This window comes from Lentzea sp. NPDC004782 (genome assembly GCF_040609115.1).
Classification (GTDB): Bacteria; Actinomycetota; Actinomycetes; order Mycobacteriales; family Pseudonocardiaceae; genus Lentzea.
This window is the reverse complement of record NZ_JBEXJN010000004.1, coordinates 223,274-275,385: the sequence shown is the minus strand read 5'-3', so window position 1 is coordinate 275,385 and position 52,112 is coordinate 223,274. Positions and strand designations below refer to the sequence as shown.

General features: G+C 67.9%; 50 protein-coding genes and 1 pseudogene (1 of these 51 cut by a window edge). 21 read left to right on the top strand and 30 right to left on the bottom strand.

Features of this window, described 5'->3' with window-relative positions:
- The 3 genes from ABZV40_RS06140 to ABZV40_RS06130 form a co-directional block, all read left to right on the top strand.
- On the top strand, positions 1–257 hold a 257-nt coding region (locus tag ABZV40_RS06140), incomplete at its 5' end, for a hypothetical protein (protein ID WP_355436572.1).
- A gap of 103 nt (positions 258–360) precedes the next feature.
- Positions 361–591 (top strand): HNH endonuclease signature motif containing protein, encoded by a 231-nt coding sequence (locus ABZV40_RS06135; RefSeq protein ID WP_355436607.1) that lies wholly within the window; start codon positions 361–363, stop codon positions 589–591.
- Between the two features lie 235 nt (positions 592–826).
- Entirely contained in the window at positions 827–1,468 is a 642-nt protein-coding gene (locus ABZV40_RS06130; RefSeq protein ID WP_355436569.1) for a response regulator transcription factor, read from the top strand.
- Here the strand turns inward: ABZV40_RS06130 and sthA are convergent, their stop codons facing one another.
- A complete protein-coding gene (gene sthA, locus ABZV40_RS06125; protein ID WP_355436566.1) occupies positions 1,469–2,884 on the bottom strand; it encodes a Si-specific NAD(P)(+) transhydrogenase in 1,416 nt (471 codons plus the stop codon).
- A gap of 83 nt (positions 2,885–2,967) precedes the next feature.
- Between sthA and ABZV40_RS06120 the strand changes: the two genes are divergently transcribed.
- Positions 2,968–4,020 carry a 2OG-Fe(II) oxygenase family protein gene (locus tag ABZV40_RS06120; protein ID WP_355436564.1) on the top strand — a complete coding sequence of 351 codons (1,053 nt, stop codon included), beginning with the start codon at positions 2,968–2,970 and terminating at the stop codon, positions 4,018–4,020.
- Here ABZV40_RS06120 and ABZV40_RS06115 read toward each other — a convergent pair.
- Positions 3,977–4,981: a hypothetical protein gene (locus ABZV40_RS06115; protein WP_355436561.1), complete on the bottom strand. Its 1,005-nt coding sequence runs from the start codon at positions 4,979–4,981 to the stop codon at positions 3,977–3,979. The genes ABZV40_RS06120 and ABZV40_RS06115 overlap by 44 nt on opposite strands.
- Positions 4,982–5,001: 20 nt before the next feature.
- On the bottom strand, positions 5,002–6,351 hold the full coding sequence (locus ABZV40_RS06110) for a glycoside hydrolase family 28 protein (protein ID WP_355436558.1): 1,350 nt from the start codon (positions 6,349–6,351) through the stop codon (positions 5,002–5,004).
- A gap of 104 nt (positions 6,352–6,455) precedes the next feature.
- Between ABZV40_RS06110 and ABZV40_RS06105 the strand changes: the two genes are divergently transcribed.
- Positions 6,456–7,124 (top strand): DNA alkylation repair protein, encoded by a 669-nt coding sequence (locus ABZV40_RS06105; RefSeq protein ID WP_355436556.1) that lies wholly within the window; start codon positions 6,456–6,458, stop codon positions 7,122–7,124.
- Here the strand turns inward: ABZV40_RS06105 and ABZV40_RS06100 are convergent.
- From ABZV40_RS06100 to pheS, 7 genes are all read right to left on the bottom strand, one after another.
- Positions 7,121–7,618: a hypothetical protein gene (locus ABZV40_RS06100; RefSeq protein WP_355436554.1), complete on the bottom strand. Its 498-nt coding sequence runs from the start codon at positions 7,616–7,618 to the stop codon at positions 7,121–7,123. The genes ABZV40_RS06105 and ABZV40_RS06100 overlap by 4 nt on opposite strands.
- 281 nt (positions 7,619–7,899) lie before the next feature.
- The gene (locus ABZV40_RS06095; RefSeq protein ID WP_355436551.1) at positions 7,900–8,256 is read right to left on the bottom strand and encodes a hypothetical protein; all 357 of its coding nucleotides are present in this window, start codon (positions 8,254–8,256) and stop codon (positions 7,900–7,902) included.
- Complete coding sequence (locus ABZV40_RS06090; protein WP_355436548.1) at positions 8,256–8,717, bottom strand: hypothetical protein; 462 nt, start codon at positions 8,715–8,717, stop codon at positions 8,256–8,258. The genes ABZV40_RS06095 and ABZV40_RS06090 overlap by 1 nt, the downstream gene beginning before the upstream one ends.
- On the bottom strand, positions 8,714–9,103 hold the full coding sequence (locus tag ABZV40_RS06085; protein WP_355436545.1) for a hypothetical protein: 390 nt from the start codon (positions 9,101–9,103) through the stop codon (positions 8,714–8,716). The genes ABZV40_RS06090 and ABZV40_RS06085 overlap by 4 nt, the downstream gene beginning before the upstream one ends.
- A 3-nt stretch (positions 9,104–9,106) precedes the next feature.
- Positions 9,107–9,547, bottom strand: a complete 441-nt coding sequence (locus tag ABZV40_RS06080) for a hypothetical protein (protein ID WP_355436542.1) — start codon at positions 9,545–9,547, stop codon at positions 9,107–9,109.
- A 242-nt stretch (positions 9,548–9,789) separates the two neighbouring features.
- Entirely contained in the window at positions 9,790–12,264 is a 2,475-nt protein-coding gene (gene pheT, locus ABZV40_RS06075) for a phenylalanine--tRNA ligase subunit beta (RefSeq protein WP_355436539.1), read from the bottom strand.
- A 5-nt stretch (positions 12,265–12,269) separates the two neighbouring features.
- On the bottom strand, positions 12,270–13,337 hold the full coding sequence (gene pheS / locus ABZV40_RS06070) for a phenylalanine--tRNA ligase subunit alpha (RefSeq protein WP_355436536.1): 1,068 nt from the start codon (positions 13,335–13,337) through the stop codon (positions 12,270–12,272).
- Positions 13,338–13,472: 135 nt separating this feature from the next.
- On the opposite strand from pheS, the gene ABZV40_RS06065 reads away from it, so the two are divergent.
- Both ABZV40_RS06065 and ABZV40_RS06060 read left to right on the top strand, forming a co-directional pair.
- Entirely contained in the window at positions 13,473–15,236 is a 1,764-nt protein-coding gene (locus ABZV40_RS06065) for an HSP90 family protein (protein WP_355436533.1), read from the top strand.
- Positions 15,233–17,935, top strand: a complete 2,703-nt coding sequence (locus tag ABZV40_RS06060; protein WP_355436530.1) for a hypothetical protein — start codon at positions 15,233–15,235, stop codon at positions 17,933–17,935. Before ABZV40_RS06065 ends, ABZV40_RS06060 begins: the two co-directional genes overlap by 4 nt.
- A 19-nt stretch (positions 17,936–17,954) precedes the next feature.
- Here the strand turns inward: ABZV40_RS06060 and ABZV40_RS06055 are convergent, their stop codons facing one another.
- Positions 17,955–18,866: a S41 family peptidase gene (locus ABZV40_RS06055; RefSeq protein ID WP_355436528.1), complete on the bottom strand. Its 912-nt coding sequence runs from the start codon at positions 18,864–18,866 to the stop codon at positions 17,955–17,957.
- Positions 18,867–18,913: 47 nt separating this feature from the next.
- Between ABZV40_RS06055 and ABZV40_RS06050 the strand changes: the two genes are divergently transcribed.
- Positions 18,914–20,065 (top strand): cytochrome P450, encoded by a 1,152-nt coding sequence (locus ABZV40_RS06050; RefSeq protein ID WP_355436525.1) that lies wholly within the window; start codon positions 18,914–18,916, stop codon positions 20,063–20,065.
- Here the strand turns inward: ABZV40_RS06050 and ABZV40_RS06045 are convergent.
- From ABZV40_RS06045 to infC, 4 genes are all read right to left on the bottom strand, one after another.
- Positions 20,053–20,892 carry an RNA methyltransferase gene (locus ABZV40_RS06045; protein ID WP_355436604.1) on the bottom strand — a complete coding sequence of 280 codons (840 nt, stop codon included), beginning with the start codon at positions 20,890–20,892 and terminating at the stop codon, positions 20,053–20,055. The genes ABZV40_RS06050 and ABZV40_RS06045 overlap by 13 nt on opposite strands.
- Positions 20,889–21,278, bottom strand: a complete 390-nt coding sequence (gene rplT, locus ABZV40_RS06040) for a 50S ribosomal protein L20 (RefSeq protein WP_112272480.1) — start codon at positions 21,276–21,278, stop codon at positions 20,889–20,891. The genes ABZV40_RS06045 and rplT overlap by 4 nt, the downstream gene beginning before the upstream one ends.
- Before the next feature lie 75 nt (positions 21,279–21,353).
- Complete coding sequence (gene rpmI / locus ABZV40_RS06035; RefSeq protein WP_109640906.1) at positions 21,354–21,548, bottom strand: 50S ribosomal protein L35; 195 nt, start codon at positions 21,546–21,548, stop codon at positions 21,354–21,356.
- Positions 21,549–21,598: 50 nt separating this feature from the next.
- The gene (gene infC, locus ABZV40_RS06030) at positions 21,599–22,213 is read right to left on the bottom strand and encodes a translation initiation factor IF-3 (protein ID WP_355436521.1); all 615 of its coding nucleotides are present in this window, start codon (positions 22,211–22,213) and stop codon (positions 21,599–21,601) included.
- Between the two features lie 287 nt (positions 22,214–22,500).
- Between infC and ABZV40_RS06025 the strand changes: the two genes are divergently transcribed.
- Positions 22,501–22,854 carry a DUF1844 domain-containing protein gene (locus ABZV40_RS06025; protein ID WP_355436518.1) on the top strand — a complete coding sequence of 118 codons (354 nt, stop codon included), beginning with the start codon at positions 22,501–22,503 and terminating at the stop codon, positions 22,852–22,854.
- Here ABZV40_RS06025 and ABZV40_RS06020 read toward each other — a convergent pair.
- From ABZV40_RS06020 to ABZV40_RS05995, 6 genes are all read right to left on the bottom strand, one after another.
- The gene (locus ABZV40_RS06020) at positions 22,848–23,504 is read right to left on the bottom strand and encodes a hypothetical protein (protein WP_355436515.1); all 657 of its coding nucleotides are present in this window, start codon (positions 23,502–23,504) and stop codon (positions 22,848–22,850) included. The two genes, ABZV40_RS06025 and ABZV40_RS06020, sit on opposite strands and share 7 nt — an antisense overlap.
- Positions 23,501–24,091 (bottom strand): hypothetical protein, encoded by a 591-nt coding sequence (locus ABZV40_RS06015; RefSeq protein WP_355436512.1) that lies wholly within the window; start codon positions 24,089–24,091, stop codon positions 23,501–23,503. The genes ABZV40_RS06020 and ABZV40_RS06015 overlap by 4 nt, the downstream gene beginning before the upstream one ends.
- A 48-nt stretch (positions 24,092–24,139) precedes the next feature.
- Positions 24,140–24,700 carry a hypothetical protein gene (locus ABZV40_RS06010; protein ID WP_355436509.1) on the bottom strand — a complete coding sequence of 187 codons (561 nt, stop codon included), beginning with the start codon at positions 24,698–24,700 and terminating at the stop codon, positions 24,140–24,142.
- A gap of 63 nt (positions 24,701–24,763) precedes the next feature.
- Positions 24,764–25,144 carry a Rid family detoxifying hydrolase gene (locus tag ABZV40_RS06005; RefSeq protein ID WP_355436506.1) on the bottom strand — a complete coding sequence of 127 codons (381 nt, stop codon included), beginning with the start codon at positions 25,142–25,144 and terminating at the stop codon, positions 24,764–24,766.
- Between the two features lie 11 nt (positions 25,145–25,155).
- Positions 25,156–25,902, bottom strand: a complete 747-nt coding sequence (locus ABZV40_RS06000; protein ID WP_355436503.1) for an IclR family transcriptional regulator — start codon at positions 25,900–25,902, stop codon at positions 25,156–25,158.
- Positions 25,903–26,868: a sugar kinase gene (locus ABZV40_RS05995; RefSeq protein ID WP_355436501.1), complete on the bottom strand. Its 966-nt coding sequence runs from the start codon at positions 26,866–26,868 to the stop codon at positions 25,903–25,905.
- Positions 26,869–26,953: 85 nt separating this feature from the next.
- Between ABZV40_RS05995 and ABZV40_RS05990 the strand changes: the two genes are divergently transcribed.
- The 4 genes from ABZV40_RS05990 (at position 26,954) to ABZV40_RS05975 (ending at position 33,420) form a co-directional block, all read left to right on the top strand.
- Entirely contained in the window at positions 26,954–28,246 is a 1,293-nt protein-coding gene (locus ABZV40_RS05990) for an amino acid deaminase (protein ID WP_355436498.1), read from the top strand.
- A 13-nt stretch (positions 28,247–28,259) separates the two neighbouring features.
- Positions 28,260–29,843 (top strand): D-aminoacylase, encoded by a 1,584-nt coding sequence (locus ABZV40_RS05985; protein WP_355436496.1) that lies wholly within the window; start codon positions 28,260–28,262, stop codon positions 29,841–29,843.
- Positions 29,840–31,237, top strand: coding sequence for a gluconate:H+ symporter (locus ABZV40_RS05980; RefSeq protein WP_355436493.1), 1,398 nt, complete (start codon positions 29,840–29,842; stop codon positions 31,235–31,237). Before ABZV40_RS05985 ends, ABZV40_RS05980 begins: the two co-directional genes overlap by 4 nt.
- A gap of 98 nt (positions 31,238–31,335) precedes the next feature.
- Positions 31,336–33,420, top strand: a complete 2,085-nt coding sequence (locus ABZV40_RS05975; protein WP_355436490.1) for an alpha-galactosidase — start codon at positions 31,336–31,338, stop codon at positions 33,418–33,420.
- Between the two features lie 61 nt (positions 33,421–33,481).
- Here the strand turns inward: ABZV40_RS05975 and ABZV40_RS05970 are convergent, their stop codons facing one another.
- Both ABZV40_RS05970 and ABZV40_RS05965 read right to left on the bottom strand, forming a co-directional pair.
- Positions 33,482–34,654 (bottom strand): hypothetical protein, encoded by a 1,173-nt coding sequence (locus tag ABZV40_RS05970; RefSeq protein WP_355436487.1) that lies wholly within the window; start codon positions 34,652–34,654, stop codon positions 33,482–33,484.
- Positions 34,655–34,698: 44 nt separating this feature from the next.
- Entirely contained in the window at positions 34,699–35,859 is a 1,161-nt protein-coding gene (locus ABZV40_RS05965) for an NAD(P)/FAD-dependent oxidoreductase (protein ID WP_355436484.1), read from the bottom strand.
- 75 nt (positions 35,860–35,934) lie between these two features.
- Between ABZV40_RS05965 and ABZV40_RS05960 the strand changes: the two genes are divergently transcribed.
- From ABZV40_RS05960 to ABZV40_RS05945, 4 genes are read left to right on the top strand one after another with little or no spacing between them, the layout of a single operon-like run.
- Positions 35,935–36,531 (top strand): TetR family transcriptional regulator, encoded by a 597-nt coding sequence (locus ABZV40_RS05960; RefSeq protein ID WP_355436481.1) that lies wholly within the window; start codon positions 35,935–35,937, stop codon positions 36,529–36,531.
- 35 nt (positions 36,532–36,566) lie between these two features.
- A complete protein-coding gene (locus ABZV40_RS05955) occupies positions 36,567–36,743 on the top strand; it encodes a hypothetical protein (RefSeq protein WP_355436479.1) in 177 nt (58 codons plus the stop codon).
- Between the two features lie 3 nt (positions 36,744–36,746).
- A complete protein-coding gene (locus ABZV40_RS05950) occupies positions 36,747–37,880 on the top strand; it encodes a VWA domain-containing protein (RefSeq protein WP_355436476.1) in 1,134 nt (377 codons plus the stop codon).
- Positions 37,877–39,076 (top strand): hypothetical protein, encoded by a 1,200-nt coding sequence (locus tag ABZV40_RS05945; protein WP_355436473.1) that lies wholly within the window; start codon positions 37,877–37,879, stop codon positions 39,074–39,076. Before ABZV40_RS05950 ends, ABZV40_RS05945 begins: the two co-directional genes overlap by 4 nt.
- A gap of 3 nt (positions 39,077–39,079) precedes the next feature.
- Here ABZV40_RS05945 and ABZV40_RS05940 read toward each other — a convergent pair whose 3' ends face one another.
- From ABZV40_RS05940 to uvrA, 3 genes are all read right to left on the bottom strand, one after another.
- Positions 39,080–39,541 (bottom strand): SRPBCC family protein, encoded by a 462-nt coding sequence (locus ABZV40_RS05940; protein WP_355436470.1) that lies wholly within the window; start codon positions 39,539–39,541, stop codon positions 39,080–39,082.
- A 136-nt stretch (positions 39,542–39,677) separates the two neighbouring features.
- Entirely contained in the window at positions 39,678–39,860 is a 183-nt protein-coding gene (locus ABZV40_RS05935) for a hypothetical protein (protein WP_355436467.1), read from the bottom strand.
- Positions 39,860–42,739, bottom strand: coding sequence for an excinuclease ABC subunit UvrA (gene uvrA, locus ABZV40_RS05930; protein ID WP_355436464.1), 2,880 nt, complete (start codon positions 42,737–42,739; stop codon positions 39,860–39,862). Before uvrA ends, ABZV40_RS05935 begins: the two co-directional genes overlap by 1 nt.
- A gap of 225 nt (positions 42,740–42,964) precedes the next feature.
- Here uvrA and ABZV40_RS05925 point away from each other — a divergent pair, with 225 nt between their 5' ends.
- On the top strand, positions 42,965–43,717 hold the full coding sequence (locus ABZV40_RS05925; RefSeq protein ID WP_355436461.1) for a maleylpyruvate isomerase family mycothiol-dependent enzyme: 753 nt from the start codon (positions 42,965–42,967) through the stop codon (positions 43,715–43,717).
- Positions 43,718–43,767: 50 nt separating this feature from the next.
- On the opposite strand, the pseudogene ABZV40_RS05920 reads toward ABZV40_RS05925, so the two are convergent.
- Positions 43,768–44,724, bottom strand: a pseudogene (locus ABZV40_RS05920) (acyltransferase); the annotation flags it as partial.
- A 138-nt stretch (positions 44,725–44,862) separates the two neighbouring features.
- On the opposite strand from ABZV40_RS05920, the gene ABZV40_RS05915 reads away from it, so the two are divergent.
- The 3 genes from ABZV40_RS05915 to ABZV40_RS05905 all read left to right on the top strand — a co-directional run bounded on the left by ABZV40_RS05915 (position 44,863) and on the right by ABZV40_RS05905 (position 47,406).
- Positions 44,863–45,540 (top strand): MBL fold metallo-hydrolase, encoded by a 678-nt coding sequence (locus ABZV40_RS05915; RefSeq protein WP_355436457.1) that lies wholly within the window; start codon positions 44,863–44,865, stop codon positions 45,538–45,540.
- A 140-nt stretch (positions 45,541–45,680) separates the two neighbouring features.
- Positions 45,681–46,265, top strand: coding sequence for a helix-turn-helix domain-containing protein (locus ABZV40_RS05910; protein ID WP_355436453.1), 585 nt, complete (start codon positions 45,681–45,683; stop codon positions 46,263–46,265).
- Positions 46,266–46,467: 202 nt separating this feature from the next.
- On the top strand, positions 46,468–47,406 hold the full coding sequence (locus ABZV40_RS05905) for a hypothetical protein (RefSeq protein ID WP_355436449.1): 939 nt from the start codon (positions 46,468–46,470) through the stop codon (positions 47,404–47,406).
- Positions 47,407–47,680: 274 nt separating this feature from the next.
- Here the strand turns inward: ABZV40_RS05905 and ABZV40_RS05900 are convergent, their stop codons facing one another.
- The 3 genes in view from ABZV40_RS05900 to ABZV40_RS05890 are tightly spaced (each overlapping or abutting the next) and all read right to left on the bottom strand, a layout consistent with a single transcriptional unit that may run on beyond the window.
- Positions 47,681–49,216, bottom strand: a complete 1,536-nt coding sequence (locus ABZV40_RS05900; RefSeq protein WP_355436446.1) for a class I SAM-dependent DNA methyltransferase — start codon at positions 49,214–49,216, stop codon at positions 47,681–47,683.
- Positions 49,213–50,658 (bottom strand): restriction endonuclease subunit S, encoded by a 1,446-nt coding sequence (locus ABZV40_RS05895; protein WP_355436444.1) that lies wholly within the window; start codon positions 50,656–50,658, stop codon positions 49,213–49,215. The genes ABZV40_RS05900 and ABZV40_RS05895 overlap by 4 nt, the downstream gene beginning before the upstream one ends.
- Positions 50,655–52,112, bottom strand: partial view of a DEAD/DEAH box helicase family protein gene (locus ABZV40_RS05890; protein ID WP_355436441.1) — the 3' end only. It continues 2,052 nt past the right edge of the window; only the last 1,458 of its 3,510 coding nucleotides appear in the window; its start codon lies beyond the right edge, outside the window — the gene reads right to left on this strand; it ends in the stop codon at positions 50,655–50,657. The genes ABZV40_RS05895 and ABZV40_RS05890 overlap by 4 nt, the downstream gene beginning before the upstream one ends.

Here is a 52,112-nt window from a genome sequence, read left to right as displayed (position 1 = left end):
CCACCTACCGCTATCTCTACCTCTACATGTGGCAGAGAGTGGTTCGATGGCTGCGAGCAAGACACCCGAAGCTGGGTTGGCATAAGATCAAACGCCGGTTCCTCACCGGACATCCGGCAAGCCGCCCGGTCGAGAACGGGATTGTGCTCTATAACCCGCAAGACATTGTCATCGAACGATATCGATGGCGCGGTTACACAATCCCTGCACCATGGACCAGTTTCGCAAACAGGTTGAACACAGCCGCACAAGCCTGACCTCATGGAGAGCCGGATGCGTTGAGAGGCGCACGTCCGGTTCGGCGGGCGACCTTGAGAAACGTGCCCGAGGAAACTCGGAAGGCGCGCTCAAGGTCGACCCATCTGCGGCAGACCACCCAAACAATGCGACGCGCATCATGTTCATCACTGGGCGAATGGTGGCGATACGTCGGTCAAGAATGCCGTGCTGCTGTGCCGCCGCCACCACACGCTCATCCATCAGAGTGAGTGGGAAGTGAAAATGGTGCACGACATACCGACGTTCTACGCACCCAGCTGGATCGACCCGTATCAAAAACCGAGACGCAACCTCATCAGTGCGATCGCGTGACCGCCGGGCCTTCGGCCGTGGCGAAGCGAAGCGAGCCGGTAAAGGCCTGATGCCGACCCGGTAAGCGGTAATGCCGGAAATCGGCGGTGCCAGCGCAGCCACGCACGCTCGCGATTGGGGCTTGACTTTGGGTCCGAGGTGCTACCTCGTCGCGAAGCGGCGATGAAATGACCCATCTCGTCAGGTCCTGCGCAACCGCCCACACAAGCCGACTTCACCGCCTAGGGTGACCACCGTGATCCGAGTCCTCATCGCCGACGACGAGACGCTGATGCGCGCAGGCATCCGGCTGATCCTGGAGAACGACCCGGACATCACCGTCGTGGCCGAGGCGAGCGACGGCAAACAGGCCGTCGAGCTCACCCTCCACCACACCGTCGACGTCGCGCTGCTCGACATCCGCATGCCCGGCGGCGACGGGCTCAAGGCCGCCGGGCAAATCGCGAGAAGGGCCAACGTCGTCATGCTCACGACGTTCGGCGAGGACTCCTACGTGGCGCAGGCGCTCAAGGTCGGCGCCATCGGCTTCCTGCTCAAGGACACGCCACCGCAGGACCTGATCGACGCCGTCCGCAGGGCGGCGAGCGGCGAACCGATCCTCGCCCCGCAGATCACGCGGCGCCTGATCGAACGTCACCTCACCGCGCCGGACGACGGATCCGAGGCGCGCCGGAAGATCGGCAAACTCACCGACGCCGAGCGGACCGTGCTCAAGCTCGTCGGTGAAGGGTTGTCCAACACCGAGATCGGCGAGCGGCTGTACATGGCGACCGGCACGGTGAAGGCGCACATCAGCCGGATTCTGCCCAAGCTGGAGTGCGCCAACCGCGTGCAGGCCGCCATCGTCGCCCACGACGCCGGGCTCACGCGGTCGTGATCAGCCGGAGGTGAAGCGGTCCAGTGCGCGGATCTTGTTGGTGGCGTCCAAGGCGGCGACCTTGTAGGCCTCGGACAGCGTCGGGTAGTTGAAGACCGTGTCGACCAGGTAGTCGACCGTGCCGCCGCAGCCCATCACCGCCTGGCCGATGTGCACCAGGTCCGTGGCGCCGGTGCCGAACACGTGCACGCCGAGGATCTTTCGGTCCACAGTGGACACCAGCAGCTTCAGCATGCCGTACGCGTCGCCGACGATCTGGCCGCGCGCGAGTTCGCGGTAGCGCGAGATGCCGACCTCGTACGGGACCGCGGACGACGTCAGCTCGGCTTCCGTGGCACCGCAGTAGGAGATCTCGGGGATCGTGTAGATGCCGATGGGCTGCAACGCGGTCAGCTCGTGCACCGGCTCGCCGAACGCGTGGTACGCGGCCAGGCGGCCCTGGTCCATCGACGTGGCGGCGAGCGCCGGGAAGCCGATCACGTCACCGACGGCGTAGATGTGCTCTACCGGCGTGCGGTAGTGCTCGTCCACCGAGAGGCGGCCGCGGGTGTCCGCCTCCAGGCCGGCGGCGGCCAGGTCCAGTTCCTCGGTGGTGCCCTGACGGCCCGCCGAGTACATGACGGCGGCGGCCGGGATGCGCTTGCCCGAGGCGAGCTGCGTGACGGTGCCGCCCTCGGACACCTGGACGTTCACGACCTTCTCGCCGAAGCGGAACGTGACGGCGAGGTCGCGCAGGTGGAACTTCAGCGACTCAACGATCTCCGGGTCGCAGAAGTCCAGCATCCGTTCGCGCTGCTCGACGACCGTGACACGAGTGCCCAGAGCGGCGAACATCGACGCGTACTCGATACCGATCACGCCGGCGCCGACGACCACCAGTGACGACGGGATCTCCGTGAGTGCGAAGACCTCGTCGGAGTCGAGGATGCGCTCCTCGTCGAAGTCCACCACGGACGGACGCGCGGGCGTCGTGCCGGTCGCGATGACGATGTGCTCGCCGCTGATCGTCGTCCGGTCGCCGCGGTGACTTCCTTCCACCGCAACGGTGTGCGGGTCGACGAAGCGACCGAAGCCGTTCAACAGGTCGATGCCGTTGCGGTGCAGCTGCGCGCGGACGACCTGGACCTCGCGGCCGATCACGTGCTGCGTGCGGGCCATCAGATCGGAGATCGTGATGTCCTGCTTGACGCGGTAGCTCGCGCCGTACAGCTCGCGCTGGCTCATGCCCGTCAGGTACAGGACGGCTTCCCGCAGCGTCTTGGACGGGATCGTGCCCGTGTTCACGCAGACGCCGCCGACCATCTCCTGCTTGTCGATGATGGCCACGCGCTTGCCCAGTTTCGCGCCCGCGATCGCGGCCTTCTGGCCACCGGGACCAGAGCCGATCACGATCAGGTCGTAGTCGTACGACGTCATGGCCGTCAGCCTACTAAGACGGATTCGATTCCACCGCTGAAAGAAAAATGAACACTTCGGCGACAAGGTTCGTTCGTCGGGCCATGACCGAACTTCGCACCTTCCGTCTGCCCGAGAGCGTCACCGGCTCGGACGACGACGTCGAACTCGGCCGCGGGCTGATCGAAGCCTGGCAGGCCGACGGGATCCTGCAGATCGCGACGGACGCGGCGCAGGACCGCACGACAGCAGAAGCCATGGCAGCAAGCAGAAGGTTCTTCCACGGTCTGTCCCTGGAGGAGAAGTCGCGCTTGGTCAGCGACCTGACCTACGCCGGTTACATCGCGTCCGGTGAAGAGGTCACCGACGGCATCGCCGACTATTCGGAGATCTTCACCGTCTGCAAGGACGTTCCGCTCGACGACTCTCGGGTCGTCGGCAAATGGCCGTGTCACGGACCGGTTCCGTGGCCCGACGACCGCTACCGCGACGCCATGCGGAACTTCATGGCGATGCTCGGCGCCGCGGGCGAGAAGATCCTCAAGCTCACCGCGCTGGGCTTCGGGCTCGACATCGACACGTTCACCAAGCTCACCGCCGACGGCTGGCACCACATGCGGGTGCTGCGCTTCCCCACCAGGTCCGGCGCGGTCGACCGCGGCATCGGCGCCCACACCGACTACGGCATGCTCGTCCTGGCCGCGCAGGACGACGTCGGCGGTCTCTACGTCCGTCCGCCGATCGAGGGTGAGGAACGGCCGCGCAACTGGCTGCCCGACGAGTCGGCCGCCGGATGCTTCCAGGATGCGGAGGGCTGGACGTTCGTCGAACCGGTCCAGCACGTCTTCACCGTGTTCCCCGGCGACATCCTGCAGTTCCTCACCGGCGGCAAGCTGCTCTCGACCCCGCACAAGGTCGTGCTGAACACGCGCGAGCGGTTCACCATGGCGTACTTCCACGAACCGAACTTCGAGGCCGTCATGCGTCCGTTGGACGACCCGCAGGGCGACGACGTCATTCACTACGGCACGCACTTCACCAACATGTTCATGCGCTGCTACCCCGACCGAGTCACCACGAGGCGGATCCTCGACGAGGACCGGCTGACCGTTCTCAGCGAACTCCGTTCTGGGGCTCGTCACTCCCGAACGGGATGATCAGGTCGAGCAGGCGGGCCGCGGCGCGGTACTCCGCGACGCGGTCCGCGAACGGCCGCCGCACGATCCTCTGCACGGTGTCCTTCGACAGCCGCTCGTAGGCGGGAACCGTGTCGTGGCTGAGGAAGTCCCAGCGGGCCACCCGGTCCGCGTAGTTGAACGCGGGCAGCGGACCGCCGAACAACGGCAGGTACTGCGCCGGCGTCTTGCCTCCGGGCACCGGCATCGGACCGGCCACGGTGATCGCGTACGTGACGACCTCACCGGGCGGCAGCAGCCGGGACCGCATCCGGTCGAACTGGTCGGCGATCACCAGGTTCTGCTCGCGGGACGAGAACGCCATGACCGCGTGCGCCGGGTCCGCCCACGCCGCGGTGGTGTCCGGGTCGATGATCCCCGCGTCGCGCATCTCCTCCACGGCCTTGACCCCGCCGTGGAGGTAGGCGGCGTGCATCGCACCGAGGTCCATGAAGATGTGCTTCTGCATGGACATCAGCATCGAGGAGAACCAGCGCAGCTCCGGCACCGTGCCGAGGTCGAGCATGCCGGCGGCGAACGCGGGCGCGCCGATGTTCGCGAACCCCATCCACCGCAACGTGTCCGGGTGCTGCAGGTAGAGCTTGGCGTAGAAGTCGTAGACGGCGAAGATCACCGCGCGGTTGGCCTCGGCGCCGCGCTGCGGGTCCCAGTCGGCCAGCGTCACGCCCGCGTCCTCGGCGGCGCGCACGATCCAGTACTGCCACAGCAGGGCCTGGAACCTGGTCGGCGGAACACCCTTGGCGCGATGGCGGTTCAGCACGGCCTCCAGCACGGCCCGGTCGTACGGCAGGTCGGGGTGGACCCCACCCCGTTGTTCGCCGTTTCCGTTGGACAGCGGCAGATCCAGGTAGTCCACCGTGTCCGCCCTGGTGGCGCCCATGCTGGTGAGCACGAGCGCCGCCACAACCATGAGCACGCGCATGAATGCGAATCGTAGTCCGATCAAGCAGGTTTTCCGTTCACAGTGGTGCCCGGAAAAGTGATGTTCTGCGTGTTCGTGAGCTTGTTGCCGCCCTTGGCGATCGAGGTGAACTTCGAATTCGACACGACGACGCCGGTCACTTTGGACGCCGATAGGCCATCGATCTCAACGGCGTACTCCTTTGAGCCCGCGACGGTGAGCCGTTCGAACGTCAGGTTCCGCACGACCGGGTTCACGACCGGGCCGGAGCTGCCGGAACCGCTGTAGTTCAACGTGATCAGGATCGCCGACTTGGTCAGCTTGTTCGCGGTGATGTCCCGGAGGTGGACGTTCTCGATGACGCCGCCGCGGTACTTGCCGGTCTTGATGAAGACCGCGTACCACAACTGGTCCGAGGCGTTCGCCTGGTTGACGACACAGTTGCGCGCGTAGATGTTCCGCGCGCCGCCGGAGGCCTCGCTGCCGATGCAGATCGCGCCGCGGTTCGAGAACACGAACTTGTTGTTTTCGATCACAATGTTCTGCGAAGGCATGTTCACGCGGCGCCCGTCGACGTCGCGGCCGGACTTGATCGCGATGCAGTCGTCGCCGGTGTTGAACGTCGAGTCCTTGATGTGCACGTCGGTGCAGCACTCCGGGTCCACGCCGTCGTTGTTGCCGCCTCCGCCGCGGCTGTTGATCGTGACACCCTCGACGGTGACGTTGCGCGACTTCACCGGGTGCACGCTCCACATGGGCGGGCGCTCGATGGTGATGCCGCTGATCAGGATGTTCTCGCAGGACACGAACTGGATCAGGTTCGGCCGCAGCCTGTGGCCGTCGCCGAGCTTGCGCTGCGCGACCGGGGTGCCGTCCGTGCCCCACTTCTGCAGCAGCGTCCAGTCGGATCCGCCGCTGCCCCACGGTTTCCAGGTCTGACCCTGGCCGTCGAGCGTGCCGCCGCCCGTGATCGCGATGTTGGTGGCCTTGTTGGCGTAGACGAACGCCTGGTGGTTCAGGCACTCGATGCCCTGCCACCGGGTCTCGACCACCGGCAGGTACTTCTGGGGGTCCGGGCTGAAGAGGAGCTTGGCGCCCTTGTCCACGAACAGGTTCACGTTGCTCAGCAGGGTGATGCCGCCGGTGAGGAACGTGCCGCCGGTGGCGACGACCCGGCCGCCGCCCGCCGCGTTCGCCGCCTCGATCGCCTTCCGGAACGCGGCGGTGTTGTCGGTCTTGCCGTCCGCCTTGCCGCCGTACGCGGTGACGTCGAAGTCGCGCGCCGGGAAGGTCGGCGGCTTGATGCGGGCGAGGATCGCGTCGACGTCGTCCCACGGATCCGCGTGCGCTGTGCCGTGGGCGAGCATTCCAGCCGCCACCAGTCCGGACACCTTGAGGAAGGTACGCCGGGAACCAGCCATTTCCGCCTCCGCTGCACTCGTGGGCTGCAAACGTTTTCAGCGGCGGCGCGAAGGCCAGCGTATACGGTCTTGGCGTGACTCCCAAGGATTCGTTCGTCGCCGCTGTTCGGGCGGGGTTGCAGGAGTTGGCGGATCCGGTGAAGGCGCCGGAGATGCAGGCGTACATGAAGTCGGACATGCCGTTCGCCGGCGTGCCGAAGCCGGGACGGGTGACGCTGCTGAAGTCGCTGCCCCGGCTGGAGTCCCGCGACGAGTGGCTCGACGTCGTGCAGACGCTGTGGCGGGAGGCCACCTACCGCGAGGAGCGGTACGTCGCGCTGTCGCTGAGCGGGGATCGTCGCTTTCAAACCGTCGAGCTGATGCCGTGGTTCGACGAGATGATCGTGACCGGCGCCTGGTGGGACTTCGTGGACGAGATCGCGTCCCGCCTGATCGGGCCGTTGCTGCGGTCGTCGCCGGAGGTGATCCGGCCGCAGATGCTGAAGTGGTCGACCGACGAGGACAGGTGGCGGCGGCGGACGTCGATCATCTGCCAGCTCGGGGCCAAGGACGCGACCGACGTCGAGCTGCTGACCGCGTGCATCGACGCCAACATCGACGACCGCGACTTCTTCCTGCGCAAGGGGATCGGGTGGGCGCTGCGCCAGTTCGCGAAGACCGAGCCGGGGTGGGTGCGGTCGTTCGTCGAGGCACGGCCGCGTCTGTCGCCGCTGTCACGGCGTGAGGCGCTCAAGCACCTCTAGCCGTGCTTCGCGCGTCCCGAGTACGTGAGCGGGAAGACCAGCTCGGCGCACGCGGCCGGGACGTCCTTGGCGACCTCGACCTTCATCCCGACCTCGACCGCGCCGCCTGCCGGGATCTCCACGACGTCGGTGAGCGGCACGACGGTCAGCACTCCAGCAGGGCACCCCTCGACGCGCTGCTGGGTGGCGTCGAGCGGCTGACCGGGGATCGCGGACAGGCTCTCGACGATGATGTCGACCGGGTTCGGGTTCGACAGCCGCACCTTGCGCTCGCCCACGGCGCCGGGTCGAAGTTCCACCGGAGCGCCGGAGATGTCGTTGATCTCGAACGGCTTGAGCTGCTGCATGTCCGACTCGCCGCTGCTCACCGAGTAGGCCATGGCCGGCCGTTCCGGGTCGGGCCACGTCAGGTGCATGGCCGCCACGACGGCCGCGCCGACCATGAGAATCGTCAACGACACGGCGATCTCAAGGCGCGGACCCAGACTACGCATGGCGCAACTCTCCAGAGTTGTTGCTCCAGGCGGTGGGTTCGCCTCTAGCTCCCCACCGGACCGGCGACCAGACTCGCCCGGTGGTTCATCGCTTCGCCCCTCGGCCCAGCGGGCCGCGTCGACAATCTTGGAGAAGCTTCACGTACTGCGCAAGCGTCCGACGGGCGCCGATTTCCCCTTGTAACGAGGGACCTTTGGCACCTTGACAGCTACGCAGGGCTACCACCTGCTGGTTTGATTCCAAATCCCGATGTCCGGGATTCGACCGATCGAGCGAACTTTTACGGACAATCTTTCTGGGTGTACGTGGTGGCCCAGCTGCCGACCGTGGCCTGAACCCGCACACGGCTGATCGAACTGGGCACGGAGTAGGTCAACGAGGCCGTGGTGGCGGTTTCGCTGAACGGAGCATTCGCACCGTTTCCCTGTTGCCACAATACTGTGTACAAACTGGCGCCCGGCACCGGGTCCCACGACACCACCGTCGAGGTGCCCTTCGCGCACGAGGTGATCACCAGCGCCTGCACCGTGCCGGCCTTCGCCTTGGCCGCGCCCGGCGCCGCGGTCTGCCAGGCGGCCCGGGCGGCCGGTGCCGCGACGAGGCACAGCACGGCCGCTCCCGCGATCACCGCCCGCATCACGCGCTCGCGATCGTGACGAGAACCGGGACGTCGATCGACGCGCCCTGGCAGGTGTTCGCCGCGTTCGAGCTCATCGTCACCGCGCCGGTCAGCGTGATGGCGACGGGACCGCTGCCCGCGGCCAGTGCCGTCCCGGGCGAGCGCTGGGTGAACGTCACGCCGCAAGTGGCGGGACCGTTCGGCGCGACGGTCGTGACGACCACCGGGTACGGGTTGGGGTTCGACACCGTGACGACCGCGTCGCCGGTGCCGCCGGGGTAGAGCAGACCGGTGGTGACGGCGCCGCCCGACACCACCGGAGCCTGTGCGGTGCCCGCCTTCGTGGTGGCGCTGCCGCTGCCGGAGCTCGTCCACGCCGCGTAGGCGACCCCCGAGCCCAGCGCGGTCGTCATCACCGCGAAGACGATGACGCCTCGGCGGACGTACCGCCTGCGGACGAGTTCCTTGAAGCTGATCATGGCTTGATGGCCGTTCCCGTGTAGGTGAGGGGGAAGGTGAGGTTGCGGCAGCCGTCCGGGGCGGTGGCCGTCATCCGGACGGTCAGCGGCACGTCGGCGTAGCTGTTCTTGGCGATGACGATCTGCGTGGCCGGCGGTGCGACGGTCACGGCGTTCGCCGGGCAGTTCGGGGAGGGCCGCCCGACCGACGTGTCCAGCCGGGTCAGGAGGATGTCCTGGTTGCCCGGGTTGGTGACCCGGACCTTCCGGATCACCGTCCCACCGGGAACCAGCCCCGTCGCGGTGCCGACGTCCGCGATCGTGAACGCCTTGGCCGGGCTCTCCGCCGCGCTGGACACCGGTGCGAGCACCAGCAGCACGGCGAGCGCGATCAGGACGCGGCGCATCGATCAGGCAGCCGACTCGAGCGTGGCCGTGAGCGGGAGCGTGAAGCTCTGCGACTTGCACTCATCAGTCGCGTTGGCGCTCATGGTCGCCTGGAGCGTGTAGTTGCCGGACGTGCCCGGTGCGATCGTGCCAGCCGGGTTGGTGACAGCGGGGCTGGTGACCGTGCCTGCGACGCAACCGTTGACGAGTTCGGAGGAGCCTGCGGAGATGCCGGTGACCCTGACCGGGTAGCTGTTCGGGTTGTTGATCGTCACCTGGAAGCTGACGGTCTTGCCGGGGAACAGGCCGCCCGCGCCGTCCACAGCGTTGATCGTCGAGTTGGCGCTCGTGGTGGAGCTGACCGTGCCGGAACCGGAGCCGGTGCTGGACCACGCCGCATAGGCGACGCCTCCGCCGACGGCGACGACGGCGACAGCTGCGATGACGGCGGTGCGCTTGCGCATTTCGTTCTCCTGAGGGAAATCCGTGGTGGGATGCCTCAAAGTTTGGAGAACGTTCAAGCACTACACAGCGTGCACAAGACACGAGAAAATGGACCTGCCCGGCACTGTTGTCAATCCGCACAGATCGGTACTCGCGCACACGCGGACTACAGGTCAGGGCACTCATGACGCGGAAAAGGCCCGAGATTCCGCAGAATCTCGGGCCTCACCAAGTGTAACCGACTAAGCGCCCTGTGTTCGATTCAACGCAGAGATGCGCCCAAACGTTCGCCGGCGGCCGCTACGGCCACATCGCGAGCCCTCGTCGCTTCTTCCACCGTCAGCGTGCGGTCCGGCGCGCGGAACCGCAAGGAGTACGCGAGCGACTTCTTGCCCTCGCCCACCTGCTCACCCGTGTAGACGTCGAACAGGCGGATGTCCTCCAGCAGCTCACCCGCGGACGCGCCGAGCACGTCGGACACCGACTGCACCGGCACCGAGGCGTCCACGACGAGCGCCACGTCCAGCAGCACCGGCGGGTACGCCGACACCGTCGGGGCCGGGCGGTGGTCCTCCAGCGGCAGCGCGTCCAGGTCGAGCTCGAACGCCACGGTCCGCCTGGGCAGGCCCAGGGCCTCGACGACCTTCGGGTGCAGCTCACCGGCGTGACCGACCGGCCAGTCGCCGACGCGCAGCTCGGCGCAGCGGCCGGGGTGCCACGGCAGCAGGTCGGACGCCACGACGCGCAGGGAGACCCCGTACGCCTCACCGGCGCGGCGGGCGGCCTCGACCGCGTCCGCCCAGTCGGCGATGCGGCCCTTGCCCCACCAGCCCGCGAGCTCGCGGTGCCCGGTGAGGACACCCGCGACGTGCAGCGGCTGCTGCGGCAGCGCGGCCAGCATCGAGGCGACCTCGGCCTCGGTCGGACGGCGGTCCACCCCGAGCGCGGGCACCGGGACCTGTTGCGCGCGCGGCAGAGTCACCTGCGCGATGTTGTACAGCGCGAGGTCCTTCGCACCACGGGCCAGGTTCCGCTGCAACGTCTCCAGCAGACCGGGCAGCAGGGTCGTCGCGAGGACGTTCTTGTCCGCCTCCAACGGGTTCAGCACGCCGACGGTGTTGCGGCGCACGTCGTCCGCGGCGAGACCGAACGCGTCGAACACCGACGGGTCGATGAACGGGAACGGCTTCACCTCGACGAACCCGGCCTCGGCGAGCGTGCGCCACACCGTGCGGCGACGGCGCTGCTGCTCGGTCAGACCACGACCGGCCGGGGCGGGCGGCAGCGTGGACGGGATCGTGTCGTAGCCCTCCAGCCGCAGCACCTCCTCCACCAGGTCGGCGGGCTGCACGAGGTCGGCACGCCACGTCGGCGGCACGGCCGTGACGATCGTCTGGCCGTCGTCGGAGGTGGTGACGGAGACCTGGCAGCCGATCTGGCCGAGGCGGCGGGCCGTGACGCCCCGCGCGTAGCGGACGCCCGCGACCCGGTCCGGCAGGTCGATCGGCATCGACACCGGCTCGGGCAGCGACGGCACACCGACGTCGGTGCGGCCCGGCTTGATCTGGCCCTCGGCGTAGTGGTTGAGCAGCTTCGCGGCCCGCTCCAGCGCGACCGGGGCCAGCGCGGGGTCGACCGTGCGCTCGAAGCGCTTGGCGGCCTCGGACGGCAGCTTGTGCCGGCGGACCGTGCGCGCGATGGACGCCGGGTCCCAGTTCGCGGCCTCCAGCAGGATGTCCGAGGAGTCGTCCCGGACCTCCGTGGACGCACCGCCCATGACGCCGGCGAGCGAGATCACGCCGGAGTCGTCCGCGATCACGATGTCGTCGGGGTCGAGCGCGCGCACCGCGTCGTCCAGCGTCGTCAGCTTCTCGCCGGCGACGGCACGGCGGACGGTCAGCGCGCCGGACAGCGCCGCGGCGTCGAACGCGTGCAGCGGCTGGCCCAGTTCGAGCATCACGTAGTTCGTGACGTCGACCGGCAGCGAGATCGAGCGCATGCCGGCGAGCATCAGGCGGCGGCGCATCCACCACGGGGTGGGCGCGGTCGGGTCGACGCCGGTGACGCGGCGCGCGACGAACCGCGAGCAGCCGGTGCGGTCCTCGATGTGGACCGGCCACGCCTCGCCCTCGGGCTCGGGGATCTCGACCACGCCGGGGTCGCCGAACGGCACGTCGAGCGCGCACGCGATCTCGCGGGCCAGGCCGCGGACCGAGAACGCGTAGCCGCGGTCCGGGGTCGGCGCCAGCTCGATGACCGTGTCGCCCAGGCCCAGCAGCTCCAGCGCGTCGTCACCGGGCTGCGCGGTGCCGGTGGGCAGCACGAGGATGCCGGAGTGGTCGTCACCGATGCCGAGCTCGTCGGCGGCGCAGATCATGCCCTGCGACACGCGGCCGTACGTCTTGCGCTCGGCGATCGCGAACCCGCCCGGCAGCACGGCGCCGGGCAGCGCGACGACGACCGAGTCGCCCTCGACGAAGTTGGTGGCCCCGCAGATGATGTGGTTGACCTGCTCGGGGCCGACCTCGACCTCGCAGTAGCGGATCGGCTTCTTGAACTCGGTGAGCTCCTCGATCGTGACGACGCGACCGGCGACGATCGGGCCGGTCACGGGACCGAGCGGGCTCACCTCCTCGACCTCGATGCCGATGCGGGTGAACGCCGCGGCGAGCTCGTCGGGCGTCGGGGTTTCGTCGAACTCCAGGTGTTCGACCAGCCAGCTGACCGGGACTCGCATCCGGCTCAGGCCTCCGTTCCGAAAGGCTGGGTGAAGCGGACGTCGCCCTCGACCATGTCGCGCATGTCGGGCAGGCCGTTGCGGAACTGCAGCGTCCGCTCCAGGCCCATGCCGAACGCGAAGCCGGAGTACACGTCCGGGTCGACGCCGCAGGCGCGCAGCACGTTGGGGTTGACCATGCCGCAGCCGCCCCACTCGACCCAGCCGGCACCGCCCTTCTTCTCCGGGAACCACACGTCGACCTCGGCCGAGGGCTCGGTGAAGGGGAAGAAGCTCGGGCGCAGGCGGGTCTTCGAGTCCTCGCCGAACATGGCGCGGGCGAACGCGTCGAGCGTGCCCTTGAGGTGGCCCATGGTCAGGCCCTTGTCCACCGCGAGCCCCTCGACCTGGTGGAACACCGGGGTGTGCGTCGCGTCGAGCTCGTCGGTGCGGAACGTGCGGCCGGGGCACACCACGTACACCGGCGGTTCGCGGTCGAGCAGCGTGCGCGCCTGCACCGGTGAGGTGTGGGTGCGCAGGACGAGCTCGGAGTCGGCGGGCGCGATGTAGAAGGTGTCCTGCATGGAGCGGGCGGGGTGGTCCTTGCCGAAGTTCAGCGCGTCGAAGTTGAACCACTCGGTCTCGAGCTCGGGGCCCTCGGCGATCTCGTAGCCCATGGCCACGAAGACGTCGCCGATGCGCTCGGCGAGGGTGGTGATCGGGTGGCGCGCGCCGCGGGGGAAGCGGTCCCAGGGCAGCGTGACGTCGACGGTCTCCTCGCGCAGCACCCGCTCGTCGCGTTCGACCTGGAGCACGGCGTGGCGCTCGTCGAACGCGGTCCTGATCGCGGACTGCGCCTCGTTCACCCGCTTGCCCGCCTCGGCCTTCGCCTTGGGCGGCAGTGCACCGATCTCGCGGCGGGCCAGCAGCACGGGCGACCGGTCACCGAGGTGACCCGGCTTGACCGCCGCCAGGGCCTCGAGGTCGGCAGCTCCGGCGAACGCCTCGCGCGCCTTCTGCACGGCCGCGTCGAGGTTCTCGGCCGACAGCGCCGCGACCTCCTTGGGGTCGTACGGGTCGTTGGCTCCGGACATGGTTTTCGGACAGCTCCCGTCGCGGACTTCGGTAATCAACAGACCGATCCTAGTGGAGGCGGTCTTGACCACTCCGCGGCGTTGGCGTTAAAGAGCGGCACCGGCCCCTCGTCCGTCCCTAGGATGGGCGGCACCATGTCGCACACCTTCCGCGTCGACCTGCGCGGCATCATCGACCTGCTCAGCCACCACCTGTACAGCAGTCCTCGCGTCTACGTGCGGGAACTGCTGCAGAACGCCGTCGACGCGATCACGGCACGGCGCGAGCTCGACCCGTCCTGCCCGGCCGAGGTGACGATCACCTGCGGCGCGGAGTTCCGGATCACCGACACCGGGGTGGGGCTCACCGAGAACGAGGTGCACGAGCTGCTGTCGACGCTCGGCCGCACCTCCAAGCGCGACGAGCTGGGGTTCGCCAGGGAGGGGTTCCTGGGCCAGTTCGGCGTCGGCATGCTGTCGTGCTTCCTCGTCGCCTCCTCCGTGACGGTGATCACCCGGTCCGCGCGCGGTGGCCCGGCGGTGCGGTGGGAAGCGGATTCTTCCGGGAACTACGCGGTTTCCGCTGTGGACGGTGACGTGCCGGTCGGGACGACGGTGGTGCTCACCTCGTCGCGCGGCAACGAGCACTGGCTGGAAGCGGACGTCGTGCGGCCGCTGGTGACCGACTACGGCGATCTGCTGCCCGCGACCGTGACGCTGGACGGCGCCGTCGTGACCCGCGGCGAACGGCCGTGGGACAGTCCGGAAGACGGGGAGGACGCCGATCTTTCCGCGTACTGCGAGCAGATCTTCGGGTTCACGCCGTTCGAGGCGATCCCGATCGAGGTCGAGGCCGCCGGGCTGACCGGTGTCGCGTTCGTGCTGCCGTCCGGTGTGCATCCGGGCACGCGGCAGACGCACCGGGTGTACCTGAAGCGGATGCTGGTCGGCGACAACGTCGAGGGGCTGCTGCCGGACTGGGCCTACTTCGTGCGGTGCGTGGTCGACGCGTCCGCGATTCGGCCGACCGCGTCGCGCGAGTCGCTGTACCAGGACGAGATGCTGCTCGCGGTGCGCGAGGAGCTGGGTGAGCAGATCCGCGACTGGCTGATCCGGCTGGACGCGATCGAGCCGCGCCGCGCCGGTGAGCTGCTGGCCGCGCACCACCTCGGGATCAAGTCGCTGGCGCGGTCCGACGACGAGATGCTGCGGCTGGTCGAGCGGTGGCTGCCGTTCGAGACCACCGACGGCGCGATTCCGTTGCGGCAGTTCAGGCGCAAGCACGGCGCGGTCCTCTACATCCCGGACGTCGACGAGTTCCACCAGCTCGCACCGGTCGCGGCAGCGCAGGGGCTGGGCCTGGTCAACGCCGGGTACGCCTACGACCTGGAGCTGCTGAACCGGCTGAGCGCGCTGGACGGTCCGTCCGTCGCGCGCCGGGTGGCCCCGTCGGAGCTGCTGGCGGCGCTGGCCGATCCCGAGCCTGACGTCGAGACCGCGTTGCGGCTGCGGCTGTCCGAGGGCGCGGCGGCGCTGGACCGGCACGACTGCGACGCGGTGATCCGCGACTTCGACCCGGTCTCGCTGCCCGCGTTGCTGATCACCAACGCCGAGCAGCAGCGCAGGCTCGACACCGAGCAGACCGCCGAGGAGGTGACGGACCCGTTGTGGGCGGAGCTGCTCGGACAGCTCACCGCCGGCTCCGGGACGTCCCGACCCGAGCAGCTGGTCCTCAACTGCCGCAACCCGCTCGTGCAGCGGCTGGCGCGGCTGACCGACCCGGCTCTGGTGGAGCTGACGCTGGAATCTCTGTACGTGCACGCCGTTCTGCAGGCTCGGCGGGCGATGCGACCGAAGGACACGGCGGCGCTGAACCGCTCGTTCCTGGAACTTCTGGACCGCGCTGTGGGGGGACGATGACCGACTTCACCGCCCAGGACGCCGAAAGAGCGTTCGTCGAGGCCTACAACATGCCGACGGGCATGCCGAAGCACGAGGCGCTGGAACGTGCCGCGCGCATGTCCGACGCGGTCGGGCACCTGCCGCTGGGGGTGTCGTGCCGGATCGCGATGATCGACTCGGCCTACTACCTGTCGCGCTACGACCTGATGCTGGCGCCGTTCGCGTGGGCCCGCGCCGCCGAGGAGAAGGACCCGGAGGCGTTCAACGACTACGAGATCCACTCGCTGAACTGGTCGCACAAGTGGATCGCGACCGGCCTGCGCCGCGACCCGCGGTTCTCGCTGGAGCAGCTGCAGGCGGTGATCGGGCAGCTCGCCGACCGCTACGGGCGGCTCGGGTTCTCGGTGCAGCCGGTGCACGGTGCGCGCGCCGAGTACGCCTACCACGTCGGTGACATGGCCGGTCTGGCCGAGCACCTCGGGAAGTACCTGGCCACCGAGTCCGGTCCGATGGCGGACTGCGACGCGTGCGTGGTCGAGGAGCAGGTCTGGATGCTGGCGCGGCTGGGGCGGCATCAGGAGGCCGCCGCGCACGGCTGGGAAGGCCTGTCCGGCAACACGAACTGCTCCACGCAGCCGCAGGGCATCCTCACGGCGCTGCTGTGGCCGTTGCTGGAGATCGGCGACGCCGAACGGGCCGCGCACGCGCACACGACCGCGTACCGGTTGATCAAGGACGACGACATCACCTCGTACGTGCACGAGCACATCCGGTTCTGCGCGCTGACCGGCAACCTCGCTCGTGGCGAGGACGTCCTGCGCCGGTCGCTGCACAAGGTGACGGCCACCCAGCTGCCCGCCGACGAGATGTCGTTCGCCGAATGCGCTTCCGTTCTGCTGCAACGGCTTCCGGCGGACACGGTGTTCGAGGTGCCGTCGGTCGGGTCGCTGACGGCCGCGGAGCTGCTCGACCGTCTCTCGGCGCGGGCGCTGGAGCTCGCCGGGGCGTTCGACGCGCGCAACGGGACACCGGTGTGGGTCGAGCGGGTGTCGAAGGCGTTGGCGCAGGCCGACTACGCCCCCGTCGAGCTGGCTGTCCCGTCCGCACCGGTTGAGGTCCCCGCCGAGGAGCCCGTCGTGTCCGGCGACCCGGTGGAGATCGCCGAGGCGATGGTGACGCTGTACGAGCAGGGCGACTTCGTGAAGGCGCGGCGGATGCTCGACTCGCTGCCCGCGGACATGGACCCGTTGCTGCCGCCCGATCTCGCGGCGCACGCGGGCATCCGGCGGATGACGACCGGGCTGGTGCCGTTCGACTCCGAGCTGTTCGAGCAGCTGCTCGGCGCGCTGCCCCACGACTACGCGCTGCGCTACCGGGCACGGCTCGCGATCGGGCTCGAAGGCGGCCTGGAGCTCGCCGAGCGGTGCCTGGCCGAAGCCGAGTCCGACTTCACGCGGGCGGTCGCGGCGCTGACGCTGGCCGAGTTGCTCGACGACGCGCACGACCACGAGCGGGCCGGCGAGATGATCACCCTGGCGTCCTCTTTGGACGTTCCGGAGCTGCGCGGCCGGGTCCTGGTCGAGGCGGCGGAACACCGTGCGCGCCAACAGGACCTCGAAGGCGCGTACGCGGACGTCGTGGCGGCCATGGCGGGCGAGCTGCCGGTGAGCGCGCGGTTCGAGGGCTACCGGTTGCGGTTGCGGCTGGAGACCCTGCTGGGCAGGGTTCCCGAGGCGATGGCGACGGCACGGGAGTTCGTGGCGGCGTTCCCGCTCCCGGAGGCCGCCGAGGCGCGCTGGTACCAGGTGGCGTCCATCCAGGAGCTGGACCAGGAAGCGGCGTGCCTGCCCGACCTGCGCGAGGCCGTCGCGATCTCGCGCGTGCACCTCTCCCCCGGCCACACCGCGCACTTCTGCTTCGCGCTGAGCGGCGGGTACGTGCAGACGGACCGGTTCGTCGAGGCCGCCGAGGTGCTGGAGGAGTCGTTGCGGCTCCTGCAGGACGGCCAGGAGGACCTGCGGCTGCAGGTCGTCTTCCGGCTCGGGCAGGTGTGCCGCAGGCTGGGCGAGCTCCCGGCCGCCGAACGGCACCTGCGCGAGGCCTCCTCCTTGCTGCCACCGGAAGAGGTGGGCAGGCGGGCGTTCCTGCTCGATGCGTTGGCCTCGGTGCAGGGCCGCATGGACAAGCACGACGAGGCGACGGCGTCCTGGCGCGCGGCCGCCGCGTTGTGGCAGCAGGAGGGCAACATCTCCGAGGCGGTCGGGTCGCTGGTCGAACTGGCCTCCGCCCTGCCCGAGGACGAGATCGCGGAGACCCGCGCGGCGGTGGACGAGGCGGAGGCGCTGCTGCCGTCGCTGGACGACCCGCGCGAGGTCACCCGGCGGCAGGCGGAGATCCTGGCGATCCGCGCCTGGGTGCACGGCCAGGCCGGCGAGTTCGCACTGGCGATGAAGCACTACCGGGACGCCGAGGCACTGGTGGTGTCGCTCGGTGACGAGGGCTGGCGGGTGTTCATCGTGCTGCGGGCGGCGACCTTGCTGCTCGGGGCGGACGATCCCGAGGGCGCGGAGGCCGAGGCGCGGCGGGCGGCGTCGCTGCTGCCCGACGACAACCTGGTCGGCAACGTGCTGTCGGTGCTCTCGGAGGCGTTGCGGCGCCAGAACAAGCCGTCCGGCACCGACCCGCTGGTCCGAGACCTGACCGCCCGCCTCGATTAGGTCGATGAAGGGCGCCTTCTTACACCTGACGTGGATGAAGGCGCCCTTCATCGACCTCAGCGAGCGCCTTCTTGTAGGCGACGTCGAAGGCCTCCTCCTCGGGCACCGCGATGTGCGGGACCACGCCGACGGCTTCCCAGTTCGTGCCGGATATCGGGTTGATCGCGCGGCCGTTGGGGATCGACGACTTGAGGTGCGGGCCGACCCGGTAGCGGTCGCCGGGGTGCGCACCGCCCCTGGTGGTCTCGCCGATCAAGGTGGCGCGTTCGTTCTGCTGGAGGTTGTAGCTCAGCTCCTCGGCGCCGGAGAACGTGCGGTTGCTGGTGAGGACGTAGATCGGCTTCTTGCCGCCGAACTTCGGGCCCGGCACGTGCGGCAGCGTCCAGAACTGCAAGGTGATGTCGTCCGGGCGGTTGTAGATGTCGTTGAGGTGCACGCGCTCGTCGAACAGGTAGCTGCAGATCAACGCCACCGTGTTGGGGTCGCCGCCGCGGTTGTTGCGCAGGTCGATGATCAGCGCGTCGGTGTGGGCGATGAGGTTCATGGCCGCGACGTAGGCGGGCGTGGCGATCTCGGCGGCGTGCAGCAGGCGGAGGTCGAGCAGGCCGACGTTGCCCTCGAGGCGGTCGACCTTGGCGATGCCGAACGCGTCGAGCTCGGCTTCCTTCCGGTAGGCCACCGGGTCCCAGGCCGACGCCTGACCGGTTTCCGGGATCTCGTCGTGGCTGTGGAGCAAACGGAGGTGCTTGTCGCCGTTGACGCTCTGCAGGTCGGTGGTGACCAGGGCGGCGAACGCCTCGTCGTCCACGTCGACGTACGCACCATCGGCCAGCCGGGTGCGCAAGATCTTGGCGATGTCGTTGGCCACGTCAGGAAAAACGTAGTAGGAAGCGAGCTGGGAGCACAGGAGTTCGATCTCGGGTTCGCGCACCGGCACACGATACGAGACGCGCGGAGAACCGCGAGTGGATTTTCGGCGTGAGTAGCGGTGTGCATCCTGACTGGCAGTTCGACCACATCGATCCGTTGCTGGCCAACCCGTTGAACGACGTGCTGGCCGGCCTGCGCGCGCAATGTCCCGTCGTGCATTCCACGAAACACGGCGGGTTCACGGCGGCGCTGACCTACGACACGATCAAGCAGATTCTGGGCGACCACGGCACTTACAGCTCGACGGACGGCATCGCCATCCCGCGGCTCACCACGACAGGGAAGCCTCCGATCGACTTCGACCCGCCGCTGCACACCATGTACCGCAAGATCCTGCAGCGGCACTTCACCCGCACGGCCGTGGCGCAGTACGACGACACGTTGCGCACGTTGGTGCGGCATCGGATCAAGGAGTTGCTCGCCCGCGATGAGGCCGACCTGGTGCCCGAACTCGCGCACTACCTGCCGCCCGTCGCGATCGCGTTGATCCTCGGCATGCCACCGGAGGACGGCGCGTTGTTCCTCGGGTGGGTGGACCGGTTGTTCCTCGCGGCCCGCACCGGCGAGCGGGAGGACGGCGATCTGGCGCTGCGGGAGTTCCGCGAGTACATCGCCGATCAGCTCGACCGGCAGCGCGCGGCGGGCGCGGACACCGTGGCGCTGGCGATCGCGAACGGGACCGTGGACGGGCGTCCGCTGACGGTGGAGGAGCAGATCGGGATGTTCGTGTTCCTGATCATCGCCGGGCACGAGACGACCGTGCACGGTCTCAGCGCGATGCTCTACTTCCTGGCGACCGTGGACGGGTTGCGCGCACGGGTTCTCGCGGAACCCTCGTTGATCCCGCGGATGGTCGACGAGTGCCTGCGGATCGAGTCGCCGGTCGTGGGCATCGCGCGGACCTCCCTGCCCGACGGGCGGCGGGTGCTGGCGGTGCTCAACGCGGCCAACCACGATCCGGCGGTGTTCGAGCGGCCGGCCGAGTTCGACTGCGCGCGCGAACGGAACCCGCACCTGGCGTTCGGATATGGCGTGCACCGGTGCGTGGGAGAGCATCTCGCGTTGCTGGAGATGCGGATCGTCGCCGAGGAGGTGCTCAGCCTGATCCCGGACTACCGGCTCCCGGAGGAGTTCTGTCCACAGTGGAGCGGAGGGAAGATGACCCGGGGCATCGAGTCACTTCCCGTTCAGCTGCGCTGATCCCGCGCCGAGGCGTAGAGGCAGACCGCGGCGGCCGTCGCGAGGTTGAGGCTCTCGGCGGCCCCGTACAGGGGCACCTTCAGCGAGGTGTCGAGCTCCGCCAGCACGTCGTCGGGCAGGCCGTGGGCCTCGCTGCCGAACACCCACGCGGTGGGCTGGGCGAGCTCACCCCTCACCGAGGCTTCGACGAGGTCGTCCTTCGCGTAACCGTCGGCGCCGACGAGACGCAGACCGGCGGCGCGGCAGGCGGCGAACACCTCCGCGGCGTCCCGGGAACGCGCGATCGGCAGGTGGAAGAGCGAGCCCGTGGAGGCGCGCACGCACTTGCCGTTGTGCGGGTCGACCGTGTCGCCGGCGAAGATCACCGCGTCGGCGCCGGCCGCGTCGGCCACGCGCGTGACGGTGCCCGCGTTGCCGGGGTCCGAGACGCCGTGCAGCACGGCGACGAGCCGCGGGGTGCCCTGCAGCGCGGTGTCCAGCGGCTGCGGGACGGCGTCGCACACGGCGATGAGGCCCTGGGGCGTCACGGTTTCCGACAGCGACGCGGCGGCCTTGTCGGTGACGTCGCTGATCCGGATGCCCCGGTCCGAGGCTGCCTGGAGCAGCTCGGCGTTGCGCCCCGCGGCCGTCGCCGTGACGAAGAGCTCGTGGACCTGGCCGGCCCGCCACGACAGCGCCTCGCGCACGGCCTGGGCTCCCTCGACGAGGAAGCGACCTGCCTTGTCACGGCCCTGGCGGCGGGTCAGGTGGCGAGCAGCAACGACCCGAGGCGTCCGTTCGGTGAACGGAGCTGCCTCGGGTCGCGGACTGCGAGCGTGCTGGCTCAGGCCTGGTCCCCGGCCGGAGCGTTCACGTCGGCCGGGAGCGCCTTGCGGGCGATCTCGACGAGGGCCGTGAAGGCGGTGGCGTCGGTGACGGCGAGGTCCGCGAGGATCTTGCGGTCGACCTCGACGCCGCCCAGGCGAAGGCCCTGGATGAGGCGGTTGTAGGTCATGCCGTTCGCGCGGGCAGCGGCGTTGATCCGCTGGATCCACAGCTTGCGGAAGTCGCCCTTGCGCGCACGGCGGTCGCGGTACGCGTAGTTGAGCGAGTGGAGCACCTGCTCCTTGGCCTTGCGGTACAGCCTCGAGCGCTGGCCGCGGTAGCCGCTGGCCAGCTCAAGGGTGGTACGACGCTTCTTCTGGGCGTTCACAGCCCGCTTGACGCGTGCCACGGGTCCATCCTGTCGATCTCATGGGGAGAGGGGTCGGGGCCCTCGCCCGAGTTAGCTAGGGGGTGTCGAAGCGGGTCAGAGACCGAGCAGCTTCTTGATGCGCGGCGCGTCGTTCTCCGACACGACCGCGGTGCCGCTCATGCGACGGGTGACGCGGCTCGACTTCTTCTCCAGGATGTGGCGCTTGCCGGCCTTCTCCCGGACGATCTTGCCGCTACCGGTGACCTTGAAGCGCTTCGAGGTCCCGCTGTGCGTCTTGTTCTTCGGCATTTCCGTCCTCGTCTCGTGCTACCCACCGGGTCGGGGGCGGCCATGCGTCCTTATTCGGCGGCTTCGGCGGCGTCGTCGGCCTCGACGACGTCGTCCTGCTCCTGCTTGACCGGACGCGCCTTGATGTTCTTGTGCGGCGCCAACACCATGATCATGTTGCGGCCGTCCTGCTTGGGGTTGGACTCGACGAAGCCCAGCTCCGCGACGTCCTCCGCCAGCTTCTGCAACAACCGATAACCGAGCTCGGGGCGCGACTGCTCGCGACCGCGGAACATGATGGTCACCTTGACCTTGTTCCCGTGCGAGAGGAAGCGGGCCACGTGGCCCTTCTTCGTCTGGTAGTCGTGCGGGTCGATCTTCGGCCGGAGCTTCTGCTCCTTGATGACGGTCAGCTGCTGGTTGCGGCGAGATTCACGAGCCTTCTGAGCGGTCTCGTACTTGAACTTGCCGTAGTCCATGAGCTTGCAGACCGGAGGTCGAGCCTGCGCGGCGACCTCGACGAGGTCCAGATCCGCTTCCTGCGCGAGTCGGAGTGCGTCCTCGATGCGAACGATCCCGACCTGCTCGCCGTTCGGTCCGACCAGACGGACCTCGGGCACGCGGATGCGGTCGTTGATGCGCGGCTCGGTGCTCGCGGGAGCACCTCGGTTCGAGGGACTTGTCATTCACGTCCTTTGCGACTCGTTTGCGCCAAAAACAAGAGCCCCGTCGTCGACGACGACAGGGCCCGCTTCCGACCGATCGCAAACCTGAACACTCGGGCACCCGTGTGCGCCCTGTCGCCAGGAGGACCGGACCCGGCCACCTCTTGAGGCGGTGAACGCGGGTGGGAGCGGGGCTCCACTTGCCGCTCTCGCATCAACGAGAGCTGGTCGCGTCGGAAATAGTAGCAGACGCCGTTGTCAACCCCCGAATCGAGGACCCGCGCGGCCGTCTTGCTTGAATGGTGCCCGTGACCGATCCGCTTGAAGGCAGTGTTGACGACGGCATCCGCGACCTGGGCGACGTCCCCAGCATCGAGGTGATCAGCCGGGCTGCCGTGATGCTGCTGTCCGCCTCCGCGGAGCGCCTCGGCCTCGCCGACCCGGACCCGGACAACTCCCCGCGCCGCGACCTGGACGAGGCCCGCCGCCTGATCACCGCCCTGGCCGGCCTGGTCACCGCCTCCTCCGAGTACCTCGGCCCGCACGCCGCGCCGCTCAAGGACGGGCTGCAGTCCGTGCAGCGCGCCTTCCGCGAGACCTCGGTCGTGCCGGACGAGCCCGGTCAGGGCCCCGGTGAGAAGTACACCGGTCCCGTCTACTGATCTGCCCGGACGACGACGGGCTCCCACGGTTCGGCCCTGACCTGGAACACCGCGCTGGCCCGCTGCCCGGTCGCCGCGCGGAAGGTGATGGCCGAGCCGTTGTAGAGGGGTCCCACGTCCAGGTGCTCGGCCGGGGGCTCGTTGTGCTGGGACAGGCCCAGCACCCGGCTGCCCGGCACCACCGACACCGTGAGCTGCTCGATGACCGCGGGCCCGCCGAAGTAGCTGAGCCGGAACTCGTCGGGCGCGCCGGGCGTGATGGCGAACGTCGGCATGCCCCTCCTCATGCGTTCCGCGGCGACGGTCTCCGTCAGCTCGTTGACCTGCTGGGTCGCCTGCTGGGCGGTGAACTGCGCCTCGTCGGCGAGCATCCGGGACGCCTCGGCCGCCTCCTGCGCCTGCGCGGCGGCCTTCCTCGACTCCTCCAGCGCCTTCTTGGCCTCGTCCAGCGCCGTCCTGGCCTGCAGCGCGCTCGTCGCGGCCTGCTCGACGGCCCTGCGCGCGGCCTGCGCCTCCTCCTGGGTCTGCCTGGCGGCCTCCTGGGCGTTCTTCGCGGCGTCCTGAGCGTGCTTCGCCTCTTTCGCCTGCCACAGCGAGACGGCCACGGCGCACATCGCGACGACGGCGGCGATCACCGCGAGCGCGATCATGCCCGCACCCCCAGTGCCGCGAGCTGCCTCTTGGCCAGCTCGTCGATGACGTCGGTGTCCCCGGTCCGCCAGCCGACCGCGGGGTCGCCGGAGAACTTCGCGAGCTCCCTCGGCTTCAGGCCGGTAAGCGCTCTCAGGGCGAGCAGGTCGGGTTTGTCGCGGAGCTTCGCCGTGGTGCCGGCCCGGAACGCGTACCTGAGCCGCAACGGCAGCCAGGTGATCAGCAGGAACAGCACGGGGATCGCGACGAGGGCGACGGCGAGCCAGAACGCGGTGTCCTGCACCACCCCGATCTGGGCGTTGCCGACCCCGATGAGCGTCTCGCCCGCCTTGGTGCCGTTGCCCAGCGCCCCCGCGAGGTCGTTGCCCACGAACGGCACGCCCTTGGCCTTGCCGGCGGCGTTGGTGAAGACGTCGCGGATGTCGCCGCCCGCGTTGACCAGGCCGTCGCCGGGCGCTCTCAGTTCGAGCACCCAGTCGTGGGCGGTGGTGGCCACCCAGATCCAGACCGCCACCCACGCCACGGCGAGGAGGTCGGCGATCAGCTGACGCGTGAGCCTGCCCGGTCTGTCCGCGTACCACTTCATACGCGGGATGTTGCCATGCGAAGCATCTGCCGCCGAGTGACCGGGTCACTACGCCGTGGTGATGAGCCGGGCCCAGTGCTCACCCGGCTGCCGCTCGATCCAGCCGCCGTACAGCAACGACCAGCGCCGGTTCGGCTCGCCCCAGAACTCGTTGACCCCGCGCAGCGCCTCCTCGCGGGACAGGCCCAGGCGTTCCAGCGCCGAAGCGGTGTCGGCCATGACCGTCTCCTGCTCGTCGTTGGACGCGTACAGGAAGTCGGTCTGCTCGGTGCTCAGCAGCATCAACGGCCGCTCGTCGTCCTCGAACCCGGTCAGGTCCGGCGCCACCGCGCACAGGGAGACATGCGTGGTGACCGGAATGACGTCGTCGTACGGCTCGGAGATGGCGAACAGCGCGGTGGCAGGCCGGTCAGCCGCCCGCAGGCACGCGCGCGCGTAGGCCATCGAGACGGCGAACAGCTCGGTCAGGTCGTCCTGGCGGGGGATCTCCAGGCTGGTGATCTCCCGCTTCGCCGCCGTGTCGGCCAGAGCCGCCGGCAGGAGCGTGTCGCCAGGCCTGATCGCGTGCAGCGCCGCACGCATGCGGACGTTGGCCTTCTCCGATATCAACCACGGCCTCCAACCGGCGACGGCGTGCCTCCGGGCGGAGGCACGCCGTCAAGCAAACACCGATCAGTCGACGACGGCCAGCGCGTCGATCTCCACCAGCAGACCGGCCGGCAGTCCGACGTAGACGGTCGTGCGGGCGGGCGCGGGCTCGGTCACGAACTCGCCGTAGACCTCGTTCAGCTCCGCGAAGTGCGCGGTGTCGGTGAGGTAGACGCGGATCATCACCACGTCGTCGATGGACGCGCCACCCGCGGCCAGCACGGCGTTGAGGTTCGCGAACGTCTGGCGCGTCTGCTCGGCGACGGTCGTGCCGACGATCTCGCCGGACTTCGGATCGAACGCCACCTGACCCGCCACCTGCAGGATGTTGCCCTTGCGCACACCCTGCGAGAACTTCGCCACCGGCTGCGGCGCGTCGGCGGTCCTGATCTCAACCTTGGACAACGGACTTCCCCTCATCTTGGAACGTAACCGCACTCGACAGAGGCAGCTTCTGCAGTGGCCAGCAGGTCTGGGAGGTGACCGAGGAGCCCGTCGAAGTCGAGCAGCACCTTGGGCACCGACATCGACACGGCGGCGAGCACCTCGCCGCGCGCACCCCTGATCGGGGCGGCGATGCAGTGGATGAAGTCCTCGTGTTCGGCGTTGTCGATCGCGTACCCGTTGGCGCGCACGCGTTCCAGCTCCGCGAGGTACGCCGTCGGGCCGATGATGGTGTTCGCCGTCAGGCGCGGGAACTCCATCGTGGACAACACCTTCTGCAGCGCGGCGGCGGGCAGGTCGGCCAGCAGGACCTTCGCCACGGCCGTGCAGTGCAACGGTGCGCGACGGCCGATGCGGGAGTACATCCGCATCTGATGTCTCGACTCGTACTTGTCGATGTAGATCACCTCACCGTCCTCGTAGGACGCGAGGTGGACGGTGTGGCCCAGGCGGGAGTTGAGGTCGCGCAACGCGGGCTCGGCCGCGCGCCGGACGTCGCGTTCCTCCAGAGCGCGGTTGGCGAGGTCGAACAACGCCGTGCCCAGGCGGTAGTGGTGCACGCCGTCGCGCTGCACGAACCGGTGTGACTCCAGCGTGCGCAACAGCCGGAGCGTCGTCGACTTGTGCACGCCGATCACACCGGACAGCTCGTCCAGCGTCTTCGGGCCCGTCGCGAGCTGGCTCACCAGCGTGAGCGCGCGGTCGAGGCTCTGGCTCATCTACACCTCCAGGCGGGCGGACGCCCAGGTCTGCGGGTCGGCGTGCAGCAGCGGAGCTGTCACGTCGTCCGGCAAAGGATCTCCGACGTCCTCCGCGGTCAGCAAAGCGGCGGCCGCCTGCAGGTGCCCGGCCCGCAGCCGGACCGACGGGGTCTGTCCCGCGAGGGTCGCCGCGAGGAAACCGGCGGCGAACGCGTCACCGGCCCCGACCGGTTCCACGACCTCGACCTTCAACGCCGGTTCGAAGTGCGACGACCCGCCTTCCAGCAGCGTCGCGCCCTCCGCGCCCTGCTTCACCACCAGCGACGACGGGCCGGGCAGCAGCGTCCGCAGCCGGGCTGGATCACCGGTCCCCCACACCAGCTCGGCCTCGTCGGAGCCCGCGAGCACGACGTCGGCCAGGTCCGCGAGCTCGCGCAGCACGCGCGGGTCGCGGTCGGCCCACAGCGCGGGCCGCCAGTTCAGGTCGAACGAGATCCGGAAGCCGTGCCGCGGCCGCCGCAGCAGCTCGCGCATCAGCGCCAGGCACGAGTCGGACAGGGCGGCGGTGATCCCGCTGAGGTGCACCAGCCGCACGTCGCGGAGGCCCAGCCGGTCGATCATCTCCAGCCCCATGCCGGACGCCGCCGAACCGCGCCGGTAGTAGCGCACCGGGCTGCCGTGCGGCGAGGCCTCCTTGACGTAGAGGCCGGTCGGGCGGGTCGGGTCGACCCGCACCCGCGAGATGTCGACGCCGAAGCCGCCGACCGCGTCGAGCACGGCGCGCCCGAACGAGTCGTCGCCGACCGCGCTGACCCACGACGACCGCACGCCGAGGCGGGCCAGGTGGATGGCGACGTTGGACTCGGCGCCTCCGACGGCGCGGTGCCACGTGCGCACCAGATGCACGGGGCCGGGCTCAGCCGGAACCATCATCACCATGGTCTCGCCGAGACACACGACACCGCCGACGTGTTCGAACCGCATGCGTGCTCCAGAGGTGTTCGTTGACGGCGGCGCACCCGAATGCTACACACTCCAGCATCACATCGCGCAATGGGAGTTGCAAAATATGCAACAACTGATGGAGATGGACCTCTCGGCCGTCGCCGACATCCGTTCCGAACGGATCAGCTGGCGGTTCAAGGGCCTGCCGTCGAGCACCTTCGGTTCGACCGTCGGCGAGGTCGCCGACCGGCGGCTGGACCTCTTCGCCGACGAGTTCGTCGGACCGCTCGTCGTACTGGACGCGGACGCGTTGACGCACAACCTCACGACGATGGCCAAGTGGTGTGACAACCACGGCGTCAAGCTGGCGCCGCACGGCAAGACGACGATGGCGCCGCAGCTCTTCCAGCGGCAGGTCGAGCACGGGGTCTGGGGCATCACCGCGGCCAACGCCTCGCAGGTGCGCGTCTACCGGGCGTTCGGGGTCTCGCGCGTGCTGCTGGCCAACCAGCTGCTCGACCCGGCCGCGCTGCGCTGGCTGGTCGCCGAGCTGGACCACGACCCGCGCTTCGAGTTCAGCTGCTGGGCCGACTCCGAGGCCGGGGTCGCGCTGATGAGCGAGACGTTGCAGGAGCTGCAGCCGTCCCGCCCGGTCGACGTGCTGGTCGAGCTCGGCGCTCCCGGTGGGCGAACCGGCGCGCGCGACCTCGACACGGCGCTGGCGGTCGCACGGGCGGTGGACCAGAGCCCGGTGCTGCGACTGGTGGGCGTCGGTGGCTACGAAGGCGCACTGGCCCACGACGCCTCCGAGTCATCGCAATCCATTGTGGACCGATATCTGAGTGACCTGCGCACGCTCGTGCTGCGGCTGGCCGACGCGGGACTGCTCGACGAGCTGGACGAGGTGATCGTCACCGCAGGTGGCAGCGCCTACTTCGACCAGGTGGCGGCGACGCTGACGCAGCCGTGGCCCGTACCGGTGAACCCGGTGCTGCGCAGCGGCGCGTACATCACGCACGACGACGGCTTCTACCGCGGGATCTCACCGTTCTCGCGCATCGACGGCGTGGAGCCGTTCAGAAGTGCTTTGCGCGCATGGGCTCAGGTGACGTCACGGCCGCAGCGCGACCTGGCGCTGCTGACGATCGGCAAGCGCGACGCGTCGTTCGACGAGGGCCTGCCGGAACCGCAGCTGGTGCGCCGCCGTGACGGTGCGATCGCGCCGTTGACCCAGGCGAAGGTCACCGCGCTGAACGACCAGCACGCGTTCCTCTCGCTCGGCGCCGAGGCCACGGTCCGCGTCGGAGACTGGGTCGGCCTCGGGCTTTCCCACCCCTGCACGGTGTTCGACAAGTGGCAGCTGATCCCGGTCGTCGAGGGCACGACCGTGGTCGACCTGATTCGCACCTACTTCTGATCGGAGCACACCGATGGAGGACGTCGTCCTGCGCGGACCGCTGATCGCAGACGGCACTGGTACACCCGCGTACCGCGCGGATGTGGCGATCAAGGACGGCGTCATCTCGGAGATCGGCCACGGGCTCACGGGCAGGAGGTCGATCGACGCGGACGGGCTCGTGCTCGCGCCGGGGTTCATCGACATGCACTCGCACTCGGACCTGCGGGTCCTCGCCGAACCCGACCACCTGGCGAAGGTCTCGCAGGGCGTCACGACCGAGGTGCTGGGCCAGGACGGGTTGTCGTACGCCCCGGTGAACGACGAGGTGCTGGCGACGTTGCGCGGCCAGCTCGCCGGGTGGAACGACGACCCGCCGGGCTTCGACTGGAACTGGCGCTCGGTCGGCGAGTACCTCGACCGGCTCGACCGGGGCATCGCGGTGAACGCCGCCTACCTGGTGCCGCAGGGGACTTTGCGGATGCTCGTCGTCGGCTGGGACGACCGGCCGCCTTCCGAGTCCGAGGTGGACAGGATGAAGTCGGTCCTCGCGCAGTCACTGGCCGAGGGCGCGATGGGCATGTCGTCCGGGCTCACCTACACGCCGGGCATGTACGCGGACACGTCCGAGCTCGTACAGCTGTGCGAGGTCGTCGGGCAGCACGGCGGGTTCTACAGCCCTCACCACCGCAGCTACGGCGCCGGCGCATTGGAGGCGTACGCCGAGATGGTGGACGTCTCCCAACGCTCCGGCTGCCCGTTGCACCTCGCGCACGCCACGATGAACTTCCCGGTGAACAAAGGCAGGGCGCCCGAGCTGCTCCGGTTGCTCGACGACGCCATGGCCGGCGGCGCGGACATCTCGCTGGACACCTACCCGTACCTGCCGGGCGCGACCTACCTCAGCGCGCTGCTGCCGTCGTGGGCCACGGAAGGCGGGCCGGAGCAGGCACTCGCCCGTTTGTCCGATGTGGACACCCGCGAGCGCATCCGCGCCGAGATCGAGGAAACCGGGTCGGACGGCTGCCACGGCGTACCGGTCGACTGGGACTCCATCGAGATCAACGGTGTGCGCAACGACCACAACGCGCACCTGGTCGGCGCCAGCGTGCACGCGTCGGCGCTGCGGCTGGGCCGCGCACCGGCCGAGCTGTACTTCGACGTGCTGGTCGACGAACGCCTGGGAACGTCGTGCCTGATGCACGTCGGCCACGAGGAGAACGTGCAGGCGATCATGAAGCATCCGGCGCACACGGGCGGCAGCGACGGCCTGCTCGTGGGCGACCGGCCGCACCCGCGCGCGTGGGGGACGTTCCCCCGCTACTTCGCGCGCTACGTCCGCGAGCTGGGCGTGCTGAGCCTGGAGGAGTGCGTCGAGCACCTCACCGGCCGAGCGGCCAAGCGTTTGCGGCTCACCGACCGGGGTCTGGTCCGCGAGGGTTTCGCGGCCGACCTGGTGCTGTTCGACGCCTCGACGATCGCCGACACGGCGACGTTCGAGCAGCCTCGGCAGCAGGCCGCCGGCATCCCGTACGTGTTCTGCAACGGGGTGACGGTGATCGACGACGGAACCGCCACCGGCGCATTGCCAGGCCATTCACTCAGGAGCCGCCCGTGATCAACTGGTTGCAACACTCAACAGGGGGTCTGCTCACCCTCGCGGTAGTCAGCATCGCGGTGCTGCTGCTCCTCATCATCCGGTTCAAGGTCGAGCCGTTCATCGCGTTGATCGTGGTCGCGCTGGGCGTGGCACTGGCCGCGGGCGTGCCGACCGAGACGCTGGTCGGGTCGGCGCAGAAGGCCTCGGACTCGTTGCTGGAGAAGGGCTTCGGCGGCATCCTCGGCCACATCACCGCGATCATCGGTCTCGGCACGCTGCTGGGCGCGATCCTCGAGGCGTCCGGCGGCGCGCAGGTGCTGATGGACAAGCTGATGCACGCGTTCGGCGAGAAGCGGGCGCCGGTCGCGATCGGTCTCGCCGGTCTCATCTTCGGCGTGCCGGTCTTCTTCGACATCGGCATCTTCGTGCTGGCACCGCTGGTCTACGTGGCGGCCAAGCGCAGCGGCAAGTCGATCGTGCTGTTCAGCATGCCGTTGCTGGCGGGCCTTTCGGTCATGCACGCGTTCATGCCGCCTCACCCGGGACCGGTGGCGGCGGCCGGTCTGCTCAAGGTGTCGCTCGGCTGGATCATCATCATGGGTCTGGCGGTGGCGATCCCGTCGTGGTTCGTCGGCGGTGTCCTCTACTCCTACTGGATCGGCAAGCGCATCGACGTGCCGGTGCCCGAGGAGATGCTGGTCGCGGCCGAGCAGGCGAAGGCCGAGAACGGCGACCGGGAGCCGCCGTCGCTCGGGCTGGTGCTCTCGATCATCGGCCTGCCGCTGGTGCTCATCCTCGCCGGCACGTTCGGCTCGATCCTGCTGCAGAAGGGCTCGCGGGCGTACTCGGTCGCCACGTTCTTCGGCACGCCCGCGGTGGCGCTGACGATCGCGGTGCTGCTCGCGTTCTGGCTGCTCGGCTTCCGGCGCGGCATGACGCGGGACAAGATCGCGGAGATGGCCGGCGCCTCCCTGCGGCCGGTCGCCATGATCCTGCTCGTGGTCGGTGCCGGTGGCTTCTTCGGCGCGGTGCTGGCCGCGACCGGCATCGGCAAGACGCTCGCCGGCGAACTTTCGGACCTCGGCCTGCCGGTGATCGCACTGGCCTACGTGATCAGCTGCGTCATCCGGATCGCACAGGGCTCGGCGACGGTCGCGATCGTGACGACCGCGGGCATCGTGGCGCCGGTGGTCTCGGACCTGCACTACTCGCAACCGCAGCTCGCGCTGGTGGTCATGGCCATCGCGTCCGGTTCGATCATCGCCTCGCACGTCAACGACGGCGGGTTCTGGATCGTGTCCCGGTACTTCGGCCTTTCGGTGAAGGAAACGCTGCAGTCGTGGACGGTGCTGGAAACCATCCTGTCCGTGGTCGGTTTCGTGGTCGCCGCACTGCTCAGCCTGGTCGTCTAATCGGACACAACTCAACAAGTTCGAACGCTTGACATCGTGAGCCCTGCATCACAGGATCGGCGCATTGTTCATTTGTGTTCGATGTGGACGGGGCCCGCATGAGCAACAGGGAGGTCGTGCACCTGCACGACGACACCTCCAGCGTGGTGATCGAGGTCAGGGGCACCGGGTTGCCCGTCGTCACGCACTGGGGGCGATCGCTCGGCGACGTCGGCCAGGACGCCCTGCGCACCCTGGCCGACGTGGTCACCGGCGTCGTCCCCAACAGCTCACCCGATCACGCGGTGGCACTCACGCTGCTGCCCGACGCGAGCGCGGGACACCCCGGTCGTCCCGGCCTGCGCGGGCACCGCGGCGGTGAGCACTTCGCGCCCGCGCTGACGGTGACGACCCACTCGGTCGAGGACTCGGCCTTCCGTTACACGGCCGAGGATTCCGCGGCCGAGCTGACCGTGACCGGTGTGCTGGAACTGGCGCCGTCGGGGATGCTCCGACTGCGCCACACCGTGCGCAACGACGGCTCGACCCCGTACTCCCTGGAAGCGCTGGAGACCGCGCTGCCGACCCCGGCCCACGCCACCGAGCTGCTCGACTTCACCGGCCGATGGGCACGCGAACGCTCGCCGCAACGGCACCCGTTCTCCTACGGCACCTGGCTGCGGGAGAACCGGCGCGGCCGCACCGGACCCGACGCGACCATCGGGCTGCTCGCCGGGACGGCGGGGTTCTCGTTCCGCTCAGGTGAGGTGTGGGCGCTGCACGTCGCGTGGAGCGGCAACCACGTGACGTACGCGGAGAACATCCCCGACTCGACGCCGTTCCTGGGCGGCGGAGAGCTGTTGCTGCCGGGCGAGATCGTCCTGGCGCCAGGCGAGACGTACGAGTCGCCGTGGCTGTACGCGGCCTACTCCCCCGAGGGCATCGACGGCATCAGCGCGGCCTTCCACCGTCAGCTGCGCGAACGGACCCTGCGTCCTCGCCCCGTCGTGCTCAACACGTGGGAAGCCGTCTACTTCGACCACGACCTCGCGCGGCTGACGTCGCTCGCCGACACCGCCGCGGCCATCGGTGTGGAGCGGTTCGTGCTGGACGACGGCTGGTTCCGGCACCGCCGCGACGACACCGCGGGTCTGGGCGACTGGTACGTCGACGAAACCGTGTGGCCCGACGGCCTGACCCCGCTGATCAAGCACGTCCGCGCGCTGGGCATGGAGTTCGGGCTGTGGTTCGAACCCGAGATGATCAACACGGACTCGGACCTGTACCGCGCCCACCCGGACTGGGTGCTCGGCCCGCGTCCCGGCGTGCTGCCGCCGTCGTGGCGCAACCAGCAGGTGCTCAACATCGCGCACCCCGAGGCCTACGCGTACATCCTCGACCGCGTGTCGTCGGTGTTGTCCGACAACGACATCGCGTTCGTGAAGTGGGACCACAACCGCGACCTGATCGCCTCGCGGGTGCACGACCAGACCGAGGCGTTCTACCGGCTGCTGGACGAACTGCGTGCCCGGCACCCGCACGTGGAGATCGAGAGCTGCTCGTCCGGCGGCTCCCGGATCGATCTCGGCGTGCTGTCGCGCACCGACCGCGTGTGGACCTCCGACTGCAACGACGCCCTGGAACGCCAGCTGATCCAGCGGTGGACCGGCGTGTTCCTCCCTCCGGAGCTGATGGGCGCGCACGTCGGTCCGACCCACTCGCACACCACCGGCCGGGTGCACGAGCTGTCGTTCCGGGTGGCGACGGCGATGTTCGGGCACTTCGGCATCGAGTGGGACATCAACTCCGCGACCGACGCCGAGCGCGCGGGCCTGCAGGCGGCGATCGAGTACTACAAGGACGTGCGTTCCCTGGTGCACAGCGGGGTTTCGGTGCACGCCGACCACCCGGACCCGGCCGCGTGGGTGCACGGCGTGGTCGCCCCCGACCGGTCCGAGGCGCTGTTCTGCTACGCGCAGATCGCGACTTCGGTGCAGCACAAGCCGGTGCGGGTGCGCTTCCCCGGTCTCGACCGCACGCGGACGTACCGGCTGACGTTCGACGCGCCCGCCGGTCTGCCGAAGCTGATCGGGCGGGAGGGCAAGTGGGACCCCATCTCGTTGCCCGGCTCCGCGCTCGCTGACGTCGGCATCCAGCTCCCGGTGCTCGAACCGGAGCAGGCGATCCTGCTGCGCCTGCGCTGACACGTGATGAACGGCGCATTTGTCCACCTGACGTGAACAAATGCGCCGTTCATCGTTTTCCTTATCGGCCGGCGCGACTTCCGTCGGCCTTCGTCGCCCACCACTTGCCGCCAACGCCCTGTCCGTTGGCATCGCCGCAGACCTTGTCACCTGAGAAGAGGTACTGCGGCCATCCTGCGATGGTGAGCTGTTTTCTCCCGTCCCGCTCGATCGTCCCCACGAGCGAGGAATCCACGCCCTGCACCTGGAAACCCTCGTTGACGTAAGCGGGCGGCCACTTCTCCGCGCACGCGCCTGAGCAGTTGCTCGTCGGCGGCGTCGCGGAGTCGTCGTCGAACCGGTAGAGCGTCATGCCGCCGGAGTCGGTGGCGACGACGCCGAGGTCCTTCACGGTCGCGCTGGTGAGCGCGATCGCCTTGTTCTGCTGGGCTTTCTTGCCGTCGGTGGCGGTGGCGAACCACTTCGGCACCGTCACGCCCTTGGCCTCACCGGGCTTGGTGTCGCCCGAGAACGTGTACTGCGGCCAGTTCGCGACCGTGAGCTGCTTCTTGCCGTCCTTGCGGGTGATCGTGCCGAGCAGCTTCGGGTCGACGCCCTTCACCCGCGGCTTCTCGCCCTCCACGGTCACCGGCGGCCACGTCCCGGCACAACCACCGTCGCAAGTGGACTCACCGGGTTTGTCACCGTCGAACCGGTAGAGCGTGAGCCCCGCGTTGTTGGTCAGCACCGCGCCGAGTCCCGCGATGACACCCGTTCGCGCCGTCAGCTGGGTGCGTTCACCGCTCTTGCCGGTGACGAACCACTTGCCCTGCAGACCCTGCCCCTTGGTCTCACCGGGCTTGGCGTCCTTGGAGAACCGGTACTGCGGCATCCCGCCGACGGTGAGCTGGCGGCTGCCGTCCTTGCGGACGAAGCTGCCGACCAGCGCCCGGTCGACGCCGGTCACCGCGAAGTTCTCGTCGGCGACCGTGGCGGGCGGCCAGGTCGCGGCGCACTCACCGTCGCAAGTGGACTCGTTCGGCTTGTCGCCGTCGAACCGGTAGAGCGTGAAACCCCTGACGTCGGTGACCACCGGCCCGAGGTCGTCGATCTCGGTGACGTTCAGCGCCACCGCGCTGTCCCGCTGCTGCGCGACCGGCCTGCTCTGCGGCGTGGTGGTGCAGGCGGTCAGCGGGACCAACCCCAGCGCGACGACCGCAACACCGCTGCGGATCATCTTCTTCTTCCTGGTCACGTCCCACACACGTACAGCAAGCCAGTTCGGTTCAACCGAATTTCTCAGAACATCGCGCGCTTGAGCGCAGGCACGGCGCTCGCGGTCCGCAACACGGTCTTGAAGATCGTCCGCGCCACCGGGCTGCCGTCCGCGAACTGCTTCGCGGCCCGCAGCGAGTCCCGGACCGCCCCGAACCCGTAGTCGTACATCTCCTTCTCGTACCGGGCGATCGAGTCACCACCTTCGGCGATGCACCGCGCGAGCAACTGCGCGTCCCGCAGTGCGGTGTTCGCGCCAATGCCCCGCATCGGTGTCATCGCGTGGATGGCGTCGCCGAGCAACGTGACGTTCGTGGGCTGCCACCGCTCGACGGGCTTGGACGAACGGATGCGCCACTGGTTGATCGTCTCAGCCGGGGAGGCCGCCACGATCCGGCTCAGCTCGGGACTCCACCGCGAGATCCGGCCCAGCACCTCCCGTTGCAGGTCCTGTCCGTCGTGGACGGTCAGGTCCGCGGCCGCGTAGGCCCACATCAGGTAGGGACGCACGTTGTCGAACAACGGGTCGTCCGGGTTGTCGGTCACGCCCAGCCCGTCGTGCGCTACCAGGAACATCCCCGCCCGGCTGGTCGGGATGATCGAGTTGGCCCGCACCACCAGGTCCCGCGGCACCCAGTCGTGCTCGTCCAGCATCAGCTTGCCGGCGATCGCCGTGACGCCGACGTCCTCGGTGCCCGCGTGCGGCAGGTACTGCTGACGCACCAGCGACCGGATGCCGTCCGCGCCGACCAGCACGTCGCACCGCGCCGTCGTCCCGTCCTCGAAGTGCAGCGTGATGTCCTCACCCTGCTCGTACCGCACGAACCGCTTGCCGAACTCGACGTCCAGGCCGTCCAGCAGGACCTGCCTGAGCGTGATCCGGCTCGCCGAGTAGTGCTGCTCGTCGTCGGGGTCGAGCACCAGCAACGGCTTGAGCTGTTCGGTCAGAAAGCCAAAACCATTGCCGCCACTTCCAGCGCTCTGCTCGAATCGTTCCCAGTTCGCCGCGGGCAGGCACTCCCGCAGCGCGGCTGCACCGTGCGGGTTGATGTGCACCCGATACCCCTGCAGGCGGTCCGTGCGCGAGAGATCGCGCTCGTACACCGCCACGTCCACGCCGGCCTTGCGCAACCCGTGCGCCAGGCACAGCCCGCCGATCCCTCCGCCAACCACCGCGATTCTCATGCCACCCAGTTTCAACCGCACGGTTGATTAAGTCAACCCGTTGGTTGAAAACAACCCGTCAGCTACCGTGTGGCCGTGGATCAACGCCGCTCACCCACCGCTTCGGAACGCAAGCGCGACCCGGAACGCACGCGGGCCCGCATTCTGGAGGCGGCCGCGGCGGAGTTCGGCGCCAAGGGCTACGCGGCCACCCGCACGACCGACATCGCGGCACGCGCGGGCGTGAACAAGCAGCTGATCTCGTACTACTTCGGCGGCAAGGAAGGCCTGTACAAGGAGCTCGCGACCAGCTGGCACACCACGGCGGCCGAGATGGCTCACGAAGCGCAGCCGCTGGACGTGGTCCTGGCGAGCTTCGTGGCGACCACGCTCACCGACCAGGGCCGGCTGTGGGCGTGGTCGAACCTGGCAGGCGACACTCCGCCCACCGACGAGGCGTTCCTGCGCACCCAGGTCGACCAGCTGCGCGCCCGCCAGGCCGCCGGCGAGCTGCCCGCGGACCTCGACCCCGGCCTGCTGCTGCTGGCACTGATGGCGGCCGCCTCCGCGCCGTTGACCCTGCGACACACCGCGAGCCAGATCACCGGTGAGGACCCCGCGACGCCGGAGTTCGCGCAGAAGTACGCGGAACAGCTGTCGTTGCTGGTGCGCCACCTGTCCGGCCGAACCTGACTTCTTTCGCACCCGAACTCGCTACCCTGCGGTTCATGGACGAGATCAGGCTTTCCGCGTCGACCGCGGGAGACGAGCTGTCGCCGTCGACGTCCGCGGCGATCAGGAAGGCGCAGGAGAAGCTCGACGAGAAGCCGGTCACGCACAACCTGTCCGGCGCGCAGGGCGTCATCATCGGCGACAACGCGCAGCAGACCAACAACTTCGGCTGACGCGTGGACCTGCGTGGCGCCCAGGGCGTGATCATCGGGGACAACGCGCGCCAGTGGAACACGTTCTGGATCGAGCTGCCGAAGAGCGTGCGCCGGCTGCTGATCGTCCTGCTCGTCGGCGTGCTGGTGGCCGGGACCGGGTTCGTGGCCGTCCGCTGGGTCATCCCGATGTTCGCGCCCATCTACAAGACGACGTTCCTGATCGACGCGGCCGAGGGCGACCTGGCCAGCGTCACGAACGCGTTGACGACGGTCGTCGGCAACTCCGGTGAGCACGACTCGCAGTCGCTGCGCAGCTTCGGCGGCGAGTGCGGCACCGACGACAACACCACGCAGCTCGTCGGGTTCGGCACCGGCAACCGGCAGGAGATCGCCCAGGCCGCCCGGACGGTGCGGCAGGGCGCGAAAGCCACGCTGCAGCGCGGAATCGTCGAGGCGGTCAACGACTTCACCCCGCCGTTGTCGCTGAAAGCCAAGCAGGTCAACCGGATCATCGTGGTCACCAGGCACGGCACGGACGCGTGCGACCCGGACGACGAGTTCGTCCAGGCCCAGATCCGGGAGCGGGTCGCGGCTGCCGGGCTCACCGTCGAGTTCCGGTTCATCGGCTACCAGGTCCGCGACGAGCAGCGGTTGAGGGACCTGACCACGCAGCTCAAGACGCAGGCACCGACGTTCACGGACACGCCGGAAAAGCTGAAGGACGCGCTCGCCTGGTTCACCACCATCGAGCCGGTGCTGCGGTCGTCGCAGTCGGTCGTCAACGTGCTCAACCCGACCGTCGAGAAGCTCAACTCGGCGACCGCGGCGCTGAAGGACGGCCGGTTCGACCTGGCCGAGAGTGCGTTGAGCGAGGCGCGCGACGCCGTCGTCGACATCGAGATCAAGGACCTCGACGGCCGCACCGGTTCCGCGGACGCGGTGCGGTTGCGCGACATGGCGGTGCGGCTGCGGACCCTGCAGGCGGCGGTGATCAAGGCCGCCGACGCGTTGCTCGACCAGGCTCGTTCGGGGCGGAACCTGACGGAGCCGCTCGCCGTCTACACCAAGGCCGCCGAGGCGTACAACGCCGAGGCGCGGGAGATGACGGACGTGCTGACCTCGTTGCGCGCGAAAGGTCCAGGGGGAACGGGATGAAACGCCGGTGGCTGGTGGCGGGCGCCGTGGTCGTGGTGCTGGGGCTGGTCGCCGGTGGCCTGTGGGTGTTCCTGCCACCGGACCACCGCACCACGTTCCTCGTCGACGCCTCCGAGTCGGCAGATTTCCGCGAGGTCGCGGATGCCGTCGGTTCGGCCGCGTCGAACATGTCGAGCGACGACTCGCTGGCGCTGCGCCGGTTCGGTGGCACGTGCGACACGCCGGACACCGCCGAACTGGTGCCGCCCGGCACCGGCCAGGCCGCGAAGATCGGCGAGGCGGCCCGGTCGATCACCCCGAGCGGCAAGGCGACGCTGCTCGACGGCATCCTCGCGGCGATCGACGACTTCGCGCACGTCTACCCGTTCCGCGGCTCCAAGACCAACCGGGTCGTGGTGGTCGCGCGGGGCGGCGCCGACGCGTGCGGCAAGAGCGCCGACGAGGTCCGGGCGATCATCGACCAGCACACCACCCAGGCCGGTGTGAAGATCGACTTCCGGTTCGTCGGGCATCGGCTGACTCCCGAGCAGATCAAGGTCCTCAACGAGATCGCGGCTGCGACCGACGCGCAGAAACCACGCCTCACCAAGACCTCCGACGAGCTCGTCACCACGATGAAGGAGGTCTCGGTCCCGACGGAGCTGGCGGTCAAGGAGGTCAAGGTGTCTCCGTGCGACTCGGTGACACCTGACGTGCTCATGGCCGCGCACCCGCTGGGAAGCAGCGCGCAGAGGAAGTCCTACTACTTCGACATCAAGTGTCAGCAGGACCGGTACGTGTTCGCGAAGGCGCAGACCGATCCGCAGTACACCGACACGCTGTTGCTCGACTTCGAGCTGAAGGACGGGAAGTGGCAGAACCTCGACTCGGGGACGGAACTGCCGTGCGGCACGATTCCGAAAGAGGTCTGGAAGGCCTGGGACTTCCCCTGCCTCGTCGAACCGGTCGTCTGCCGCGACACGCAGGGCAACAAGGTCATCGACCTGAACGGCGTCGGGTGTCCTGCGGCTCTTGACATCGCGGACCGCTACAAGGCGGCGATCGACGGCGGGCAGGCGCAGGGTCAGGGCCTGTTCTGGGAGTCCGGCGAGTGGTCCTGCTCGTGGCCCTACGAGGACGGGTACGCGCACTCCCAGGTACCGCAGAAGTGCGTGAACACGGACAAGATGGTCGTGCAGCTGGGCGACTACCGGTGACGGTCAGGACTCGCTGGCCGCGCGCTCGGCGAGGATCTGCTTCAACCCCCTGAGGCCGCCGCGCATCATCACGTCGTGGTTGCCCCGGAAGAACGGCCTGCCGAGCAGCACCAGCCGGCGCAACAGCGGCTTGTTGACCACGACCTCCTGGTCGAACACGAGGTCCGTACCACCGTCCCGGCCGATGATCTCCCAGCTCGCGAAGCCTTCGAGATCACCGGACAGCTGCGCGCGCAGCAGCCCGGCCTGCTGGTTCGCGATGCTGTGCCGCACCTGCACGACGAGGTCGAACGGCAGGAACGACCGGCATCGGAGGATGCCGGACTCCTCGTCGATCTTGGTCGTCGACCGGACCTCTGGCCACCACTTCGGGTAGTTCTCGATGTCCGACAGCACGTCGTACACGGCTGCCGGAGACGCGCAGACGTGCCACACGCTGCGGAACCGGTAGTGGTTGAGTGACACGGGCGCCATCATCCCGGATAGCTCGTTCAGGTGACAGGTTCTCGACAAAACTCACACTGCCGAGAATTCCTCACCGCGTGTCATCAGGCTTTAGTGCGACTCAAGCGTCTCACTAGGCCCGTCGGGTGGACTGTCGCTACCGGTCGATCAGCCGAGGAAGCCGTTCGAGAGTGCGCAACCAACCGACAGCCGCGACGCGGCGGAGTGCCTGCTCCGACGCGTCGAGCACCTCCACGAGGTTGACGGGATGGGCCACGGGCTCGCCACGCGACGCCTGAAGGGCGCGTTCGCGGTGGGCCAGGGCATCGAGTGGAATCATCACCCTGCGGCTGACACCTCCTCGTTCTCGAGCACCTGCAGCAGGAACTGCCCCGTGTAGCTCTGCTCGACCTCAGCGACCTGCTCGGGCGTGCCCTCTGCTACGACCATACCGCCGCCGGAGCCACCTTCGGGACCCATGTCGACGATCCAGTCGGAAGTCTTGATGACGTCCAGGTTGTGCTCGATGACGATGACGGTGTTCCCCTTGTCCACCAAACCGTTGATCACGCCGAGGAGCTTGCGGATGTCCTCGAAGTGCAGGCCGGTCGTGGGCTCGTCGAGGATGTAGACCGTCTTGCCGGTCGACCGCTTCTGCAGCTCCGACGCGAGCTTCACGCGCTGCGCCTCACCACCGGACAGCGTCGGCGCCGGCTGACCCAGCCGCACGTAGCCCAGACCCACGTCGACCAGCGTGCGCAGGTGGCGGTGGATCGCGTTGATCGGCTCGAAGAACGTGGCCGCCTCCTCGATCGGCATGTCGAGGACCTCGGAGATCGTCTTGCCCTTGTAGTGCACTTCGAGCGTCTCGCGGTTGTACCGCGCGCCCTTGCACACCTCGCAGGGGACGTACACGTCCGGAAGGAAGTTCATCTCGATCTTGATCGTGCCGTCGCCGGCGCACGCCTCGCAGCGGCCGCCCTTGACGTTGAACGAGAAGCGGCCCGGCTGGTAGCCGCGGACCTTCGCCTCGGTGGTGGCCGCGAAGAGCTTGCGGATGTGGTCGAACACGCCCGTGTAGGTGGCCGGGTTCGACCGCGGGGTGCGGCCGATCGGCGACTGGTCGACCTGCACCAGCTTGTCGACCTGGTCCAGGCCCTTGATCCGGGTGTGCCGGCCGGGGACCTGGCGCGCGCCGTTGAGCTTGTTCGCGAGCACCGTGGCGAGGATGTCGTTCACCAGCGTCGACTTGCCCGAGCCGGACACGCCCGTGACCGAGGTGAGCGTGCCGAGCGGGAACGACACGTCGATGCCGCGCAGGTTGTGCTCACGCGCGCCGACGACCGTCAGCTGACGCTTCTTGTCGACCTTGCGGCGCGTCGCCGGCATCGGGATCTGCTTGCGGCCGGACAGGTACGCGCCGGTGATCGAGTCCTTGTTCGTCAGCAGCTTCTTGTACGGGCCGCTGTGCACGACCTTGCCGCCGTGCTCACCGGCGCCGGGGCCGATGTCGACGACCCAGTCCGACGTGCGGATGGTGTCCTCGTCGTGCTCGACGACGATCAGCGTGTTACCGAGGTCGCGCAGCCTGGTCAGCGTCTCGATCAACCGGTGGTTGTCGCGCTGGTGCAGGCCGATCGACGGCTCGTCCAGCACGTACAGCACGCCGACCAGACCCGAACCGATCTGGGTGGCGAGCCGGATGCGCTGCGCCTCACCGCCGGACAGCGTGCCGGACGCGCGGTCGAGCGACAGGTAGTCGAGACCGACGTCGAGCAGGAAGTGCAGGCGGGCCTGGATCTCCTTGAGCACCGCGCCCGCGATCATCGACTCGCGCTTGCCGAGCTTGAGGCCGTCGAGGAAGTCCGAGCACTCCGCGACGCTCATCGCGCAGACCTCGGCGATGGACTTGTCGCCCTTGCGGGCGTGGTGCAGCGTGACCGCGAGGATCTCGGGCTTGAGCCTGGTGCCGGCACACGCGGGGCACGGGACCTCGCGCATGTAGCCCTCGTACTTCTCCCGCATGTACTCGGACTCGGTCTGCTCCTGCCGCCGTTCGAGGAACGGGATGACGCCCTCGTAGTTGGCGTAGTAGGAGCGCTCGCGGCCGTAGCGGTTGCGGTAGCGGACGTGCACCTGCTCGTCGATGCCGTGCAGGATCGCCTTCTGCGCCCTGGCGGGCAGCAGCCGCCACTGCTGGTCCATGCGGAAGCCGATGGTCTCGCCGAGCGACTGCAGCAGCCGCGTGAAGTACTCGGCGGTCTGCCCACCGGCCCACGGCGCGATGGCGCCCTCTTCGAGGGTCAGCTCGTCGTCCGGGACCACGAGCTCCGGGTCGACCTCCTTGCGCACACCGATGCCCGTGCAGACCGTGCACGCGCCGTACGGCGAGTTGAAGGAGAACGACCGCGGCTCCAGGTCCTCGATCGCGAGCGGGTGGCCGTTGGGGCAGGCCAGGTTCTCGGAGAAGCCCCTGACCCGCTTCGGGTCGGTCTCCGGCAGGTCGACGAACTCCAGCTCGACCAGCCCGTCCGCGAGCCGCAGCGCCGTCTCGACCGAGTCGGTGAGCCGCTGCTTCGACGACGCCTTGACGCTCAGCCGGTCGATGACGACCGCGATGTGGTGCTTCTCCTGCTTCTTGAGCTTGGGCACCTCGGCGAGCGCGTAGACGACACCGTCGACCTTCGCGCGCGAGTAGCCCTGCGTCTGCAGGTTCTGGAAGAGGTCGAGGTACTCGCCCTTGCGCCCGCGGATGACCGGCGCGAGCACCTGGAACTTGGTGCCCTGCTCCATCGCGAGCACCTGGTCGACGATCTCCTGCGGCGTCTGCTTGCCGATCGCCTCACCGCACTGCGGGCAGTGCGGCTTGCCGGCGCGCGCGTAGAGCAGGCGCAGGTAGTCGTAGACCTCGGTGATGGTGCCGACGGTCGACCGCGGGTTGCGGCTGGTCGACTTCTGGTCGATCGACACCGCGGGCGAGAGGCCCTCGATGAAGTCGACGTCCGGTTTGTCCATCTGCCCGAGGAACTGGCGCGCGTACGCCGACAACGACTCGACGTACCGGCGCTGGCCTTCGGCGAAGATCGTGTCGAACGCGAGGCTCGACTTGCCGGAGCCGGACAGCCCCGTGAAGACGATGAGACTGTCCCGCGGCAGGTCGAGATCCACGCTGCGCAGGTTGTGCTCGCGGGCGCCGCGAACGACAAGACGGTCTGCCACTGGGGTCCCTTCGGCTGCGATCGGCGGGTCACTCACGCCACACTCTTCCGAACAAGCGTTCGAAGCGTACTAGCATCGGTTCGGAGGCTGTGACCGACCCGCCGACCATGCTAGGCGGCACCCCTGACAAAAACGGTTCCGGCGGCTGTCGCATTCCCCTGAACAGGCTTTACTCATAGGCTGGTCACTTCGATCTCAAGCCTCAACGTCGGGGAGAGGCAGCACATGACCTACACGCCGTCCACGCAGCACACCTCCGTACCGGCACCGCGCGGAGTGCCCGACCGGCACATCACCGCGGTGCGCCAGGCGACGGACGTGCTGTACGAGGTCGTCGAGGAGCTGGACCAGACCGCCGTGCGCGGTCCGAGCCTGCTCCCCGGATGGACCCGCGGACACGTCATCACCCACCTCGCGCGCAACGCGGACGCGCTGGTGAACCTGCTCACCTGGGCGCGCACCGGGGTCGAGCACGAGGCCTACGCGTCGCGAGCCGATCGCGACGCCGACATCGAGGAGGGCTCCCGCCGCATCCTGCAGGTGATCAAGGCCGACCTGGACTCCGCGTGCGTCCGGTTCGAGCACGCCTGCCGCGACATGCCGGCGCACTCGTGGCGTTCGGAGGTCACGGCACCCAAGGGCGCCACGATCCCGGCGTCCCAGGTGCCGTTGTTCCGGCTGCGCGAGGTGTGGATCCACCTCATCGACCTGAACTGCGGCATCGGGTTCGAGGACCTGCCCGCCGACTTCGTGGAGGAGTTCCTCGACGACGCCGTGAAGCAGTTCGAGGGCAGGGTCGACCCGTTCCGCATCGAGGTCGCCCTGCCCGGCGGCACTCAGCGCATCTGGACGGTCAACGGTCCGGCGAGCCGCAGCTCCGTGAGCGGATCGGCCAGCACCGTGCTGGGCTGGTTGACCGGCAGGACCGGCGGCGCGGGCCTGCGCGGCGAGCTGCCGGACCTGCCCGACTGGATCTGAGTCAGCAACCGGTACGCGGGCCGTTCGACGAACTTCGTCATCAGCCAGCCGAGCACCAGCGCCGAGGTGAGGAACCCGGCGAGCAGCCACCCGGACCGCAGCCCGACGTCGTGCATGCGGTCCATCACCACGGTGCCGATCTGCTCGTGCACCAGGTACACCCCGTACGAGATGCCGGCGAGCCAGGTGACCGGCCTGGCGATCGGCTTGAAGAACACCCAGTCGGGTCCAGCCGCCGCAGTGCACACCAGGAGTAGCAGAACAGCGAACCCGAGCGTCGAACCGTACTCGGTCGTGTGAATCGCCTGCGCCACCAAAGTGGCCACGAGGAGCGCGACCAAGTGCGGGGTGCTCATCCGGTGCTTGTGCCACAACCAGATCGCGATGCCGGCGGCGAACAGCTGCGCCCGGTGCAGCGCGAAACCGTTGTAGACCATGAAGAGCGTGTGCGAGTGGTCCAGCAACGGCCGCAGCAGCAGCGGCGTGATGATGAGCACCCACAGGAAGAACCGGAGCTTCCGGCCTCGCAGGCACTTCACGAGGACGGCACCGGCGATGAACGCCGCGATCTGCACCGGCACGGTCCAGTAGGCGAAGTCGACGATGTTGACGTCCGGGAACCACTGGTTGATCAGCAGCAGGTTGTAGACGACGTCCCGGCCGTCGAGCTGACTCCACCCCTCGGGTGCGATCCACCGCTGCACGGCATATGTGAGCAGCACGGCCGCCATGTACGCCGGCAGCAGGCGCGCGAGTCTTCTCCACAGGAACTGCCCGGGCTTGCCGCTGTTGAGCGAGGCGCAGGCGAAGAAGGCCGAGACGACCATCAACGTGCTGGCACCCATCGACATCGGGAACGTGAACGGCAGCGGCCCCAGATCGGGGTGACTGCTGACGCTCGTGAGCGTGGCGTGGTGGAGCAACACGCACCCGATGGCGACGACGCGAAGTACATCCCAGCTGACCCTGCGGGCCGTCCGGGGCTTTTGTCGTTGCGCTGGAATCACGAGAGGTGGGGACCCGTTCGTTGATGCTTTCGGCGTACTCGGCGACGGAATGTTGACCTTTACTTACCCTATGAGCGCAACCTGTATGCAACCTGAAGGTGTGCGTTGCACCGGTTCGAGCGACTACCGTCTGCCACCGTGGACGTACTCGAGAACTACACCGGTCACGTCGATCCAGGTGGCCCCGCGGCCCGCCGCACGCTGGACGCGCTGACCATCACGAAGATCTCCGTCGGACCGATGGACAACAACGCCTACCTGCTCGTTTGCCGGTCCACGAACGAGGCGTTGCTCATCGACGCGGCCAACGACTACGAGCGCCTGTCCGACCTGCTCGGCCACATCCCGAACCGCCCGCGCCTGCGCACGATCGTGACGACGCACCAGCACGCCGATCACTGGCAGGCGCTGGGAGCCCTGGCCGGCGCCCACGGCTCGAACACCGTCGCGCACGAGCTCGACGCCGCCGTCCTCCCCGTCCCGCCGGACGTGCTGGTGGACCACGGCGACACCATCAACGTGGGCGAAGTCCCGTTGTCGATCATCCACCTGCGCGGCCACACGCCGGGTTCGATCGCGGTCCTCTACGACGACCCGACGGGTCACCCGCACCTGTTCACCGGAGATTCACTCTTTCCGGGTGGTCCTGGGCGGACAACAAGTCCAGACAACTTCGCCAGCCTGATGGCCGACCTGGAAGAGCGGATCTTCGGCAAACTGCCGGACGACACGTGGTTCTATCCAGGTCACGGCGACGACTCGACCCTAGGCGTCGAGCGTCCGAAGCTCGCCGAATGGCGCGAGCGAGGCTGGTGATCTTGGCCGAACGGGGCCGCCTACCGACGACGTAGGCGGCCCCGTTCGCTGTTCCAGCAGCGGGACGGGGCCTCGATCGGACGTGGAGGTCCGACCGTGCGCACATCGTGCCGCATGACCCTCATCACGGCGGTGACGCCGTGAGCATCGAAGCAATCGCATGGGCCCTCAACAGCGCCCCGATCCCGACCAACCGCAAGGACTCAAGCTCACTCGCAGTAGTCCTCATCGGCCTCGCCAACCACGCTGACCCGTTCGGGCGAAATTCGTTCCCGTCGGTCGCGACGCTGACCCGCTACACCCGCCTGTCCGAGCGAACCGTGCGCACGACTCTTGATCGTCTCCACGCGTTGCGCCTGATCAAGCCGTCAGACCCGGACATCCTGGCCGCGCACATCAAGCGCGCCGACCGCCGTCCTCAGGGCTGGGACCTCGCCATGTGTGACGAGGTGCACGTATCGCACCTCGCTGAGCAGGACGGGGTGCAGTCCACGCGCCACGAGGTGCAATCAACGACGCGACGGGGTGCGAGCACTGCACCCGATCCTTCCCTTAACCGTCCGAGGAACCGTCCCACGCCGAGCGCGCCCGGTGGGCGCCCGGCGGTCTGCGGCCAGTGCGACGCTCGTGACTCCGATCCGGTGTCAGCTCGCGTCGTCTGGCTCGACGACGACCGAACCCGGTCGTCCCTGTGCCCGCGCTGCCACCCAGCGGTGCTGTCGTGATGGCCCGCGTCCACCTGTCCTACTCCGAGCCGGTCTCACCGATCCATCCGCGCGGTTGGACTTCTCCGGCGCGCTGCTACGAGTCCCGCGCTGCGGCGGAGAAATTGCGCGACGCGACCAACTTCCTGTCCGGCCCGGACGCCGCTCGGCGCCGCACCTGGCATATCACCGACTGCCCAAGTGACGACTGCGGGGTAGGTCGATGAGCACAGCACCCCCGATGCCCGAGCCGAGCGACGACGACCTGCAGCACGCCTTGGCCGAGCTGGACAACTACCTGGCCAGTCATGCATCGACCGTCGAGCCGATGGAGTCTAGGCGGGTTCGCGACCTCCGCGCCGAGGTCGCCGAGGCACACGCCCTGCTGGCATTGCAGGCCGACACCGCGCCATTGCTGGTGGATACCGGCCGGGTACGTCGCACTCGTAAACGGGCCGCTGAGGCTGCGCAGCTGCACGCCCTCGCACAGAACCCCGCGGCGCGGGCATGGCAGGCCACACGGGTGCGGCTCACCCTGACCGCGGTCGCGCTGGCGGCGCTCGTCGGCGCATTGGCCTGGTCCACGACAGGCGTGCACCACACGCTGACCCGGAGCATGACCAACAGGGATGCGGCGTGGTGGGGCGCATGGGCAGTTGAGCCGGTCATCTCGGCGGTGCTACTCGTTGTGGTCGGGGCCAAGGCTTACCTCGCGACGCGCGGCCGGACACTGACACACAGGCATCTGAGCGTCGTAGAGTTCGGCGCGCTCGCCTTGACGCTCACACTCAACATCTGGCCGTACACCCCGTGGCAGGCCGACCGATTCGACCCGATGCTGCTGCTCGCCCACGCGATCGGTCCTTTGGTCGCCGTCGGCACGGTCACTATCATGCCCGCCATCTGGACCGCTTTCGCTGACCTCGACCACGGCCTACCGGTAGGCGCTACTACCCCGGAGTACAGGCAAAACACCCTTGATCGGGAGACCAAGCCCGAGCAGGCTACCGCGGTTCGTACCGCCCTACTGGTAGAGCGAGCACGCCAACTGATCGCCGGTAAACAATTGCCGGCTGCGCCATCGGCTACCCGGCTGCGCGAGGCCCTGGGATGCGGTACGGACACGGCACGTGAAGTCCGTGACGCTCTGCGCGCGGAGTGAACCGCGTGACCGGGCTACGGACGACCGACCGCTACGCCGGCGACGAGTTGATCATCAGCAAGCTCTCTCCGAACGGTCCCTTCGGATAGCCGGAAGTGCTAGATAGACAGCAAGCTAATCGCCGACGCCGAGTACCCACGGACCGCCGATGGGCCCCTCGAGAGCTGGCGCGCCCTCGCCTGAGTCCGCGCCAGCTCTGAACAGGTCACTCACTACGCCCGAGCCATCCTCATCCTCGAACAACAGACCCGATCATGAGGATGGGAGAGGCTCACTACTCGTCGGTCGCACTGTCATCCCGTTCAGCCTTGGCCAGTTGCAGGGCGTCCGCAACTGAGGCAAACTCATCCAGCGCCGCTTGCAGATCCTCGACAATCTCCTGCGCGATAACCTCCGGAGATTGCAGGTTTTCGCTGTCATTTAGGTCAGGATCCCGCATCCAGGTAATATCGAGATTGACCTTATCGCGGGCAAGTAGTTCGTCGTATGTAAAGCTCTTGAACCGCTCAGACTCGCCACGGGCGTGTCGATCGCCAACGTTGTACGCCTCGACAAAATCGTCCAAATGATGCGCCTGAAGCTTGTTCTGCCGCAGCGTGAAGTGCTGACCAGTACGGAAGTCGTACACCCACAGCTTCGACGTCCAGGGCACTTCCGGACGGGCGCGCTTGCGATCGAAAAACAGTACGTTCGCTTTAACTCCACCTGCATAGAAGATGCCAGTGGGCAGACGGAGCAGAGTGTGCACGTCGCACTCACTGAGCAGACGTCGGCGAATGGTTTCACCCGCGCCGCCTTCAAACAACACGTTGTCCGGAACGACGACCGCTGCCCTGCCATCGATCTTCAACATATTCGCGATGTGCTGGACGAAATTGAGCTGCTTGTTGCTCGTAGTCACCCAAAAATCGGCACGGTCGTAGCTTACGTCTTCACGAGTAACCTTGCCGAACTCGTCCACCGAGGCGAATCCAGACTTACGACCGAACGGCGGATTAGCGAGCACAAGCGTTGCACGCTCGTTCAGCGCGGGAGGCCTCGACAAGGCGTCACGAACGCCGATGAGCGCCCTTCCACCCGGCTCACCGATGCCGTGCAATAGGAGGTTCATCTGCGCCAAGCGCGCTGTACCGTGCACGAGTTCGATCCCAGAAATGCCGCCATTACGGAGGTGCTTTGCATCCTCCGTCGTCAACTCCTCGCCGTAGTTCTCCTGGATGTACTCGTGCGCGGCGAGCAGGAACCCGCCAGTGCCGCATGCGGGGTCCACAATAGTGTCATCCGGCCGAGGCCGTACACATCGGACCATTGCATCAATAAGGGGTCGCGGCGTGAAATATTGACCAGCACCGGACTTAATATCCTCGGCCCCTTTTTCAAGGAGCGACTCATAGGCGTCGCCTTTGATGTCCACGCCAGTGCCAGACCAGTTGACCTTATCGATTAGGTCAACGATCAATCTTTTCAACGTGGAGGCATTGCGAATCTTATTCTCTGCACTATGGTAAATTAGCCCAAGCGCCGTTTCTGGCTTTTTTCCAAGCTGGTCAAGCACATTCTCATAGGCGAACTTAAGGTCGTCAGCGCTCGCGTCCACCAAAGTCTGCCAGCTAAGATGGCTAGGCACAACCTCCTTAGCGCCGAATGACTTCCGATCCGCTCGCTCTTGCGCCATCTTCAAAAAAAGCAACAAGGTCAACTGATCGACATAGTCGATCGTGGATACACCGTCGTGACGAAGCACATGGCAGTAACTCCACAGCTTATCTACAAGTTGCTTAGCCTCAGTTGCAGTCTTCGGCACCGTCACAGCGTGGTCTCCTGATGTTGATTCACAGCTCGACGAACGCGCTTGTTCCTTAGTTGAGTCACACGTTCCAGCCGAAGGCGCTCCAGCAACGCCGAAGCTGGTTCCTCATGCGCATCCTGAGGAACCAGCCCGCCGGCAAAAGCCTCGACTAGTAGCGACCGCCGAAGTGCAGAGTTGCGTCGATCCAGTAGACCAACATCCTTCTCCAATCGACGCAGCCCTCGAATCCGCTCTCTAGTCGACTCGACAAGGGCAAGCTGCTCAACCAACGGAGGCACAGGAATAGGCAGTTCGCGACAGGTTGACAGCGAAATATTAAACTGTCCCGCGGTCGCACGCGCTGTGCGCCGTAGGAGACCGAGCACGAACGGCGATCGAAGAACAACTTCCAACCACCCAGGGTTCACCTCGGAACCTGCACGGAACGCCACGATAGCTTGGTTGATGTTCCATTCCGGCCACGAATCTGGAACAACCGCGGTCTTACCGAGAGGTGGGCCGACAATGTTGGTTAGAACATCTCCGGGATACACACGAGAGCGCTTCAACAGCGAGTCATGCGTTGCGCGATCCACAAAAGTGGGACGTACCGAGAAGTCAACAACACCCCAACGGGTCAGATTGTAGACTTTAAGGAAGGGGATTTCACCTTCGCCGGGGTACATAAGGTGTGACTTCGGTGTGCTGCCACATTCAATGGAAGAGCATACATCTGACGCCACACGCCATCTCCAGGATGACGGCAGCGAAGGAAGCGATCCATAGTCGATTTTCTTCGGGGTTCGATGCAATAGCTCAACAAAGCTTTCGCTCCCCTCCAGCCTCTGATCACGCCCGAGTGCGACGCTATCAAGAAGTGCTTGCTCAAACCGGTTCAAGCCCCCGAATACAGCGCGCAGGGACTTCTCCGCTGCATCGACTCGCGATAGATGCCCTTCCAGCACAGCTAGGATGCGCTCTTGCTCCCCGCCTGGAGCAATTGGAACAGGAATATCCATCAAGCTCGGCACATCAATTGATGCCACAGTTGTACCACGCTTGGCGCACTTCTTTAGGATCTGAGATTCAATACTTCGCAGAAAATACGCGACCCACCTTGGCGAAACACCAGCGAAAGGCACGACTGCGCGCATATCTTGGTTTAGTGTCGTACCAAACGGAACAACTGCTACGGGCAGCCTCCGTTCCAGAATGCCCGATCTGACCACAATGGCGACAGAATTAGACGGAACGAGGCGGACGGCTGAGTTCGCAAGGGCAAGCTGAGAAATTTTATCCTGAGTTCCAGCGAGCACATTGGATCCCATATCCTTTGGCGAAAGCCACGGAATGGTTGCGTCAAGCCAGTACTCAGGCTTGCTCTTCGACGGTGTGCCGCCACCGAACCAGGTACCGATTTCACCTAGCTTGGCCCATTCCCAGCCTGGGGGAAGATCGCTCATGCGGGGAGGGTCCTATTCAGCTCATCCAGCAGTAGTTCCGCGTGATCGTCGCCGAAGTCGCGGATGAAGCCGTCGACGCCGCCGCGTTCGGTGAACGGTACGCCATCGAGATCGTCAGCGGTCACGTGGAGTCGGTAGGCCAAGGTAACTGCGATCTTGTCGATCCACCACCGCTGGTCGACGGTGAAGCGCACGCCGCTCTGCTCCTGGCGAGCGAGCCAGTTAGCGAGCGTGTCTTCGATTCGACTGCGGTAGGTGCGCAACTCGGAGTCGAGGCCGAGCTCGTAGCGCAAGATGGTCATCAACTCGGGGACGCCCTTGCGGCCACCATTGCCCTTGGCGATGCCGAGGTTCTGGTAGGCCCTCCAGAGGACTTCCGGCGTCCAGCGGTAGGGCGGCGACTCGATCTTCGCGGCCAGCCGCTTCAGAGACCTGTAGACATCGACGGGGTCGCGTCGAGGCTCACTGAAGGCCACCCTCAGTGCTGCGATCTCGTCGGCATTGTCTTGCAGGTACTGCCGCCAGTCCTCGACTACCTGCTGTGGCGCGTTTTCGCCCACCAGCCTCGCTTCGACAGACACCACCTGGTCGAGAGTGTGTTCGTCGTAGGGCAAATCGTACTTGCGACGAATGGTCAGGATGCGCGCCCGCAGCTCGGGTCGCTCGGCGAGAGTGCGCACAGCGTCGAGTACGAGTCGTTGCTGAGCCTCGGGGCCGCCTGCTTGCAACGCAATCTCCTGGGCCTCCTCATCGGTGGCACGCTCCAAGCCCTGGGCAATCTCCTTAATCGTCTCCCCACTGGCAAGCTCGGTCAGTTCATCCCGTTCGTCCGGTGTGATCTGCCGGTCGAGCGCGCTCAGCCGTGAGGCAAGCGCGGCTGCCTCATCGACGGAAATGCCCTGGCTGGCGGCGCGGTTGAGCAACTTCTCCAGACTGACTTGCCGTTGGGTGGCAGGCTGCAATGGCTTGGCGTCGACCAGGGGCGAGTCAGTCACGCCGATCGGGTCGACCAGCAGAAACTTCTCCTTGGCACGCGCGTCGGGGGTGACCCGCTGGAACTCGTCGGAGTCGATCGTGCGCGCACCCCGGCCCTTCATCTGCTCGAAGTAGGTTGCGCTCGACACCCCTCGGAGGAACAGAACACACTCCAGCGGCTTCACATCGGTCCCCGTCGCGATCATGTCGACGGTGACTGCGATCCGGAACGCTGCATCGTTGCGGAAATCCGCGATCAGCTGCTCCGGGTTCTCCGCCCGATAGGTGATCTTCGAACAGAACTTGGTACCTCCACCGAAAATCTCACGAACGATGTCGACAATCTCGTCGGCGTGCTGGTCCGTCTTGGCGAAGATCAGCGTCTTGGGCACGAGCCGGCGGTTAGGGAAGTACTGAGGCCAGTCATCGTGGAACCGCTGGATCACTGTGCGGATCTGGCTCGGGTTCATCACAGTCCG

Bases quoted from the DNA above. Each gene is read 5' to 3' on its own strand.
- ABZV40_RS06090 (WP_355436548.1), bottom strand. From the start codon at position 8,717: ATGATCAGCTTCAAGGAACTCGTCCGCAGGCGGTACGTCCGCCGAGGC.
- pheT (WP_355436539.1), bottom strand. From the start codon at position 12,264: ATGCGAGTCCCGGTCAGCTGGCTGGTCGAACACCTGGAGTTCGACGAA.
- ABZV40_RS06120 (WP_355436564.1), top strand. From the start codon at position 2,968: ATGACCGAACTTCGCACCTTCCGTCTGCCCGAGAGCGTCACCGGCTCG.
- ABZV40_RS06085 (WP_355436545.1), bottom strand. From the start codon at position 9,103: ATGCGCCGCGTCCTGATCGCGCTCGCCGTGCTGCTGGTGCTCGCACCG.
- ABZV40_RS06015 (WP_355436512.1), bottom strand. From the start codon at position 24,091: ATGAAGTGGTACGCGGACAGACCGGGCAGGCTCACGCGTCAGCTGATC.
- ABZV40_RS06020 (WP_355436515.1), bottom strand. From the start codon at position 23,504: ATGATCGCGCTCGCGGTGATCGCCGCCGTCGTCGCGATGTGCGCCGTG.
- ABZV40_RS05945 (WP_355436473.1), top strand. From the start codon at position 37,877: ATGAAACGCCGGTGGCTGGTGGCGGGCGCCGTGGTCGTGGTGCTGGGG.
- ABZV40_RS05955 (WP_355436479.1), top strand. From the start codon at position 36,567: ATGGACGAGATCAGGCTTTCCGCGTCGACCGCGGGAGACGAGCTGTCG.
- ABZV40_RS06095 (WP_355436551.1), bottom strand. From the start codon at position 8,256: ATGCGGGCGGTGATCGCGGGAGCGGCCGTGCTGTGCCTCGTCGCGGCA.
- ABZV40_RS06080 (WP_355436542.1), bottom strand. From the start codon at position 9,547: ATGCGCAAGCGCACCGCCGTCATCGCAGCTGTCGCCGTCGTCGCCGTC.
- ABZV40_RS06100 (WP_355436554.1), bottom strand. From the start codon at position 7,618: ATGCGTAGTCTGGGTCCGCGCCTTGAGATCGCCGTGTCGTTGACGATT.
- ABZV40_RS06000 (WP_355436503.1), bottom strand. From the start codon at position 25,902: ATGAGCCAGAGCCTCGACCGCGCGCTCACGCTGGTGAGCCAGCTCGCG.
- ABZV40_RS05905 (WP_355436449.1), top strand. From the start codon at position 46,468: ATGAGCACAGCACCCCCGATGCCCGAGCCGAGCGACGACGACCTGCAG.
- pheS (WP_355436536.1), bottom strand. From the start codon at position 13,337: ATGTCCGGAGCCAACGACCCGTACGACCCCAAGGAGGTCGCGGCGCTG.
- ABZV40_RS05985 (WP_355436496.1), top strand. From the start codon at position 28,260: ATGGAGGACGTCGTCCTGCGCGGACCGCTGATCGCAGACGGCACTGGT.
- ABZV40_RS05925 (WP_355436461.1), top strand. From the start codon at position 42,965: ATGACCTACACGCCGTCCACGCAGCACACCTCCGTACCGGCACCGCGC.
- ABZV40_RS06065 (WP_355436533.1), top strand. From the start codon at position 13,473: ATGTCGCACACCTTCCGCGTCGACCTGCGCGGCATCATCGACCTGCTC.
- ABZV40_RS06115 (WP_355436561.1), bottom strand. From the start codon at position 4,981: ATGCGCGTGCTCATGGTTGTGGCGGCGCTCGTGCTCACCAGCATGGGC.
- ABZV40_RS05975 (WP_355436490.1), top strand. From the start codon at position 31,336: ATGAGCAACAGGGAGGTCGTGCACCTGCACGACGACACCTCCAGCGTG.
- ABZV40_RS05895 (WP_355436444.1), bottom strand. From the start codon at position 50,658: ATGAGCGATCTTCCCCCAGGCTGGGAATGGGCCAAGCTAGGTGAAATC.
- ABZV40_RS05965 (WP_355436484.1), bottom strand. From the start codon at position 35,859: ATGAGAATCGCGGTGGTTGGCGGAGGGATCGGCGGGCTGTGCCTGGCG.
- sthA (WP_355436566.1), bottom strand. From the start codon at position 2,884: ATGACGTCGTACGACTACGACCTGATCGTGATCGGCTCTGGTCCCGGT.
- rpmI (WP_109640906.1), bottom strand. From the start codon at position 21,548: ATGCCGAAGAACAAGACGCACAGCGGGACCTCGAAGCGCTTCAAGGTC.
- ABZV40_RS06060 (WP_355436530.1), top strand. From the start codon at position 15,233: ATGACCGACTTCACCGCCCAGGACGCCGAAAGAGCGTTCGTCGAGGCC.
- ABZV40_RS05995 (WP_355436501.1), bottom strand. From the start codon at position 26,868: ATGCGGTTCGAACACGTCGGCGGTGTCGTGTGTCTCGGCGAGACCATG.
- ABZV40_RS05935 (WP_355436467.1), bottom strand. From the start codon at position 39,860: ATGATTCCACTCGATGCCCTGGCCCACCGCGAACGCGCCCTTCAGGCG.
- ABZV40_RS05990 (WP_355436498.1), top strand. From the start codon at position 26,954: ATGCAACAACTGATGGAGATGGACCTCTCGGCCGTCGCCGACATCCGT.
- infC (WP_355436521.1), bottom strand. From the start codon at position 22,213: ATGACAAGTCCCTCGAACCGAGGTGCTCCCGCGAGCACCGAGCCGCGC.